The organism is Streptomyces sp. DvalAA-43, from assembly GCF_900091725.1.
GTDB lineage: Bacteria > Actinomycetota > Actinomycetes > Streptomycetales > Streptomycetaceae > Streptomyces > Streptomyces pulveraceus.
The window spans coordinates 340,355-396,455 of the sequence record NZ_FMBW01000087.1 but is presented as its reverse complement, the minus strand read 5'-3'; the positions used below and the strand labels follow the sequence as shown (position 1 = coordinate 396,455).

Annotated in this window: 50 protein-coding genes (2 of these 50 cut by a window edge); 28 read left to right on the top strand and 22 right to left on the bottom strand. The window is 70.8% G+C overall.

Annotated features, from left to right (window positions below):
• Window positions 1-1,625: the 3' portion of a thioredoxin domain-containing protein gene (locus GA0115234_RS36595; protein WP_093550315.1), read on the top strand. It extends 391 nt beyond the left edge of the window; only the last 1,625 of its 2,016 coding nucleotides appear in the window; the start codon falls outside the window, past its left edge; it ends in the stop codon at window positions 1,623-1,625.
• A gap of 113 nt (window positions 1,626-1,738) precedes the next feature.
• Here the strand turns inward: GA0115234_RS36595 and GA0115234_RS36590 are convergent, their stop codons facing one another.
• Together GA0115234_RS36590 and GA0115234_RS36585 are read right to left on the bottom strand one after the other, a co-directional pair.
• On the bottom strand, window positions 1,739-2,371 hold the full coding sequence (locus GA0115234_RS36590; protein ID WP_093550313.1) for a TetR/AcrR family transcriptional regulator: 633 nt from the start codon (window positions 2,369-2,371) through the stop codon (window positions 1,739-1,741).
• Between the two features lie 97 nt (window positions 2,372-2,468).
• The gene (locus GA0115234_RS36585; RefSeq protein ID WP_093550311.1) at window positions 2,469-3,167 is read right to left on the bottom strand and encodes a PAQR family membrane homeostasis protein TrhA; all 699 of its coding nucleotides are present in this window, start codon (window positions 3,165-3,167) and stop codon (window positions 2,469-2,471) included.
• Between the two features lie 212 nt (window positions 3,168-3,379).
• Between GA0115234_RS36585 and GA0115234_RS36580 the strand changes: the two genes are divergently transcribed.
• Together GA0115234_RS36580 and GA0115234_RS36575 are read left to right on the top strand one after the other, a co-directional pair.
• Complete coding sequence (locus GA0115234_RS36580) at window positions 3,380-5,212, top strand: phosphoenolpyruvate carboxykinase (GTP) (RefSeq protein WP_093550309.1); 1,833 nt, start codon at window positions 3,380-3,382, stop codon at window positions 5,210-5,212.
• A 288-nt stretch (window positions 5,213-5,500) separates the two neighbouring features.
• Window positions 5,501-7,243 carry an Ig-like domain repeat protein gene (locus tag GA0115234_RS36575; RefSeq protein ID WP_237542012.1) on the top strand — a complete coding sequence of 581 codons (1,743 nt, stop codon included), beginning with the start codon at window positions 5,501-5,503 and terminating at the stop codon, window positions 7,241-7,243.
• A gap of 58 nt (window positions 7,244-7,301) precedes the next feature.
• Here GA0115234_RS36575 and GA0115234_RS36570 read toward each other — a convergent pair whose 3' ends face one another.
• The 8 genes from GA0115234_RS36570 to GA0115234_RS36535 form a co-directional block, all read right to left on the bottom strand.
• Window positions 7,302-7,892 carry a hypothetical protein gene (locus GA0115234_RS36570; RefSeq protein WP_093550480.1) on the bottom strand — a complete coding sequence of 197 codons (591 nt, stop codon included), beginning with the start codon at window positions 7,890-7,892 and terminating at the stop codon, window positions 7,302-7,304.
• Window positions 7,893-7,932: 40 nt separating this feature from the next.
• Window positions 7,933-9,561 (bottom strand): vWA domain-containing protein, encoded by a 1,629-nt coding sequence (locus tag GA0115234_RS36565; protein WP_093550306.1) that lies wholly within the window; start codon window positions 9,559-9,561, stop codon window positions 7,933-7,935.
• The gene (locus GA0115234_RS36560) at window positions 9,558-10,775 is read right to left on the bottom strand and encodes a toxic anion resistance protein (protein WP_093550303.1); all 1,218 of its coding nucleotides are present in this window, start codon (window positions 10,773-10,775) and stop codon (window positions 9,558-9,560) included. The genes GA0115234_RS36565 and GA0115234_RS36560 overlap by 4 nt, the downstream gene beginning before the upstream one ends.
• A gap of 28 nt (window positions 10,776-10,803) precedes the next feature.
• Window positions 10,804-11,907, bottom strand: coding sequence for a substrate-binding domain-containing protein (locus GA0115234_RS36555; protein ID WP_176729373.1), 1,104 nt, complete (start codon window positions 11,905-11,907; stop codon window positions 10,804-10,806).
• A gap of 147 nt (window positions 11,908-12,054) precedes the next feature.
• Window positions 12,055-12,453 (bottom strand): SCO4983 family protein, encoded by a 399-nt coding sequence (locus GA0115234_RS36550; protein WP_093550299.1) that lies wholly within the window; start codon window positions 12,451-12,453, stop codon window positions 12,055-12,057.
• 136 nt (window positions 12,454-12,589) lie between these two features.
• On the bottom strand, window positions 12,590-13,801 hold the full coding sequence (locus GA0115234_RS36545; RefSeq protein WP_093550297.1) for a pyridoxal phosphate-dependent aminotransferase: 1,212 nt from the start codon (window positions 13,799-13,801) through the stop codon (window positions 12,590-12,592).
• A gap of 214 nt (window positions 13,802-14,015) precedes the next feature.
• Window positions 14,016-14,873, bottom strand: coding sequence for an arylamine N-acetyltransferase family protein (locus GA0115234_RS36540; protein WP_093550295.1), 858 nt, complete (start codon window positions 14,871-14,873; stop codon window positions 14,016-14,018).
• Window positions 14,874-14,994: 121 nt separating this feature from the next.
• Window positions 14,995-16,410 (bottom strand): erythromycin esterase family protein, encoded by a 1,416-nt coding sequence (locus GA0115234_RS36535; protein WP_093550293.1) that lies wholly within the window; start codon window positions 16,408-16,410, stop codon window positions 14,995-14,997.
• A gap of 307 nt (window positions 16,411-16,717) precedes the next feature.
• Here GA0115234_RS36535 and GA0115234_RS36530 point away from each other — a divergent pair, with 307 nt between their 5' ends.
• Window positions 16,718-17,596 carry a S1 family peptidase gene (locus GA0115234_RS36530; protein WP_093550291.1) on the top strand — a complete coding sequence of 293 codons (879 nt, stop codon included), beginning with the start codon at window positions 16,718-16,720 and terminating at the stop codon, window positions 17,594-17,596.
• A gap of 132 nt (window positions 17,597-17,728) precedes the next feature.
• Here GA0115234_RS36530 and GA0115234_RS36525 read toward each other — a convergent pair whose 3' ends face one another.
• A complete protein-coding gene (locus tag GA0115234_RS36525) occupies window positions 17,729-18,565 on the bottom strand; it encodes a TetR/AcrR family transcriptional regulator C-terminal domain-containing protein (RefSeq protein ID WP_093550289.1) in 837 nt (278 codons plus the stop codon).
• A gap of 84 nt (window positions 18,566-18,649) precedes the next feature.
• On the opposite strand from GA0115234_RS36525, the gene GA0115234_RS36520 reads away from it, so the two are divergent.
• Window positions 18,650-19,483: a siderophore-interacting protein gene (locus GA0115234_RS36520; RefSeq protein ID WP_093550287.1), complete on the top strand. Its 834-nt coding sequence runs from the start codon at window positions 18,650-18,652 to the stop codon at window positions 19,481-19,483.
• Window positions 19,484-19,489: 6 nt separating this feature from the next.
• On the opposite strand, the gene GA0115234_RS36515 is transcribed toward GA0115234_RS36520, so the two are convergent.
• Together GA0115234_RS36515 and GA0115234_RS36510 are read right to left on the bottom strand one after the other, a co-directional pair.
• The gene (locus tag GA0115234_RS36515) at window positions 19,490-21,121 is read right to left on the bottom strand and encodes an N-acyl-D-amino-acid deacylase family protein (RefSeq protein ID WP_093550285.1); all 1,632 of its coding nucleotides are present in this window, start codon (window positions 21,119-21,121) and stop codon (window positions 19,490-19,492) included.
• Window positions 21,122-21,285: 164 nt separating this feature from the next.
• On the bottom strand, window positions 21,286-22,617 hold the full coding sequence (locus GA0115234_RS36510) for an alanine racemase (protein ID WP_093550283.1): 1,332 nt from the start codon (window positions 22,615-22,617) through the stop codon (window positions 21,286-21,288).
• A 106-nt stretch (window positions 22,618-22,723) separates the two neighbouring features.
• On the opposite strand from GA0115234_RS36510, the gene GA0115234_RS36505 reads away from it, so the two are divergent.
• The 4 genes from GA0115234_RS36505 (at window position 22,724) to GA0115234_RS36490 (ending at window position 26,574) form a co-directional block, all read left to right on the top strand.
• Window positions 22,724-23,809, top strand: coding sequence for a sugar kinase (locus GA0115234_RS36505; RefSeq protein ID WP_093550281.1), 1,086 nt, complete (start codon window positions 22,724-22,726; stop codon window positions 23,807-23,809).
• Entirely contained in the window at window positions 23,806-24,564 is a 759-nt protein-coding gene (locus tag GA0115234_RS36500) for an IclR family transcriptional regulator (protein ID WP_093550279.1), read from the top strand. Before GA0115234_RS36505 ends, GA0115234_RS36500 begins: the two co-directional genes overlap by 4 nt.
• A 6-nt stretch (window positions 24,565-24,570) precedes the next feature.
• Entirely contained in the window at window positions 24,571-24,981 is a 411-nt protein-coding gene (locus tag GA0115234_RS36495; RefSeq protein WP_093550278.1) for a RidA family protein, read from the top strand.
• A gap of 117 nt (window positions 24,982-25,098) precedes the next feature.
• A complete protein-coding gene (locus tag GA0115234_RS36490) occupies window positions 25,099-26,574 on the top strand; it encodes a GntP family permease (protein WP_093550276.1) in 1,476 nt (491 codons plus the stop codon).
• A 129-nt stretch (window positions 26,575-26,703) separates the two neighbouring features.
• Here GA0115234_RS36490 and GA0115234_RS36485 read toward each other — a convergent pair whose 3' ends face one another.
• Window positions 26,704-28,371, bottom strand: coding sequence for a chitinase (locus GA0115234_RS36485; RefSeq protein WP_093550274.1), 1,668 nt, complete (start codon window positions 28,369-28,371; stop codon window positions 26,704-26,706).
• An 811-nt stretch (window positions 28,372-29,182) separates the two neighbouring features.
• Here GA0115234_RS36485 and GA0115234_RS36480 point away from each other — a divergent pair.
• The 14 genes from GA0115234_RS36480 (at window position 29,183) to GA0115234_RS36415 (ending at window position 41,212) form a co-directional block, all read left to right on the top strand.
• Complete coding sequence (locus tag GA0115234_RS36480; RefSeq protein WP_093550272.1) at window positions 29,183-30,049, top strand: hypothetical protein; 867 nt, start codon at window positions 29,183-29,185, stop codon at window positions 30,047-30,049.
• 109 nt (window positions 30,050-30,158) lie between these two features.
• Window positions 30,159-30,866 (top strand): Flp pilus assembly protein CpaB, encoded by a 708-nt coding sequence (gene cpaB, locus GA0115234_RS36475; RefSeq protein ID WP_093550270.1) that lies wholly within the window; start codon window positions 30,159-30,161, stop codon window positions 30,864-30,866.
• 7 nt (window positions 30,867-30,873) lie between these two features.
• Window positions 30,874-32,169 carry an AAA family ATPase gene (locus tag GA0115234_RS36470; RefSeq protein ID WP_093550268.1) on the top strand — a complete coding sequence of 432 codons (1,296 nt, stop codon included), beginning with the start codon at window positions 30,874-30,876 and terminating at the stop codon, window positions 32,167-32,169.
• A 90-nt stretch (window positions 32,170-32,259) separates the two neighbouring features.
• Complete coding sequence (locus tag GA0115234_RS36465; RefSeq protein ID WP_237542009.1) at window positions 32,260-32,655, top strand: TadE family protein; 396 nt, start codon at window positions 32,260-32,262, stop codon at window positions 32,653-32,655.
• On the top strand, window positions 32,652-33,041 hold the full coding sequence (locus GA0115234_RS36460) for a TadE/TadG family type IV pilus assembly protein (protein WP_093550264.1): 390 nt from the start codon (window positions 32,652-32,654) through the stop codon (window positions 33,039-33,041). Before GA0115234_RS36465 ends, GA0115234_RS36460 begins: the two co-directional genes overlap by 4 nt.
• Before the next feature lie 68 nt (window positions 33,042-33,109).
• Window positions 33,110-34,447, top strand: a complete 1,338-nt coding sequence (locus GA0115234_RS36455; RefSeq protein WP_093550262.1) for a CpaF family protein — start codon at window positions 33,110-33,112, stop codon at window positions 34,445-34,447.
• A 10-nt stretch (window positions 34,448-34,457) separates the two neighbouring features.
• Window positions 34,458-35,396, top strand: coding sequence for a type II secretion system F family protein (locus tag GA0115234_RS36450; RefSeq protein WP_093550260.1), 939 nt, complete (start codon window positions 34,458-34,460; stop codon window positions 35,394-35,396).
• A gap of 14 nt (window positions 35,397-35,410) precedes the next feature.
• Window positions 35,411-36,298 carry a DUF5936 domain-containing protein gene (locus GA0115234_RS36445; protein WP_093550479.1) on the top strand — a complete coding sequence of 296 codons (888 nt, stop codon included), beginning with the start codon at window positions 35,411-35,413 and terminating at the stop codon, window positions 36,296-36,298.
• Between the two features lie 51 nt (window positions 36,299-36,349).
• Complete coding sequence (locus GA0115234_RS36440; RefSeq protein ID WP_093550258.1) at window positions 36,350-37,666, top strand: sensor histidine kinase; 1,317 nt, start codon at window positions 36,350-36,352, stop codon at window positions 37,664-37,666.
• Window positions 37,667-37,719: 53 nt separating this feature from the next.
• Entirely contained in the window at window positions 37,720-38,817 is a 1,098-nt protein-coding gene (locus GA0115234_RS36435) for a response regulator transcription factor (RefSeq protein WP_093550256.1), read from the top strand.
• Between the two features lie 254 nt (window positions 38,818-39,071).
• Window positions 39,072-39,305, top strand: a complete 234-nt coding sequence (locus GA0115234_RS36430) for a hypothetical protein (RefSeq protein ID WP_093550254.1) — start codon at window positions 39,072-39,074, stop codon at window positions 39,303-39,305.
• A complete protein-coding gene (locus tag GA0115234_RS36425; protein WP_093550252.1) occupies window positions 39,302-39,904 on the top strand; it encodes a pilus assembly protein TadG-related protein in 603 nt (200 codons plus the stop codon). Before GA0115234_RS36430 ends, GA0115234_RS36425 begins: the two co-directional genes overlap by 4 nt.
• Window positions 39,905-39,935: 31 nt before the next feature.
• Entirely contained in the window at window positions 39,936-40,553 is a 618-nt protein-coding gene (locus GA0115234_RS36420; protein ID WP_093550250.1) for a hypothetical protein, read from the top strand.
• 8 nt (window positions 40,554-40,561) lie between these two features.
• Window positions 40,562-41,212 carry an OmpA family protein gene (locus GA0115234_RS36415; protein ID WP_093550477.1) on the top strand — a complete coding sequence of 217 codons (651 nt, stop codon included), beginning with the start codon at window positions 40,562-40,564 and terminating at the stop codon, window positions 41,210-41,212.
• Window positions 41,213-41,289: 77 nt separating this feature from the next.
• Here the strand turns inward: GA0115234_RS36415 and GA0115234_RS36410 are convergent, their stop codons facing one another.
• Together GA0115234_RS36410 and GA0115234_RS36405 are read right to left on the bottom strand one after the other, a co-directional pair.
• The gene (locus tag GA0115234_RS36410) at window positions 41,290-41,481 is read right to left on the bottom strand and encodes a hypothetical protein (protein ID WP_093550248.1); all 192 of its coding nucleotides are present in this window, start codon (window positions 41,479-41,481) and stop codon (window positions 41,290-41,292) included.
• A gap of 11 nt (window positions 41,482-41,492) precedes the next feature.
• The gene (locus GA0115234_RS36405; RefSeq protein ID WP_093550246.1) at window positions 41,493-42,344 is read right to left on the bottom strand and encodes a helix-turn-helix domain-containing protein; all 852 of its coding nucleotides are present in this window, start codon (window positions 42,342-42,344) and stop codon (window positions 41,493-41,495) included.
• 316 nt (window positions 42,345-42,660) lie between these two features.
• Between GA0115234_RS36405 and GA0115234_RS36400 the strand changes: the two genes are divergently transcribed.
• Window positions 42,661-43,221, top strand: a complete 561-nt coding sequence (locus GA0115234_RS36400) for an ATP-binding protein (protein ID WP_093550244.1) — start codon at window positions 42,661-42,663, stop codon at window positions 43,219-43,221.
• Window positions 43,222-43,407: 186 nt separating this feature from the next.
• Here the strand turns inward: GA0115234_RS36400 and GA0115234_RS36395 are convergent, their stop codons facing one another.
• The 4 genes from GA0115234_RS36395 to GA0115234_RS36380 form a co-directional block, all read right to left on the bottom strand.
• Window positions 43,408-43,980, bottom strand: coding sequence for a dihydrofolate reductase family protein (locus tag GA0115234_RS36395; protein ID WP_093550242.1), 573 nt, complete (start codon window positions 43,978-43,980; stop codon window positions 43,408-43,410).
• A 98-nt stretch (window positions 43,981-44,078) separates the two neighbouring features.
• Window positions 44,079-45,326, bottom strand: coding sequence for a serine hydrolase domain-containing protein (locus GA0115234_RS36390; RefSeq protein WP_093550240.1), 1,248 nt, complete (start codon window positions 45,324-45,326; stop codon window positions 44,079-44,081).
• A 114-nt stretch (window positions 45,327-45,440) separates the two neighbouring features.
• Complete coding sequence (locus GA0115234_RS44530; protein WP_093550238.1) at window positions 45,441-48,074, bottom strand: bifunctional serine/threonine protein kinase/MFS transporter; 2,634 nt, start codon at window positions 48,072-48,074, stop codon at window positions 45,441-45,443.
• Between the two features lie 300 nt (window positions 48,075-48,374).
• Window positions 48,375-48,707, bottom strand: a complete 333-nt coding sequence (locus GA0115234_RS36380; protein WP_093550236.1) for an ArsR/SmtB family transcription factor — start codon at window positions 48,705-48,707, stop codon at window positions 48,375-48,377.
• A gap of 122 nt (window positions 48,708-48,829) precedes the next feature.
• Between GA0115234_RS36380 and GA0115234_RS36375 the strand changes: the two genes are divergently transcribed.
• On the top strand, window positions 48,830-50,029 hold the full coding sequence (locus tag GA0115234_RS36375; RefSeq protein ID WP_093550234.1) for an MFS transporter: 1,200 nt from the start codon (window positions 48,830-48,832) through the stop codon (window positions 50,027-50,029).
• Window positions 50,030-50,081: 52 nt separating this feature from the next.
• On the opposite strand, the gene GA0115234_RS36370 is transcribed toward GA0115234_RS36375, so the two are convergent.
• A complete protein-coding gene (locus GA0115234_RS36370) occupies window positions 50,082-50,720 on the bottom strand; it encodes an HAD family hydrolase (protein WP_093550475.1) in 639 nt (212 codons plus the stop codon).
• Between the two features lie 405 nt (window positions 50,721-51,125).
• Between GA0115234_RS36370 and GA0115234_RS36365 the strand changes: the two genes are divergently transcribed.
• Window positions 51,126-51,995, top strand: coding sequence for an LLM class F420-dependent oxidoreductase (locus GA0115234_RS36365; RefSeq protein WP_093550232.1), 870 nt, complete (start codon window positions 51,126-51,128; stop codon window positions 51,993-51,995).
• 64 nt (window positions 51,996-52,059) lie between these two features.
• On the opposite strand, the gene GA0115234_RS36360 is transcribed toward GA0115234_RS36365, so the two are convergent.
• Window positions 52,060-52,563, bottom strand: a complete 504-nt coding sequence (locus GA0115234_RS36360) for a DinB family protein (RefSeq protein WP_093550230.1) — start codon at window positions 52,561-52,563, stop codon at window positions 52,060-52,062.
• A 346-nt stretch (window positions 52,564-52,909) separates the two neighbouring features.
• Between GA0115234_RS36360 and GA0115234_RS36355 the strand changes: the two genes are divergently transcribed.
• On the top strand, window positions 52,910-53,503 hold the full coding sequence (locus tag GA0115234_RS36355; RefSeq protein WP_093550473.1) for a hypothetical protein: 594 nt from the start codon (window positions 52,910-52,912) through the stop codon (window positions 53,501-53,503).
• A gap of 312 nt (window positions 53,504-53,815) precedes the next feature.
• A protein-coding gene (locus tag GA0115234_RS36350) for a Tox-REase-5 domain-containing protein (RefSeq protein ID WP_256088897.1) crosses the window boundary here: on the top strand, window positions 53,816-56,101 show its 5' portion. The gene runs 48 nt beyond the window's last position; 2,286 of the gene's 2,334 nt are visible here — the first part of the coding sequence; its start codon is at window positions 53,816-53,818; the stop codon falls past the right edge of the window.

Here is a 56,101-nt window from a genome sequence, read left to right as displayed (position 1 = left end):
CGTCCTTCCGGCAGGTGCTCGAAGGCGTCTCGGCCGCCTGGACCGGGCGTCGCGAGGAGGTCACCGAGGTCGCCGGGCGCATCGTCCACGACCTCACCCAGCGCACCCTCGCACACGGCGGGGAGGGCCTGCCCGACGAGTCGGAGCAGGCGCAGGCGCTGCTCGGGCTCACCCGCGACTACGACGACAAGCACGGCGGGTTCGGCGGGGCGCCCAAGTTCCCGCCGTCCATGACCATCGAGTTCCTGCTGCGCCACTACGCCCGCACCGGGGCGGAGGGCGCCCTCCAGATGGCCGCCGACACCTGCGCGGCGATGGCCCGGGGCGGGATGTACGACCAGCTCGGCGGGGGCTTCGCCCGGTACTCGGTCGACCGGGAGTGGGTGGTGCCCCACTTCGAGAAGATGCTCTACGACAACGCGCTGCTCTGCCGGGTGTACGCGCACCTGTGGCGGGCCACCGGCTCGGAGTGGGCCCGCCGGGTCGCCCTGGAGACCGCCGACTTCATGGTGCGCGAACTGCGCACCACCGAGGGCGGGTTCGCCTCCGCGCTCGACGCGGACAGCGAGGACGGCGAGGGGCGGCACGTCGAGGGCGCGTACTACGTCTGGACGCCCGAGCAGCTGCGGGAGGTCCTCGGCGAGGAGGACGCCGCCTTCGCCGCGGAGCGCTTCGGGGTGACGCGGGAGGGCACGTTCGAGGAGGGCTCCTCGGTCCTGCGGCTGCCGCACGCGGACGCCGGGGCGGACGCGGACCGGGTCGCCCGGGTGCGGGCCCGGCTGCTGGCCGCCCGCGAGCTGCGCCCGCGCCCCGGCCGGGACGACAAGGTGGTCGCCGCCTGGAACGGCCTGGCGATCGCCGCGCTCGCCGAGACGGGGGCGTACTTCGACCGGCCCGACCTCGTCGAGCGCGCCACCGAGGCCGCCGATCTGCTGGTACGGGTGCACATGGGTGCCGTCGCCCGGCTGGACCGTACGTCCAAGGGCGGGCGGCCGGGCGGGCACGCCGGGGTCCTGGAGGACTACGGCGACGTGGCCGAGGGCTTCCTCGCCCTGGCCTCGGTCACCGGCGAGGGCGTCTGGCTGGAGTTCGCCGGCTTCCTCCTCGACATCGTGCTCCAGCACTTCACCGCCGAGGGCGGCGGGTTCTACGACACGGCGGACGACGCCGAGCGGCTCATCCGCCGCCCGCAGGACCCCACCGACAACGCGACCCCGGCGGGCTGGACGGCAGCGGCCGGGGCGCTGCTCTCGTACGCCGCGCACACCGGCTCCGAGGCCCACCGCACCGCCGGGGAGGCGGCGCTGGGCGTGGTGAAGGCGCTCGGGCCCCGGGCCCCCCGGTTCACCGGCTGGGGCCTGGCCGTCGCGGAGGCCCTGCTGGACGGGCCGCGTGAGGTCGCGGTCGCCGGACCGGTCGGCGGCGAGCTGCACCGGACGGCCCTGCTGGGCACGGCGCCGGGCGCGGTGGTGGCGGTGGGGGAGACCGGCGGGGCGGAGTTCCCGCTGCTGGCGGACCGGCCGATGGTGGGCGGGGTGCCGACGGCGTACGTCTGCCGGCACTTCGTGTGCGACGCGCCGACGACGGACGCGGGGGAGCTGGCGCGGAGCCTCGGGGGGCGGTGAGGCCCGGCGGCTGGCGCGGTGAGGGGGCCGATGGGCCACCGGAGGGTGTGAGGTCCGACGGGCGGCTGGGGCGGTGAGGCCCGGCGGACCGCCGGGGGCCGCCGCGCCCCCGGTCAGAGTGTGAGGCCGTCCTCCAGGGCGTCCAGTGCCCGGTCGACCATCGCGACGAGGTCGCCCTCCTGGCCGCGCTCGCCCCAGTACAGCGTCACCTCGCGCACCGTGCCCAGCACCGCCGCGACGAACACCCGGACCGCCAGGTCGTCGGGGGCGCGGCCGCTGCGGGCGGCGAGTGCGTCGGCCAGCACCGCGGCCGTGCCCGACATGCTCTCCGCCATCCGGAGCCGGATCGCGGGGACCTCCACCATCAGCCGGGTGCGCTGCCGCAGCTCCTGTTCCCCGGTCGCCAGGGATGCCGCGAGGGTCCCGGTCAGGACGTGCCGGAGCGACTCCAGCGGTGGCTCACCGCGCGGGCGGCCGCGCAGGGCGGTTCCCAGCGCCGGATCGTACGCGTCGGTGAGGACGATGTCCTCCTTGGCCGGGAAGTACCGGAAGACGGTGCTGGGCGACACCTCGGCCGCCGCCGCGATCTGCTCGACGGTCGTCGCCTCGTACCCCTGCTCGGCGATCAGGCGGTGGGCGGCGCCGCGGATCGCGATCCGGGTCCGGAGCTTCTTCCGCTCGCGCAGCCCCGGCCGCGGCGGTGGTGCCGGAGCGGAAACGGAAGGGGTACGGGAGGTGGCGGCCATGGCCGTCATTGTCCGGCATCGGCGGGCCGCCGGCACCGTCCGGGAACGGTGCTCGGCGGGCCCGCCCGGAACTGCCCGGCACCGCCGGGAACGGGGCTCAGCGGTGGTTGTAGGCCACCAGCGAGATGCCGACGTAGTGCACCACGAAGGCCGCCAGGGTCAGTGAGTGGAACACCTCGTGGAAGCCGAACCACCGCGGGGAGGGGTTGGGGCGCTTGATGCCGTAGATGACGCCGCCGGCGCTGTAGAGCAGCCCGCCGACGACGACCAGCACCAGCACCGCGATCCCGCCGGTCCGCAGGAAGTCGGGCAGGAAGAAGACCGCGGCCCAGCCCATCGCTATGTAGCAGGGCGTGTAGAGCCAGCGCGGGGCGCCGACCCAGAACACCCGGAAGGCGATTCCCGCGGCGGCGGCCACCCAGACCGCCCACAGCAGCGGCTTCCCGGTGGACTCGGGCAGGAGGAGCAGGGTCAGCGGGGTGTAGGTGCCCGCGATGATCAGGAAGATGTTGGCGTGGTCGAGCCGGCGGAGCACCGCCTCGCCGCGCGGGCCCCAGGTGCCCCGGTGGTAGAGGGCGCTCACACCGAACAGCAGACACGCGGACAGGATGTAGATCCCGCAGGCGATCCGGCCGCGGGAGCTGTCCGTGAACGCGATCAGCGCCACCCCCGCGACGATCACGGCGGGGAACATCCCGGCGTGCAGCCAGCCGCGCATCCGCGGTTTCGCCGGGACGGGGTCGGACTCGGCTGGTTCCATCCCGGCGGACCCGGGCGCGGCGGCGGCAGCAGTCATTCCCGCATCGTACCTACGCGACCGTAGGTAACCGATACGAGTGGCCATGCTCACGTGGGCGGCCCCCTGGACATATGGGCGAAACGGTCGGATGATCAAATGAGTGCGGTCGGCACCGGATGAGCGCCAACGGGATTCGAAGGGGTAGAAGCATCCGGGTCGCAGCCCCCACGGGGCAACTACCAAACAGACACCCTCAACAAGGAGCGATCGTGGCGCGCGACATCGCGGCTCCCTTCACCGTCCCCACCGATCACCAGGAGCTCGTCTCCTGGGTGAACGAGATCGCAGCGATAACAGAGCCGGACCGGGTGGTCTGGTGCGACGGTTCCGAGGCCGAGTACGAGCGCCTGTGCGGGGAGCTCGTGGCCAAGGGCACCTTCACGAAGCTGGACGAGACCAAGCGCCCCAACTCGTACTACGCCGCCTCCGACCCGAGCGATGTCGCCCGCGTCGAGGACCGTACGTTCATCTGCTCCGAGAAGGAGGAGGACGCGGGCCCGACGAACCACTGGAAGGCCCCCGCCGAGATGCGGGCCGTCTTCACGGGCGAGAAGGGCGTCTTCCGCGGCTCGATGCGCGGTCGCACGATGTACGTGGTGCCGTTCTGCATGGGCCCCGTCGGCTCCCCGCTCTCCGCGATCGGCGTCGAGATCACCGACTCCGCGTACGTCGCCGTCTCGATGCGCACCATGACGCGCATGGGGCAGGCCGTCCTGGACGAGCTCGGCACCGACGGCTTCTTCGTCAAGGCCGTCCACACCCTGGGCGCGCCCCTGGAGGAGGGCCAGGAGGACGTTCCGTGGCCGTGCAACTCCACCAAGTACATCTCGCACTTCCCCGAGGACCGCGAGATCTGGTCCTACGGCTCCGGCTACGGCGGCAACGCCCTGCTCGGCAAGAAGTGCTACGCGCTGCGCATCGCCTCCGTCATGGCGCGTGACGAGGGCTGGCTCGCCGAGCACATGCTGATCCTCAAGCTCACCCCGCCGAAGGGCGAGGCTGAGGCCCCCACGTACATTGCGGCCGCGTTCCCGAGCGCCTGTGGCAAGACCAACCTCGCCATGCTGGAGCCGACGATCCCCGGCTGGACCGTGGAGACCATCGGCGACGACATCGCCTGGATGCGCTTCGGCGAGGACGGCCGGCTGTACGCGATCAACCCGGAGGCGGGCTTCTTCGGCGTCGCGCCCGGCACCGGCGAGCACACCAACGCCAACGCCATGAAGACGATGTGGGGCAACTCCGTCTTCACCAACGTCGCGCTCACCGACGACGGCGACGTGTGGTGGGAGGGCATGACGGAGACCGCTCCGGCCCACCTCACCGACTGGAAGGGCAACGACTGGACGCCCGCGTCCGACACCCCGGCCGCCCACCCCAACGCCCGCTTCACCGTCCCGGCCGGCCAGTGCCCGATCATCGCGCCCGAGTGGGAGGACCCGAAGGGCGTGCCGATCTCGGCCATCCTCTTCGGTGGCCGCCGCGCCTCGGCCGTCCCGCTGGTCACCGAGTCCTTCACCTGGCAGCACGGTGTCTTCCTCGGAGCCAACGTCGCCTCCGAGAAGACCGCCGCCGCCGAGGGCAAGGTCGGCGAGCTGCGCCGCGACCCGTTCGCCATGCTGCCGTTCTGCGGCTACAACATGGGCGACTACATGAACCACTGGATCAAGGTCGGTGCCGACAAGGACCAGGCCAAGCTCCCGAAGATCTACTACGTGAACTGGTTCCGCAAGAACGACGCGGGCAAGTTCGTGTGGCCCGGCTTCGGCGAGAACAGCCGCGTCCTGAAGTGGATCGTCGAGCGCCTCGAAGGCAAGGCCGAGGGCGTCGAGTCGCCGATCGGCATCCTGCCGGCCAAGGGCTCCCTCGACACCGACGGCCTGGACCTGTCCGAGTCCGACCTGGACTTCCTGCTCGACGTCGACAAGGAGGTCTGGCGCGAGGAGGCCGGGCTGGTCCCCGAGCACCTCAACACCTTCGGCGACCACACGCCGAAGGAGCTGTGGGACGAGTACCACGCGCTGGTCCGGCGCCTGGGCTGACGCCCCCGGGCGCACCCCGCGGGGGTGCGCCCCGCACACCCCCGCGGCCGGGCCCCGGACATCCGCCCTGACCTGTGGGGTCGACAGCCCGCCGCGGTACGGCCCCCGGAATCCCCTCACGATTCCGGGGGCCACCCCTTTTCCCGCCCCTTTCCCGCCCTTTCGCGGCGAACATGCCAAGATCGCCCAAGGCTTGCGCACAATACCTCCACAACGCTTCGATGTTTCTCCACATAGCCTCCGGCTCTCAGGTCGGCCGGAGGCCAACGGAGCCTGTGGGGGACTCAGTTGAGGAAGAACCGGCACCACGGACGCATCGCGGCGACACTGGCCGCACTGACACTCGGCACCGCGGGGCTCACCGCCCTCGCGCCACCCGCCGCCCGCGCGGCCGAGGGCCCGGGGGCCGGGGACACGGTGGCCAAGCTGCCGATCTCCTCGTACTCGGCCATGGTCGTCGACTCGGCGCACGAGCGGGTCTACATCACCGACGACCGCCGGAACCAGTACGCGAACCAGGTCCATGTCTACAACTTCCAGGGCCAGAAGGTCGGTTCGCTGCCCACCGCCTCCGCGCCGTCCGGGATGGCCCTGAGCACGGACGGCGGCACGCTCTACGTCTCGCAGTCCTCGGGCATCCTCGCCTTCGACACCGTGACCCAGGAGCGCACCGGCGTCACGTACACCGCGTACGACGTGCCCTGCCCGCGCGATGTCGCCTTCGCGGGCGGCAAGGAGTGGCACACCGAGACGCCCTACCTCACCACCGAGTGCGACAACCGCCAGACCTGGCTGTACGGCACGGCGGGCAGCCAGAGCAGCAACACCGGCTGGAACGCGACGGGCCGGCTGCGGCTGACCAGCGGCCCCGAGGCCCCGGACCGCATCGTGATGGCGCAGGCCCGCAACACCGGCGACGCCAACCCCTTCCTCGCCACCCTCGACGCGAGCGGCGACACGCTCGTGCGCGGCCCGGAGCGCCGGTTCGCGGACGCCCAGGGCAAGGGCGCGCTCGACATGAAGGACGTGGCGCAGTCCCCCGACGGCCGGCGGATCGCCGTCGCCGACGCCGCCTACGGCACCCGGCTCCTGGACGCCACCGACCTCTCCGACGCACCGGCCGGGTACCAGCCGCTGCCCGAGGGGGCCGCGGCCTCCGCCGTCGCGTTCAGCGGTGACGGCACCTACATCGCGCGGGGCGCCGCCGCGACCGGGAGCACGGTCGACCTGCTCGTGCAGCCCGCGGACCCGGCGGCCGGTACGGCCCCGCTGGAGTTCGCCTACGAGGGCCCGCTCGACGGGGACCGGATCGCGCCGCGCGGGCTCGGCTGGTCGAAGGACGGCTCGCGGCTGTTCGCCGTCACCGCCAACAGGTCCGGCAACGAGTTCTGGCTGCATGTCATCCAGCCCCCGGCCGCCCAGTACGACTCCCGCTTCACCGGCACGCTCTCCACCACCCCGGGCCGGCCCGTCGTCGGCGAACCCGTCGGGATCAGGGGCCGGCTGGAGCTGGACGGGCCCGCCCCCGCCGAGCCGGTCAGGGTGTCGGCGGTACGGCACGACGCGAACGGCGACCGCAGGCTCGCCCCCGTCGAGGTCGACGCCGACGGGTCGTTCACCGTCCTCGACGTCCCGTCGCTGGTCGGCGACGCCACCTACACCGTCTCGTTCACCGGCGACCTCACCCACCGCCCGGCCGAGGACACCGCACTCGCCGTCGCGGTCGCCAAGGCCCCGACCAGCGTCGCCCTCACCGCCCCGGCGGAGGCGACGAAGAGCGCCGGGCTGACGATCACCGGCACCCTGACCGGTCAGGGGCGGGCGCTCCCCGCCGGGATCACGGTGTCCGTGGTGCGCACCGACAAGAAGGGCACCGGCACCCTGACCTCGGCCGCCGTCGCCGCCGACGGCACGTTCACCATCGACGACCTGCCCCGGGCCGTCGGCCAGGTGACGTACGAGGTCGGCTACGCCGGTGACGCCCTGCACAGCGGTTCGACGGCGTCGGCGACGGTACGGGTGCGCCGCTGACGGGAGGCGTGACGCACAGCCGAACCCTGGCACCCCGGCCCGCGGGCCGGAGCGGGCGCTACCCGTTCCGGCCCCGGTCCTCCAGATAGCGCGTATGGGTCTGCTGCCGCCGTGCCTCCGCCTCCCGCAACGCCGTCGCCAGCGCCTCGACCTCCCGGTGCAGCAGCGTCAACTGCTGTTCCAGATGGCGCTCGGGCGGTTCCGTGCCCGGAACCATCCGTGTCCACGGGCGGATCCGTACGAAGGCGTCGACCGACTCCAGGATGTCCTGGCGCACGGCGCGTGCCAGGACATGGATGCCCTCCGGGTCCGTGGCCAGGGCCTCGGCCACAGGCCCGGGGGCGAGCAGCCCGTCGAGCAGCTCCGTCAGTTCGGTGAGCCGGCCGGAGGCGGCGGGCGGCAGCTCCACCTCGTCCAGGTATCCGCACAGCGCGCGGTAATCGGTGCGCACCGCGTCCAGCTGGGTCGACGGGTCGGGGAAGACCGGCACCGGTGGCCGCTCGGGCGGGGCGATCAGCGCGCCCGCGCCGTAGAGTCCGACCACCACCACCGGCCAGTACGCCCCCGCGAGCCCGGTGAAGGTGAGGGCGAGGCCGACGATTCCGCAGGCGCTCCCGGTGAGGTTCTTCCGTGACTCGACATACGCCAGGAGCCTGTTCGTTGGTCTGCCGCCCGGCCCGTCCGGCGCTCTACTGGTATCCACGGATCTCCTCGAAGGCACCGTCCAGGGAGCCGGGACCCTGTTCCTTCGTCGCGTCGAAGAGCCGGCCGCCGGTCAGCGCGGCGATCCGGTCCAGCTCCGCGCGGTCCGAGTCGCCGAAGACGACGGGGAAGACCGGGGTGACCCGCCGCGCGGCCGGGAGCGCGCGGTAGTAGGAGGCGAAGTCGCCGGCGGTGTCACCGGTGGTGTTCTCGCCGTCCGTCATCAGCACGATCGACGTGAACGCGGACTCGGTGCCGCCGCCGATCCGCTCGTAGGCCGACTCCAGACTCGAATAGATCGCCGTCTCGCCACCGGCCGTCAGCGCGGCGGTGTCCGCCCTGATCGCCGCCAGGCCCCGCTCGGGATCCGCCGGGTCGACGGTGTGCGTCCGGACCTGTTTCACCGACGAGCCGAACGGCAGCAGTGTGACCTCCTCCCGCTCCCGGAAGTCCCCGGTCAGCCCGGTCAGCGCCGCCTTCAGCGCGCTCAGCCGCGACCCCGCCATCGAACCGGAGGTGTCCAGCACGTACACGGTGCGCGAGGGCCGCCGGAGCTTGTTCTCGTAGCTGTGGAGCAGCCCGTCGGCGACGGACCGGGTGCCGGGGAACGGCAGTTCGCGGCGCGCGTCGGCGGCGAGCGGCGCGGCGGGCCGCACCGAGGGCACGACCGGGCGGCGGAAGGTGCCCCGGGTCAGTTTCCGCTGGACGTCCGGGGTCCGGAAGTACGCCGTCAGCGCGCGGACCGCGTCCTTCGCGTCCGGCGCGGCGGCGGCGAGCGCGCTGAGCGGGTAGTCCGCCGTCACCACCCCGTCGCGGGGGCGGATCACGGTCAGCCCGGTGTGGCTGTCGCGGTTCAGCGAGAGCAGCACGGACTCGTAGTTGATCAGCGCGTCGACGGTGCCGCGCCGGGCGTACGCGGTGGCCAGCCAGCCCGAGGAGCCGGAGGTCAGCCGCTGCCCCGCGAAGAACTCCTTCAGCTTCCCGCTCGCCCCGCGGACATCGGCGTCGGTCAGCGCGGACTGCGCGCCCGAGAGCGCGGAGGCGACCGAGACCAGCGCGGAGAAGCCGGAGTTGGAGCGGTCCGGATCGGTCATCCCGTACGTCAGCCGGCCCTCGGCGACCGCCCGGTGCACCTGCGACCAGGTCACGTCCCCGGGCTTCCAGCCCAGCCGTCGCACGGTCGCCGGACGGACCCCGAGGGCGACCGGCGACGTCATCAGCGGCGTCTCCGAGGTGATCCGCCGCGCCGCGTCCGGGTGCAGCCGCAGATAGTCGTCGGACGACAGCCAGACGGCGTCGTACGCCCCGTCCGCCTTCCCGGAGCCGAGCAGCTCGACGGCGTCCAGCGTGCCGGTCCAGGTGGGCCGCACAGTGATCCCGGTGGCCTTGCGGGCCTCCTCCAACAGGGGCTTCATATCGGCGAGTTCGCTGGAGGCCAGCACGCGCAGCGTGCCGGGGCGAGGTTTCCCGTCGTCCTTCCCGGCCCTTCCGGGCGCCCCGCCGTCCGAACCCGAACAGGCGGCGAGCGGGGCGAGTACGACGACGGCCAGCAGCGCGGCGAACGACCGGGCGGCCCGGCGCCGCAGCCGCCCCGGCCGCCGGGGCAGGCCCGTCATCCCAGGCCCCCGCCGTCGAGCGACCCGGCCGACCGGCTGCGGGCCAAGTGGGCACTGGCCTGCTGGAGTTCGGCGGTCAGCGACTCCACGGTCGACGCCATCGACTCGGTGGCCTGCACCTTGTACGTGTCGATGGCGTCGAGCGTCCGGTAGATCTGCTGGAACGCGGTGCGCAGCGTCTCCGCGCCCACCGCCGGATCGGCCGCGATCCGCTGGATCTCGCCGCTCTGGCCGGCCAGCATCTCCGCGTTGCCCCGGATCAGGTCCTCGGTCGTGGAGCGCAGCACCTGCACCTGCTCGGTCACCTTGCGCTGGCTCTCCAGCGCCGAGGCGAGCATCACGGCGATCCGCAGCGCGGAGACGGTGGTGGTCGCGGCCCGGTCGACGCCCTTGATGAGCTCGTCGTTGTTGCGCCGCACGACATCCATCGCGAGGTACCCCTGCGCGCAGACCGCGAGCTGGGTCAGCAGGTCCTGGTGCTTCTGCCGCACGGGGAAGAGCACATCGGCCCGCAGTGCGTCCGCCTGCGCCGGGTCGGTGGCCGCGGCCTGCGCGATGCGCTGTTCGACGGCGCCGTCCAGTGCCTCGGTGAGCACGACGTACTCCTGGAGCTTGCCCATGGTCTCCCAGAGCCGGGTGCGCTCGGTGTGCAGGGCGGCGTTGTCGCGTCGCAGCTCGTCCTGTCCGCCGCGCAGCGAGCCCACGATCCGGTTCAGGGTGGCCTGGGAGGAGGCGTACTTGGCGACGTGGTCGCGGAGTCTGTTGCCGCCGGGAAGCCTGGCCAGCAGCCGGCGGGCACCGCGGCCCGGGGTGTCGCGCGGGTCGAGGTCCTCGACGGTACGGCGCAGCTCCACCAGGGACGAGCCGACCCGGGTCTGCGCGTCCGCGCCCCCGGACCCGGCCAGCGAGCGGACGGTACGGTCCAGCATCCGGTTGGACTGCTGGGCGGCGCTGCGGATGTCGCCCTGTCCGAGTGCGGCGATCTCCCCGATCCGGGTGGTGAACTCGGGCGACCGGGCATCGAGCCCGGCGAGGCCGCCGATGTACTCGGTGGCGCGGCGCGTCATCTCCGTCCGTACCGACTCGTCGACCGGTACGAGACCGGCGGCCTGCTCGGCGCGGACCGGGGCGACCGGCTCCGGCGGGGTGAGGACGAGCGGCGGGGCGGAGTCGCCCGGCGGGGTGAGGGTGAGCGGCTGCGGCTCTTCGGTCATGGCTGGGGTCTCCCGGAGGCGTGTGTCATCAGCCGCGGGTCCGCCGGGCCATCGCGCGCAGCACCGTCGCGGTGGGCACGGGCGCCTGGCGGACACCGGTCAGCTGTTGGTCGATGTAGTCGGTGTGGTCCGCGGTGGCGGCGGTGAACTCGGCCGACGCGCCCTGGGGCCGGAAGCCGTGCCGCACGACGAGCCTGCGCAACTCCGGGTCGGTGGAGAGCAGTTCGCCCAGCCGTCGGCCGGTGTCGGTCAGCGGTACCAGGGTGTGGTCGCTGGAGACGGTGGTGTCGGGGTAGAGCACGACCAGGTCCCCGGTGTCCTGGTGCTGCATCAGCAGCGAGGCGACCTGCGACTCGTACACCAGGACCAGCGGATTGCCGACCCCGCTGATGAAGTCCCGGAACGGGGCGTCGCTGCTGGTCTGCTGTGCCCCCTGGACCTGGATCAGCTTCTTCAGCAGGGGGGCGGTGCGGTCGATCGCGGCGTCGTCCGCGGCGACCCGGCCGCCGTCGGCGACGTAGGAGGCGGCGGCGAGGTAGAGGGCGCCGGAGTTGGACGAGACGGGGTCGGTGCTGGTGATGAACACCGTCCCGGTCAACTCGGCGTATTTCTCCGCCCCTTTGAGCTGCTGCCAGGTCCGGTCCGTCCGGGCGGCCCGGAGGTAGGGGCCCATGAGCAGCTTCCCGCCGGTCGGTCCGCTCAGCCTCGCGAGCCCGTTGTCCGCCAGGACCTGGGCGGCGGCGCGGTGCGCGACGACGACCAGCGGCGAGTAGAAGGGCCTGAGCGGTCCGCCCTTGACGGCGGACCTGCGCTGGAGTTCGTCGGCCGGGGCCTTCGAGCCCGGGAAGGCGAAGTCGTACCCCTTGAGGGGGAGTCGGTCCATGGCCCAGGACCCGGACGTCTCCGCCTTGACGGTGAGCCCCTTGGCGGCCAGGGCCTTCACCACGTCGGGATCGGCGAAGAACTCGGCCTTCTCCGAACCGATCACACCACGCACGGTCTTCGTTGCCGTGCTCGTGTCCTTGCTGTCGCGGCCTGCTGCGACGGCCACTGCCACTCCGCCGATCAGCAGCACCGCCAGGACGATTCCCACGATGCGTTTCACACGCGAAGCCTGCTCGCGGAAACCCACATTCCAGGCGGAGTTGGGTGGACGGAAGGTGAAGCAATCATCCCAGTACGCAACGGAGGCGCAACGGCGACGGGAACGGTGGGTCACGCGTCGCGGGGATGAGTGGCACCCGGCCCACGCGCCTCGACGGCACGCGGACCGGGGCCGTCAGTGGGCGCCGACCAGTCGCGTCGGAGCGGGGGCGGCGAGCGCCGCGGTGTGGGCGTCCATGCGCTCGGCCGCGAGGATCGCGACGGCCGTGTCGGCACGGGACGCGGCCACCACCAGCGCGCGGCCCGCGAGGGCGTGGGCGCGGCGGTGCAGTGACGCGGCGGGTGCGTCGGTCCGGCCGGCGTGCCGGGCGGGCGGCGCGCCGCGCAGCCGGGCGACCTGCTCGGCGATGCGGTCGCCCGCCTCGCCGAGGTCCAGCTCGTCGGTGACCGCGAGGAGCGCGGCCAGGTGCCCGGCGAGCTGGATGTCCAGCTCTTCCTCGCGGGAGCGGTGCGGGAAGTCGTCGGCGTGGTCGGCCGGTGTGTGGACCGATTTGGTGCGGATCGGTTCGTACATGGATGGCCTCCTGGTGTTGCAGTGGAACCATCCTACCTTGGATTCAGTCTAAAGTTATCCGCAATCGATTCTGGTCTCCGCGGAATCGTCGGCGGACGGGGCAGGACAGGGCGGGCGGGGTGGGGTGAGGCCGCCCCTACGGCTGGCCGTAGCCGTCCAGGAAGTGCGCGATCCGGGTCACCGCGTCCGTCAGGTCCTCGGTCGTCGGCAGCGTCACGACCCGGAAGTGATCGGGCTCCGGCCAGTTGAACCCGGTGCCGTGCACGACCATGATCTTCTCGGCCCGCAGCAGGTCGAGCACCATCTGCCGGTCGTCCTTGATCCGGTAGACCTTCGGGTCGAGGCGCGGGAAGAGATACAGCGCCCCCTTCGGCTTCACGCAGGTCACACCGGGGATCTGCGTCAGCAGCTCGTACGCGGTGTCCCGCTGCTCCAGGATCCGTCCGCCGGGAAGCACCAGGTCCTCGATCGACTGCCGGCCGCCCAGCGCGGTGGCCACGGCGTGCTGCGAGGGCATATTGGCGCACAGCCGCATGTTGGCGAGGATCGTCAGCCCCTCGATGTACGAGGAGGCGTGCGCCTTGGGCCCGCAGACCGCCATCCACCCCGACCGGTATCCGGCCACCCGGTAGTTCTTGGAGAGCCCGTTGAAGGTGAGCACCATCAGATCGGGCGCGATCGTCGCGGTCGGGGTGTGGGTCGCCCCGTCGTACAGGATCCGGTCGTAGATCTCGTCGGAGCAGACCACCAGACCGTGACGCCGGGCGATCTCCGTCAGCCCGCGCAGCATCTCGTCGTCGTACACCGCACCCGTCGGGTTGTTCGGGTTGATGATCACGAGGGCCTTGGTGCGGTCGGTGATCCTCCGCTCGATGTCGGCGAGGTCCGGCATCCAGTCGGCCTGCTCGTCGCACCGGTAGTGCACGGCCGTGCCCCCGGCCAGCGCCACCGAGGCGGTCCACAGCGGATAGTCGGGAGCCGGTACGAGCACCTCGTCGCCGTCGTCGAGGAGCGCCTGCATCGACATCTGGATCAGCTCCGAGACGCCGTTGCCCAGATAGACGTCCTCGACGTCGAGGTCGATCCCCTTGGTCTGGTAGTGCTGCACCACCGCCCGCCGCGCGGACAGCAGCCCCTTCGCGTCGCCGTAGCCGTGCGCCCCGGAGAGGTTGCGCAGTATGTCCTCAAGGATCTCGGGCGGGCACTCGAACCCGAACGCGGCAGGGTTGCCGGTGTTCAGCTTGAGGATGCGGTGACCGGCTGCTTCCAGCCGCATCGCCTCTTCGAGTACGGGGCCCCGGATTTCGTAACAGACATTGGCGAGCTTCGTGGACTGGATGACCTGCATGTCCGGGAGCTTACGACCGCGTTGCGCCTGTTGCCCGGCCTTTCCCCTCCGGTTGCCCCACCCGGGTATGTCCCCGGGCCCGCTCCGTCTTCCATAGCCATGCGCCCCCTGCCCGGCACCGTGGGAACGCCGGGCCGGGACGGGGGCGGGGCTTTGAATGCGGTGGAACGGGGGCGTGACGGACACGGACGGGTGAGATACGCCACGACCCCTGCTACTCCGGCAGCCGGGTGCCCGGGGGTACGCGGATGCCGAAGTCGGCCGCCAGTACGCGCAGCACCTCGTCCCCGTCCGACAGCTCCCGGACCTCGCGGGTGCCGTCCGGCGCCGTCACCGTGAGGGTGCGGCCGGTCAGCGACAGATGGGAGTCCGGGGTGGTGCGCTGGGCGTACACCCGGCGGCTGAACGGGGAGCGCGGGTTGGTCGCGATGTGCCAGTTGATCACCTCGTAGTCCGGCGCCTCGAAGGGCTCCACCGTGAAGGCGTACTGGGACTCCCACGCCCCGTCGGGGGTGTGCGCCTGGAGCTCCCACTGTGCGAGCGGCCCGTCGTGCGGGGTGTTCACCAGCCGGTGGCGGCGCGGGGTGTCGGCCACCTCGGCACCGGCGGCCAGCGGGAGCGGCTCCAGCAGCGCGCCGACGGAGCCGAAGCCGACGTCCGCTAGATACGGGGTCCGCTCGCCCGGCACCCCGGCGAGCATCAGCATGTGCGTGCGCGGCCGGATCTCCCCGGGCCCGGCCCCCACCACGACCCGGGCGCAGAGCAGCGTGATCCGGAAGCCGAGCGCGGTCAGTGCGGCGGCGAGCAGCGTGTTGTGCTCGTAGCAGTACCCGCCGCGCCCGCCGCGTACGAGCTTCGCCTCCAGGTCCGCGATCGCGAGCGAGGGCGCGCCGCCCAGCACCGGTTCCAGGTTCTCGAAGGGGATGCCCAGCGCATGGGCCCGGTGCACGGAACGCAGCACCCGCGCCGTCGGGCGGCGCTCCCCGGCCCAGCCGATGCGGGTGAGATAGGCGGCGAGGTCGAGGGCGGGGGCGGGGCGGGGGCCGGTCTCGGCGGCGTGGTCGGAGGTCATGTGCCGACCGTACGCAAGGCGGGGCGGTGGCCGGCCGTTGCGGGAGGAATCCGGGGCCTGGTTCCCGGGTCCGGGTCCCGGTGTCCCGAGCCCGGACCGGGCATTCCGGCCCCGGCCCCGGTCACGGCTTCAGTTTGTCGGCCTCCCGGACCTCGTGGAGGTGGATGAGGACGTCGTAGGACTTGGCGAGCGCGACATCGCGCGGCTCCTCGGGGAACTGCGTGCCGATGCCGAGCGTGGGCCGGGCGACGTTCAGCCAGGCGCGCGCGGCGGCCGGGGCCCTGCGGGTGTCCAGATAGAAGTCCCGGTAGCGGACCTGGTCGAGGGTGGCCTCGTTCCGGCCGGGCCCGGCCGCGCCCACGGTGTACTTCTTCCACTCGCCGCCGAGGGCGTTCTCCTTCGACAGGAAGGAGCCCCGGTCGAAGGTGAAGCCGATGGGCAGATACCTCCGGCCCATCGCATCGCGCAGGAACGATCCCTGTGTCTTCGGGTACAGCTCGGGGTCACCGGCGAGGTAGCCGACGTGGTCGTTGTGCGCCGACAGCAGGACCTTGCCGCCGGTCTGCTGCTGCCACCAGAGGACGTTCTGGGCCATCACCTCGTCACGGAAGCGCTGGAATCCGGCCAACGTGTCCGGGTCGTCGGGGTTCATGGTGAGGAACCTGGCGGTCTGGGCGATGGAGCGTGCGTTCTGCCCGGCCCAGGCGAACGCCTCGCCGGAGCCCTTAAGGCCGCTGACCAGTTCGAGTGCGCGCTGCGCGTCGGCGGCGAGCCGCTTCCGTTCCGCGAGCGGCTTGCCCAGATAGGCGAAGACGTCGTCGATCGGGCGCAGCCCGGTGTAGAGCTCGTCGAGCCGCGGCAGTGCCTCCGGGTGGTTCTCCTCCACATAGTCGGTCACCCGGCCGAAGAACGCGTCGTCGACCGCCGGGGCGCCGATGTCGTCCCCCATGAAGTGGAGGGTGCGGTGGGGGTGGTGGCGGTTGTAGTCACGCATCCACTCGATGAGGTCGACGAACTCCTCTCGCTCCCAGGGGGAGTTGGCGAAGACCTCCTCGGCCAGTCGACGGGCGTCGCCCTTGCCGGTCTGGAGGTAGTCGTCGATCCGGAGCCCTCCGGACCAGCTCAGTTCCAGGGCGAAGGTGGTGAAGCCCTTCGTCTCGACGAGGTGGCGGAAGACCCGCTGCTTCATGGTGAAGAACTCGTGGGAGCCGTGGGTGGCCTCGCCGAGGCCGACCACCTCGGCGTCGCCGACCATCGTGCTCAGGGCGCGCAGGTCGGCCGTGCTCCCGCCCGGTTCGGTCGTGCGCAGCGGGTGGGCCGCCCGCTCCAGCGCGCGGACGGGGCTCCGCCCCGCGCCAAAGGCGGTCCCCGCGGTGCCGGTGGCGTCCGCGGAACTCATGGTGATCGCGGTGCGGGCGTTGTGCGCGGTGTCGGCGGTGGCGGTCCGGACCGTCACGGGAACGAGGACCGCTCCTGCCGCGACCGCCGCCGTCGCCAGCAGTGCGCGCCGGCCGATGCGTTTCCGGTGCCTGCTCATGTGTGTACCCCTCACCTTGCTTTTCCGCGGTTTGCTTCCCTGCGGCGTCGAATGGATCTTCGCCCGCGCTCGCCCCGCCGCGCGCTGGGGACGGCCTCCGAATTCCCCGGGGGGATTCCCCCGGGATGCGAGGGGGCCACCCGGGGGGAACCGGCCGCGCCCCGTCGGGCCCCGGAGCCCGACGGCTTGAAACCGCCCCTTGTGGGGGTCCCCTCGGTACGCCAACATGCGCATGTCAAATCCGAAGGAGACTTCGGTGGGCCGGGGCCATCAGGACCCTGCCCAGGTCACTTGAGGGGACCCCCACATGAAGAAGCCTCTCGTCGGTGCGCTGTTCGCCGTCCTGCTCCTCGGGGCAGGCGTCGCGCCCGCAACCGCGGCAACCGGCCACGGAGCGGCGGCGCCCACCACGGTCGCGGCGCCCACCGCGGTCAAGGAGAAGATCAGGCCCAAGGCGGTCAACTTCGCCGGGACCGTGGCGCTCAGCAACTGTTCCGGCTCCGTCGTCCGCACCCCCGACTCCCAGCCCGGCGACCCCGCGCTGGTGCTCTCCAACGGGCACTGCATGGAGTCGGGATTCCCGGGCCCCGGTGAAGTCGTGTTCAACCAGCCGTCCACCCGTAGCTTCACCCTGCTGAACGCCTCGGGCAGCGGCGTCGGCACCCTGCGGGCCAGCAAGATCGCGTACGGGACGATGACCGACACCGACATATCGGTGTACCAACTCACCAGCACCTACGCCCAGATCGAGAGCAAGTACGGCATCAAGGCGCTGGAGCTCAACACCGCGCACCCGGTCCAGGGCACCGCGATCACCGTCGTGTCCGCCTACTGGAAGCGCACGTACGCCTGCAACGTCGACGGCTTCGTCTACCGCCTCAAGGAGGGGGACTGGACCTGGAAGGACTCGGTCCGCTACACCTCCGCCTGCCAGACCATCGGCGGTACGTCCGGCTCCCCGGTGCTCGACAACGCGACCGGCAAGGTCGTCGCCGTCAACAACACCGGCAACGAGGACGGCCAGCAGTGCACGGAGAACAACCCGTGCGAGGTCGACGAGAGCGGCAATGTGACGGTGCGTCAGGGCATCAACTACGCCCAGGAGACGTACGGCATCGTGCCGTGCATCGGCGCCGGCAACGTCTTCGACCTGAACCGCGCCGGGTGCGCCCTGCCCAAGCCGTGACCCGAGCCGTGATCCGAGTCGTGACCTGCTGAACCCGTCGCCGCCGCGGTGCCCACCGGGTACCGCGGCGGCGACGTGCCCATGTCCGGCGACGCGTTCACGTTCGGGCGGCGCCCGCGTCCGGCGACGCGTTCACCTCCCGGTCGCGCCCGCGTGCCGCACCGCCGCCTCGATCCCGTCGAGCAGCACGTCGAGCCCGGCGTCGAACGTCTCCCGCGCCTCCCGCTCCAGATACGGCACCGCCGCCTCGCCCCCCTCGCCCGGATCCGGGGCCGGTGGCCGCGGCGCGGACCCGGTCTCCATGGCGGCCAGGCTCGGGTAGCGGTCCGCGAAGTCGGGGGCCACCTCGCCCAGCAGTGCCGAGCGGGCGAACCACCACGCCTCGTCCGACTCGCCCGTCGCCGCCGCGGCCTGCCGCGCCTCGGCGACCGTCCCGGCGCACCCGCGGACGAAGTGGGTCAGTGTGCCGGCCAGCCGTCGCAGCGCACGCGCTTCGAGCCCGGTCGCGGTCAGCAGCCGCACCAGGGTGTCCAGCCCCGCGTACGCGTGCGGCCCGAGGACCGGGCGGGCCTGGGAGACCTGGAGCACCCAGGGGTGGCGGAGGTGGAATTCGAGCGTGTCCCGCGCCCAGCCGGTCAGCCCCGCGCGCCAGCCGCCGCTCCCGTCGTACTCCGTGGGCAGCTCGGCGTGGACCGCGTCGTACATCAGGTCCAGCAGCTCGCTCTTGCTCGGCACGTAGGTGTAGAGCGCCATCGCGGTACGGCCGAGCCGCTCGCCCACCGCGCGCATCGACAGCGCGGCCATGCCGTCCTCGTCCGCGACGGCGATCGCGGCGGTCACGATCGCGTCGACGCTCAGCCCCGGCCTGGGGCCCGGACCGGGGCGCCGCTCCGGCCGCTCCGGCCGGTCGGCGCGCCACAGCAGGGACATCGAACGGCGGGCGTCGCCCTGCCCGGCAAAGACCACCACTTGCGACTCCTTACGCCATAAAGTAACTTCGCCCGGGTAATTCCTTACGGCGTAAGCTATCAGTCGGAGAGGGCGGGAGCCGCGATGGGGCAGGCGTTGGCCGTTTCGTATGTACGGGTCGTCGGTGTGGAGCGGATCACTCCGCGGACGGCACGCGTCACCTTCACCGGGGACGCGCTGGCGGAGCTCATGGAGGACCGGCCCGACCAGCAGATGAAGCTGTGCTTCCCGAGGGAGGGGCAGGAGGGGGCGCCCCGGCTGCCGGAGCCGGACGCCGACGACACGTACGGCATGCGGTGGTACGAGGCGTACCTCGCGATCCCCGAGCCCGAGCGTCCGACGATGCGGAGCTTCACCGTGCGCGGGTACGACCGCCGGCTGGACGTGATGACGGTCGACTTCGTGCTCCACGGGGACGACGGGCCCGCCGCCCGCTGGGGCCGGGACGCCCGCCCCGGTGATGTGCTCGGCATGGTCGGCCCGTCGTCGCTGTACGCCCGGCCGCTGCCCGCCGCCGACTGGCTGCTGCTCGCCGGTGACGAGACGGCGCTCCCGGCGATCGCGACCCTGCTGGAGACCCTGCCGGCCGGGGCGCGGGCGCTCGTCTGGGCCGAGGCCGCCGACGCGGCGGAGGAGCGGCCGCTCGGTGACGCGACCGTCCACTGGGTGCACCGGGACCGGGGCGGGTCGCTGGCGGACGCGGTGCGGGCGGCCCGGCTGCCCGCCGGTTCCGGGGCCGCGTGGCTGGCCGGTGAGGCGGGGGCGGTGCGGGCCCTGCGCCGCCATCTGGTCGAGGAGCGCGGGCTGTCCCGGGAGGCCGTGCGGTTCGCCGGGTACTGGCGGCGCAGCCTCACCCAGGACGACGCCCCGACCGAGGAGGACCTGGCCTGGGCGAAGGAGCAGGCGGGGGAGGGGTAGGGATTCTCACAGGGCGCCCCGGACGCTCCCCGTCCCCCGGACGGCCCGGCCCGCCAGTACCTGGGTGCGGCGCCCGTCCTCGATGACGAACCGGCCGTCGATCAGTACATGCGGGATGCCGACCGGCAGGGTGCGTGGCTCCTCGAACGTGGAGCCCGCCGCCACCGTCGCCGGGTCGAGGAGGACCAGGTCGGCGCGGTAGCCCTCGCGGACGTACCCGCGGTCGGCCAGACGCAGCCGCCGGGCAGGGCGCGAGGTGAGGTGGGCGACGCACTCCTCCAGCGACAGGGTGCCCAACTCCCTCACGTACCGCCCGAGATACTGCGGGAAGGTGCCGTAGGCGCGCGGGTGCGGCTTGTCGCCCTGGAGGATGCCGTCGCTGCCCCCGGTGTGCACCCGGTGGCGCATGATCCGCCGGACGTTCTCCTCGTGGCCCACGTGCTGGAGGATCGTCGAGCCGAGCCGGTCCTCGACGAGCAGCCTGCGCGCGGTCACCCACGGCGCCTCGCCGCGCAGCCGGGCGGACTCGGCGACCGTGCGCCCGACGTGGTCGGCGAGGGCGGGCGCGCCGACCCCCGAGATCTCGATGGTGTCCCACTCGATCGGCACGCCGTGGCAGCCGTCCGAGCCCAGCTCCTCCAGGTGGTGGCGGATCCGCTCCGCCGTCGCGTCGTCCGCGAGCCGGGTGAGCACCGAGGCGGGCCCGCCCTCGCTCGCCCAGCTCGGCAGCATCGCGACGAGGGTCGTGCAGCCGGGGGTGTACGGATAGGTGTCCAGGGAGATGTCGGCGCCCGCGTCGAGGGCGTCGTCGAGCAGGGCGAGCAGTTCGGGGGCCCGGCCCTTGTTCACCCCGAAGTTCATGGTGGCGTGGGCGAGATGGAGGGCGCAGCCCGCGTTGCGGGTGAGCCGCACCATCTCCTCGTACGCGCCGAGCGCGCCCGCCCCGTACGAGCGGTGGTGCGGGCAGTAGTAGCCGCCGTACTCGGTCACCACCCGGCACAGCGCGGTGAGTTCGGCGTCGTCGGCGTACATGCCGGGGGTGTACGTGAGGCCTGAGGACATGCCGACCGCGCCTTCCGTCATGCCCTGGGCGACGAGTGCCTTCATCCGGTCCAGCTCGGCCCCGGTGGCGGGGCGGTCCTCCCAGCCCACCGCGTACATCCGGACCGTGCCCTGCGGGACGAGGTAGGCGGCGTTGACGGCGATGCCCCGGCCGCCGAAGTTGCGGTCCAGGCGGTCCAGGTACTCGCCGACCGTACGCCAGTCGAAATCGATGTCGTCGCCGTTGCCGTTCCAGCCGGTGATGGAGCGGCGGACCTCGGTGAGTGTCCGGTCGTCGACCGGGGCGTACGACAGGCCGTCCTGGCCGAGGACTTCCAGGGTGACGCCCTGGGCGGCCTTGGCACTGTGGTCCGGATCGCGGAGCAGCGCGAGATCGCTGTGCGCGTGCATGTCGATGAAGCCGGGCGCGAGGACGAGCCCGTCGGCGTCGAGGTTCCGGCGGCCGGAGGGACGGGGCCCGGGGGAGCCCTCGGGGCGGATCTCGGCGATCCGGCCGTCGGCGATGCCCACATCGGCCCGGCGGCCGGGGCTGCCGGTGCCGTCGACGACGCGGGCGTTACGGATGACCAGGTCCATGGGGGCTCCTGCGGAATCGAGCCCCTCCGGCGATCGAGGAGCATTTCAGCCCCTCCGGCGTTCGAGGAGCGGGGGTCCGAGGGGCGGAGCCCCCGGTTACGGGAAGGGGCGGGGCAGGGGAGGCGGCCCCGCAGGGCAGCACCGCCCGCCCCGCCCCGCAGACATCAGAAGAACGTACGGAGGTAGTCCGTGACCGTGCCGTCCGCCGCGACCAGCGGAATCAGCTGCCACTTGTCGAAGCTGGTGCACGGATGCGACAGGCCCATCCCCACCCAGTCACCGACCTCCAGCTCCGCACCCGGCTCCGTACGCACCCACGCGTGCTGGTCGGACAGACCGCTGACCGAGACACCCGTCGCGGGCCGGACCGAGCCGTCCCGCCCGGACCGCACGACCTGCGCCTCGGGCAGGTCGAGGTCGTAGGCCGCGTCCCGCTTGCCCGCGTTGAGGAACGCCTGCTCGTCCGTCGGGCGCGACACGACCTGCGCCCACAGCCGGAAGGCGGGCTGGAGCTCCCCCTCCTCCGGCACCCGGTTGAACGGGGTCAGATGGCGGTAGTGGCCGTCGTCGTGCGAGACATAGGCCCCCGAGCGCAGCAGCTTCAGCACCGGCGCCGACAGCTCCGGGATCTCCGCGAAGACGTCCGCCACCGCGTCGAACCACGCGCTGCCGCCCGCACTGATCACGATCTCCCCGCCGGCTGCCGCGAAGCGCCCCGCGCGGTCGAAGTCGACGGCCAGCGCGACGAGCCGGCGCACCCACTCCCGTACCCGCTCACCGGACGCGTCCGGCACCTCGCCCTCGTAACCGGCCACGCCCACCAGCCGCAGCGTCCCGGTCGCCGCCACGGCGTCGGCCACCGCCGCGCACTCGGCCTCGGTACGGACACCGGTGCGGGCGCCCTCGCCCGCGCCCAGCTCCACCACGACGTCGACGGGGCGGGTGGCGCCCGCCGCGCGCAGCGCCTCGTCCATCAGCTCCACGCCGCGCACCGAGTCGACGTAGCAGATGAAACGGAACTCCGGGTCCGAGTCCAGCTCGCCGGCGATCCATCGCAGGGCCGCGGCGTCGACCAGCTCGTTGGCGAGGAAGATCCGCCGGATCCCGTACGCCCGGTAGACCCGCGCCTGGTGCGGCACGGCCGCGGTGATGCCCCAGGCACCGTGCTCCAGCTGGCGGGCGAAGAGCTGCGGGGACATGGAGGTCTTGCCGTGCGGGGCGAAGGCGAGCCCGTGGCGCTCCGCGTACGTCTCCAGGAGGGCGAGGTTGTGCTCGACCGACTCGGCGGACAGGGCGAGCACGGGAGTGGTGAAACCGCCCGTGAAGAGGTTGCGCCGCTCGGCGGCGAGGGCGCCCACGGTCAGGCCCTCCGCGTCGGGCGGGAGCGCCTTGAAGCGGTGATCGACCAGTTCGTCGGCAAGTCCGGACACAGGACGGTCGGCGGCCAAGGGGGTCTCCTCGCTCGAAGTCGTCGTTGCATCATATGCAACACCCATTGCGTATATCGCTCAACGCTGTCTAACATCCGAGCCGACGCCGGGTCAATGGCAGGTATCCCCGCCGCGCCCCGAACCGCACCACCGAAACCGCGAGGAGCCCCGAGTGTCCGGAACCCCGGCCAGGACCGCCGACGCCGCCACGGCCACCGAGGTCGCGTGTCTCGGCGAGTCCATGGTGACGTTCCTGCCGTCGCAGCCCGGACGCCTCGCCGACGTACCCGCCTTCGGCCGTGGCATCGGCGGCGCCGAGTCCAATGTGGCCTGCGCGCTGGCCGCCGCCGGGCACCGGGCGGCGTGGGTCGGCCGGGTCGGCGCGGACGGCTTCGGCGATCATCTCGTCGAGGCGATCGCGGGCTACGGGGTCGACACCTCCGGCGTGCGGCGCGACCCTTCGCGACCCACCGGGATCTACTTCCGCACCGCGACCGACCGGGCCACCGATGTGCACGAGGTCGCCTACTACCGGGCCGGGTCCGCCGCCTCCGCGATGTCCCCGCGCACCGTCCCCTACGCGTCGCTGCCCACGGCCCGGGTGCTCCACCTGTCCGGCATCACCGCCGCCCTCTCCGCCGACTGCCTGGCCCTGCTCCACGACCTGACCGCGCCCCGCCCCGGCCGCCCGCTGATCTCCTTCGACGTCAACCACCGGCCGGGCCTGTGGCGCGGTGCCGACGCGTCCCCCGCGGTGCTCCTCGACCTGGCCCGCCGCAGCGACCTGGTCTTCGTCGGCGAGGACGAGGCGGAGGAGGCGTGGGGGCTGACGGGCGCGGAGGCGATCCGCGCGGCGCTGCCGGAACCGTCCGTCCTGGTCGTGAAGCGCGGCGCGGACGGCGCGACGGTCTTCTCACGGACGGGAACGGGGGTTGGGACAGAAACAGGAACAGGTGAAGGAACCGACGTCACCACCACCGTCCCCGCCCTCCGCGTGGACGTCGTCGCACCCGTCGGCGCCGGTGACGCCTTCGCCGCCGGGTTCCTCTCCGCCACCCTCCGCGACCTCCCCGTACGCGACCGCGTCCGGCACGGCCACCTGATGGCCGCCGCCGTCCTCACCGTCCCCGGCGACCTCACCGCCCCGCCGGCCCGCGCGCACGCCGACGCCCTTGCCGCACTGGACGACGAGGCCTGGGGGAGACTTCGTCTCGGCCCCGGCTGGACGGGGGACGACCAGGAGGTACGTACGACATGAGTCAGACCGTCGACCGGGCGCTGAGCATCCTGCCGCTGCTCGCCCGGGGACCCGCCGACCTCGGCCAGGTCGCCGAGCGGCTCGGCGTCCACAAGTCCACGGCGCTGCGCCTGCTCCGTACGCTCCACGAACACGGACTCGTCTACCGCCAGCAGGACCAGCGCTACCGCCTCGGCGCCCGCCTCTTCGCCCTCGCGCAGGAAGCCGTCGAGAACCTCGACGTACGGGAGATCGCCCACCCCCACCTCGTCGAACTCAACGAGAGCTGCGGTCACACCGTCCATCTCGCGGTGTACGAGGAGCAGGAGGTCCTCTACATCGACAAGGTCGAGAGCCGCTACCCGGTCAGGATGTACTCGCGGATCGGCAAGCCCGTCGCGATCACCGTCGCCGCCGTCGCGAAGCTGCTCCTCGCCGACCTCACCGAGCCCGAGCGGCGCGCGATCGCCGAGAAGCTCGACTACCCCATGTACACGTCCCGTTCGACGCCGAACGCCGGTGCCTTCCTCAAGGAGCTCGCCGTCGTCCGCGAACAGGGCTGGGCCACCGACCTCGGCGGCCACGAGGAGTCCATCAACTGCGTCGGCGCCCCCATCCGGGGGGCGGACGGGCGGGTCGTCGCCGCGATGTCGGTCTCCGCGCCCAATGTCGTCGTCACGGCCGAGGAACTCCTCACCCTGCTCCCACTGGTGCGCCGCACCGCCGACTCCATCAGCCGGGAGTACTCCGGCACCACCCGACCCAAGAAAGCCTGAACTGCCATGACCGAGAAGACCGCCCTCACCCCGAGCACCCACACCACGCCCCCCGCGAAGTTCTCGCACGGGGTGAAGAAGGGGAACATCCTCCAGGTCGCCGGCCAAGTCGGCTTCCTGCCCGCCGTCGAGGGACAGGCCCCGACCCCCGCCGGTCCGACGCTGCGCGAGCAGACCCTCCAGACCTTCGCCAACGTCAAGGCGATCCTGGAGGAGGGCGGCGCGAGCTGGGACGACGTCATGATGATGCGCGTCTACCTCACGGACGTGGACCACTTCGCCGAGATGAACGAGATCTACAACGCCTACTTCGGCGAGCAGAACCTCAAGGCCGCCCCCGCCGCCCGCACCACGGTCTACGTCGGCCTCCCCAAGGGCCTGCTGATCGAGATCGACGCCCTCGCGGTCCTCGGCTGAACCAGCTGATCCACTTGCCGCACCCGCACCACGCGCACGGCACGGCGCCCCACTCCCCCGGGGCGCCGTGCCGCGCTCCCCCACACCCGAAAACCGCCTCCGACGACGGAGTTACCCATGCTGCTCGCCGCAACCCCACCACCGGCCGAGACACCGCCCCACACCGGTGGCGTCCTTCCGCTGATCGACGGCACCGCCGGTCTGCTGACCGTCGCCGCACTCGGGATCGCGCTCCTCCTCTTCCTGATCATCAAGGTCAGGCTGCAGCCGTTCGTCGCGCTGCTCGCCGTCTCCATAGCCGTCGGCCTGGGTGCCGGACTCTCCGTCACCGAACTCTTCGGCACGGTCCAGAAGTCCGCCGCCGTCTCCGTCATCGAATCCGGCATGGGCGGCATCCTCGGCCATGTGGCGATCATCATCGGCCTCGGTACGATGCTCGGCTCGATCCTCGAAGTCTCCGGCGGCGCCGAGGTGTTGAGCACTCGCCTGCTGAACCTCTTCGGGGAGAAGCGCGCCCCGCTCGCCATGGGCCTCACCGGCCTCATCTTCGGCATCCCGGTCTTCTTCGACGTCGGCATCTTCGTCCTCGCGCCGATCGTCTACGCCGCCGCCAAGCGGTCCGGCAAGTCGATCCTGCTCTACGCGATGCCGCTGCTGGCGGGCCTCTCGATGACCCACGCCTTCCTGCCGCCGCACCCGGGCCCGGTCGCCGCCGCCGGACTCTTCCACGTCTCCCTCGGCTGGGTCATCCTGATGGGCGCCGTCGTCGGCATCCCGTCCGTCCTCGCCGCCTGGGGCTACGCCGCGTGGATCGGCAAGCGGATCTTCGTCGCCGTCCCGCAGGACATGGTCGAGGCCGCCGAGGAGGCCAGGGCCGCGGTCGTCGCCGAGCAGCGGGCCGCCGGGGTCACCCCGCGCGAGGAGCCGGTCGCGCTCGCCACCGTACTCACGATCATCGGCACCCCGCTGGTGCTGATCCTCGCCGCGACGTTCTCCTCCATCGCGCTGGACCCCTCCACCCCGCGCTCCGTCATCGAGTTCTTCGGCAACCCCTTCGTCGCCCTGACGATCGCGCTGGTGCTGGCGTACTACCTGCTGGGCATCCGCCGCGGCTGGTCCCGCAAGTCCCTGGAAACGGTGTCCACATCCTCCCTCAAGCCGGTCGGCAACATCCTGCTGGTGGTCGGCGCGGGCGGGGTGTTCGGCGCCGTCCTCAAGGCCAGCGGCATCGCGGACGCCCTCGCCAAGACCTTCAACGACGTCGGCCTGCCGGTCATCCTGCTCGCCTGGCTGATCTCCGTGGTGCTGCGCGTCGCCCAGGGCTCGGCGACGGTCGCCATCGTCACCACCGCCGGCATCGTCGTCCCCCTGGTCGAGGGCCAGGACCTGTCGCAGGCCCATCTCGCCCTGATCATCATGGCGATCTCGGCCGGCTCGATCTTCGCCTCGCATGTGAACGACGGCGGCTTCTGGATGGTGTCGAAGTACTTCGGCATCTCCGAACGCGACACCCTGAAGTCCTGGACGGTCCTGGAAACGGTCCTGTCGGTCGCGGGCTTCGCGGTCGCGGCGCTGCTCAGCCTGGTGATCTAGGTCCTTCGTCCGGACCATGCCGGGCTCGTCGCGCCGAACGTGCAGCAGCGCCGCCGGGGGAGCGGCGGCGCTGCTGGTCACTGATGCCGGCCGGTGGTCACGGCAGGCGGTGCGGGTGGGGTCCGGTGGTTACGGCAGGCCGTGCACGTGCGGGCCCACCGCGTTCGACCAGGCGTTGCCCGACTTGGCGTCCCAGGCGGTCGACCAGGTCATCGCGCCGCGGATGCCCGGGTACGTCTTCGAGGGCTTGAAGGAACCGCAGTTGGTGCCGGACGCCAGGCAGTCCAGGGCCGCGTTCACGACCGACGGGGAGACATAGCCGCCGCCCGCGGCGCTGGTGGAGGCGGGGACGCCGAGGCCGACCTGGGACGGGGCGAGGCCGCCCTCCAACTGGATGCAGGCGAGCGCGGTCAGGAAGTCCACCGAGCCCTGCGAGTAGACCTTGCCGTCGCAGCCGAGCATCGCACCGCTGTTGTAGTACTGCATGTTGACGACGGTGAGGATGTCCTTGATGTTGAGCGCCGTCTTGAAGTACTCGCCACCGGTCGACTGCATGTCGATGGTCTGCGGGGCCATCGTGATGACGAGGCCGGAGCCCGCCTTCTGCGACAGCGAGCGCAGCGCCTTCGTCATGTACGTGGAGTTGAGGCCGTTCTCCAGGTCGATGTCGACACCGTTGAAGCCGTACTCCTGGATGAGCGAGTAGAGGGAGTTGGCGAAGTTGGTGGCGGAGGCGTCGCTGTTGACCGAGACGGAGCCCTTCTCGCCGCCGACCGAGATGATGACGTTCTTCCCGGCCGCCTGCTTCGCCTTGATGTCGGCCTTGAACTGGGCGACGGTGTAGCCGTTCAGGCCCGCCGTGTCCAGGTTGAAGGTGACGGCGCCCGGGGTGCTCGTGGCGTCGGCGAAGGAGACCGCGATGATGTCGTAGTTCGCGGGCACGTCGCTGAGCTTCTGGACGGTCGCGCCGTTGTTGAAGTTCTGCCAGTAGCCGGTCACCGCGTGCTTGGGCACGGAGGTGCCGGGGTTGGGGTTGCCGCCGCCCTCCTTGGCCGTACGGCCGCTGACCGTCGTGGACTTGACCGACTCACCGGCCGCGTTGGTGGCCGTCACCGCGAACTGGTACGCCGTGTCGGCGGCCAGCCCCGTGACCGTCGCCGAGTTCCCGGTGGTCGTGGTCGCCTTCTGGCCGTCCCGGTAGACGGTGTAGCCGGTCGCGCCCGAGACCGCGTTCCAGGACAGGGCCACCGAGGAGGAGGTGGTCGTGCCCACCGCGAGTCCGGCCGGGGCGGCCGGGATGGTCGGCTCCGGGTCGGTGCCGCCCCCGCCGTCGGGGCCGTTGACCGAGACGTCGTCCACCAGATAGGCGGCCTGTCCGTACCAGCCGTGCGTGTAGACCTCGACCGAGGTGGTGTTCGGGCCGGTCTTGAAGCTGGTGGTGAGCTGCGTCCAGTCGCCGGAGCCGGGGGACCAGGTCGACACGTCGGTGGTCCCGGTGCCGCTCGCGCCGAGGTACGCGTACCCGCCCTGCACCCAGGAGCTGAGTGTGTACGTCGAGCCGGGCTTCACGGCCACGGTCTGGGCGCACCGCGCGGTGTCCTGGCCGGAGGGGGTGGCCTTGAGGGCGGCGGTGCCACCGTGCACGGGGGAGGAGACGGTGGCACCGCTGCCGCCGGAACAGGTCCAGTTGGCGAGCCCGGACTCGAAGCCCGCGTTCTTGGCCACGTTGATGTCGGCGGCCTGGGCGTTTCCGGCGAGACCCGTGACGGTCAGTGCGCCGGCCGCGAGGACGGCCATGGCGGCGCCGATCCGGACCCGGCCGCGACGCCCGTGGATTCTGTGGCCGCTAAAGGGGGAACGTTCCACTTGCTGCCTCCGTGGGGGAGTTGGGGATGCCTGCCGGGAGTGCCGGGGGACGAGCCGACGGGGGGACCGGCGGTACTCCGGGCCGTCCGGGAGGCGACGGGGAGAAGAAGGGGATGTGGAGTTGAGGAACGGTGGCCACCGCTGGCCGATAAACTGGTCCAGACCAATCAAGTTGTCAAGACCTCTGGCAATGAGAGCCGTGGCGGTCGGGTGTGCCGGCCGGGTCCGTACGCGCTCCGCTTGTGTCCCCCGACGGCCTCCCTGATGCCCTCCGTGATGCCCTCGCGATGCCCCTCGCGGGGGCTCAAGTCCAGTCGGCTCGCCTGTGAATTGACGTTTTGTTGACCTCGCGGGGGCGCGTGCGGGCGAGGGGGCGGAGTGCTCGGACAGTGACGAACCGGCCCCCGGTGGGAGTCCGGCGCGAGTCCGGTGCGCAAGGTTCCGTATCCGCGCTGACGTGCGCGGATGAATTCCCGGCGCAAGATGGCCGGGACGTGGATCCGTAACCCTCCGCAGTTGTACAGAAGTTGACGATTTTCGATTTGGTCCGATTTAGCACTCGGGCGTTACGCGGGCGCCTCGCACATGTTGTCGGACTGGCCTCCGAAAAGTGTTCTCTGCCAGGTAGGACGTGGATAAAGTGCTGAGGCAGAACCGCGGAGCAGGAGCGATTGCGGCCGACGTCATGACCGGCGTCCGGCCGGAAGCCGAAACGGGGAACAGCGTGCCGACCGCAATAGCAGTGACCAGTGCTGACTTGGTACTACCTCCGACCGATCAGCAGACACCGACAGCCGCCCTGCTGCAGGCGCCCGATGCCCAGGCGCTGGAGATGGCCATCGGTGACATGCACGTGCTCCTCGAACAGCACGGCTATGTCGTGGCCGTCTACCCCTCCGGCATCTCGCCCGCCCACGAGCGTCGGCTCTTCTCCGTACGCTCGGTCCTGGAGAGCGACCGCATCGCCCTGGTCGAGGTGGACCTCCCGCCGCTGGGCGTCGCCGTACTCGTCAGGCAGCTGCGCCAGTTGTCGATCTGTGACTTCAGCCCCGGGGTGGTCGCCTCCGCCGCCCGGCTGCTGACGCACTACATCCACGCGGGCGCCCTGCTCCACTCGGTCACCAAGTTCGACCGGGTCCCGGTCGACCTCAGGACCCATGCGAAGTCCTGGGTGCCCGGTTCGCAGTTCGCCGTGGTCGCGGGGCCCGAGCCGCAGCTCGTCAGGGTCGGCCCGAAGGCCGACCCGCCGACCGGCCCGGAATTCGCCACCCACCTGATGACCGCCAAAGGGCAGTCGCAGTCGGAGTGGGTGAAGGAGACCCTCGCGCCCGCGTGGCAGGTCCAGGCCATTCACGAGTCCGCACTTCCGTCCGAATCCCCGGCATGGTGGGGAACCGGAAAACTGGTGGAATTCGCCGCCTATCTGCCAGACATCTCCGTCCTGTACCAATTGGTGTCCTCCGTACGTCGTGAGAACTGCCACTGGTGCGGAATGGAACTCATCGGTGATCGCTGCGGGTTCTGCTCCTCCCCGCTACCCGCGGCCGAGAACCGAATGCACTCCGCCGGTGTCCTCAGCCAAGAAGCGCTCGCACCACCGCAGTCCTAGTACCACCGCAGTCCTCGCACCACCGCAGTCCCAGCGCTTCCGCTTTCCTCCGTAGACGCCCTTCTGTCCGCTGCCCCACGCATCCGAATCGAACGAGGTTGTCCGGCCCATGAACTCCCGTCAGCGCCGTGGCGTGATACTCCTGCTTTTGTCGGTTCTGTGCGCCTTCGGCGCCTTCGCCGGCGTGCTCTCGGTGATCAGCGATGTCAACTCCAAGGTCGGGCCGGAAGTCTCGGCCTACCAGCTGAGGTCCGACGTCGCGCCCTACACCGCTCTGTCCTCCGGGCAGTTCGAGAAGATATCGATGCCCAAGCGCTGGCTCTCCCACAACGCGGTCACCGATCTCTCCGAGGTGAACGGCAAGATCGCCGTCACCCAGCTGCGCAAGGGCTCGCTGCTCCAGTCCGACATGATGCAGCGCCGCCCCGAACTCCAGCCCGGGGAGCAGGAGATCGCCATCATGATCGACGCCGCGACCGGCGTCGCGGGCAAGATCACCCCCGGCGCCACCGTCAACATCTACGCCACCTTCGCCGGTGAGCGCGACGGCGACCCGTCCCAGTCGAAGGTCATCGTCTCCAACGCCAAGGTCCTGGACGTCGGCAAGCTGACCGCCCTGGAGCCCAACCACGACGGCAAGTCCAACATGGGCACCGAGGCCGTCCCGATCACCTTCGCGCTCAACACGCTCGACACCCAGCGCATCGCCTACGCCGAGTCCTTCGCGGAGCACGTACGCCTCGCGCTCCTGGCCTCCGGCAGCGACAGCACCATCCGTCCGGGCGACCGCACCTACACGCTCGACAAGGACAAGTGAGGATCGAATGACCACGAGGATCCTCCCGGCCGTCGGTGACGTCGACGCGGCCAGATCCGTCACCACCCTGCTCAGCCAGCTCCCCGACGCGGAGCCGGCCGCTCCGGTCACCGACTCGACGCAGCTCATCGACACCCTCGCCCGGCTCGCGGGCGAGTCGCTCGACGATCTGCCCGAGGTCGTGCTGGTCCACGAGCGGATCGGACCGGTGCCGGCGCTGGAGCTGATCCGGGAGGTCTCCCTGCGCTTCCCCGCCATAGGGGTCGTGCTGATCACCGCCGATGTCACCCCCGGTCTGTTCGCGTCCGCGATGGAGTCGGGTGCGCGTGGTGTCATCACCCTCCCCCTGAGCTACGAAGAACTGGCCAGCAGGGTTCAATCCGCGGCCCAGTGGTCCGTCGGAGTCCGCCGCCATCTGACCACCGGCAACGATGTGTTCACCGGCCCCGGCGGTACGGTCATCACGGTCAGCGGCGCCAAGGGCGGTGTCGGCACCACCCTCACCGCCGTGCAGATAGCCCTGGCGGCCCAGGCGTCCGGACGCACGGTGGCCCTGGTCGACATGGACCTCCAGGCCGGTGACATCGGCTCGTACCTCGATGTGCAGTTCCGGCGTTCCATCGTCGACCTGTCGACGATCGCCGACATATCGCCGCGCGTCCTGTCCGACGCGGTGTTCAGCCACGGCACCGGTCTGGCACTGCTCCTGGCCCCCAGCGAGGGCGAGAGCGCCGAGGAGGTCAGCGACCGTTCGGCCCGGCAGATCGTCAGCGCCATGCGCTCGCGCTACGAGGTACTGATCGTCGACTGCGGCAGCCAGCTCCAGGGCGCCAGTGCGGCCGCCATCGAGATGGCCGACACGGCGCTCCTGGTCACCACGCCCGATGTGATCGCGGTGCGCGGCGCCAAGCGCGTCGTACGGATGTGGGACCGGCTCCAGATCCGCAAGGCGGAGGAGACGGTCACCGTCGTCAACCGCTTCATCCGCAACACCGAGATCCAGCCGCAGCTGATCGAGAAGATCACCGGCACCACTACGGCCAACACGGCGATTCCCGCGAACTTCAAGGAACTCCAGGCCGTCGTCGACGCGGGCCGGCTGCACGAACTCGACTCCAAGAGCACGGTCAAACAGGCCCTCTGGGCCCTTGCGGGCGAGCTCGGCATCGTCAAGGTTCCTGAGAAGGCGGAAAAGAACGGCGCGAAGAGCGGTGTGAAGACCGGCGCGAAGTTCAAGAACGACCGAGGCTCGATCGGGCGCCGCCGCGACCGCGACGGCACCCGGAACCTGCCGACGACCTAGGAGGCACGTTGACCCATGGCACCTACCGAGACGAAAGACACGGAGATACGGGGAAGGCGTTACGGTGACGCCGCCCCGGCGGGGGGCGGAATGCGCGTCCGCCTCCTCGGCCGGGGGCGGGACCGCGGCCAGACCGCGATCGAGTTCCTGGGCGTCACTCCGCTGATCATCCTGCTGTTCATCGCGCTCTGGCAGTGTGCGCTGATCGGCTACACGTTCTCCCTCGCGGGGAACTCGGCGGACGAGGCGGCGCACCAGGGGGCCATCGCGCAGAGCATGCGCGGGCAGGCCTGCCGGGACGCGGCGGAGGAACATCTGCCGAAGGCCTGGCGGGACTCCATGAAGGAGAGGCCCAGGTGCCGCACCACGCACGACGTGTACAAGGCCGAGGTCAAACTCCAGGTACCCGTGCTGGTGCCCGGCGTCCTCAACTGGCCGTTCCGAGTCACGGGCAACGCCGCATACCCGGTGGAGGCTGACCGATGAGCGAGACCACATCCGACCTCCGCGCCACCGGCACCCGCCGTGACCGTGGTCAGGTCGCCATCGAGTATCTGGGCTTCATTCCTCTGCTGCTCCTGTGCGGCCTCCTCGCGATCCAGGCGGGGCTCGCCGCGTACGCCGCCAACCAGGCGGGAACGGGGGCCCGTGCGGCGGCGCGCTCGGGCAGCATGTCGGCCTACGGCGACTGCGACGAGCAGGCGGGCAAGGACGCGATGAGCGGCTGGACCGCCGACAGGGTCCGCTTCCGCCCGAGCGGTTCCGGCTTCGACGAGGTCACCTGCACCGCTCGCGTCGAGGTGCCCGACATCCTTCCGGGCATCCACATCTGGGGCACCGCCGAACGCAGCTCCACGATGCCCCGCACCTGACGTACGCGGCACGCCGCACCACGGCCTCTCAGCGGCTCAACAAGCAAGTCGGAACGAGGAGTTACGCAATGAGTCTGCGGGCACGCATGAGCGCCCCCGAGAAGAACGGCGGGGCGCGGGAGGACAGCCACATGGTGGCCACCTACCGCGCCAAGCTGCTCGAAGAGATCGACCTCGCGGAGATGTCCTCGCTCGCCGCCGCAGACCGGCGGGCTCGGCTGGAGCGCGTACTCAGCCACATCATCAGCCGTGAGGGCCCGGTCCTCTCGACGGTCGAACGCACCCAGCTGATCCGCCGGGTCGTGGACGAAGCCCTCGGCCTCGGCATCCTGGAACCGCTCCTCGAAGACGCGTCGATCACCGAGATCATGGTGAACGGACCGGACCAGATCTTCGTCGAGCGCAGCGGCAAGGTCGAGAAACTGCCGATGCGCTTCAGCTCGCACGAACAGCTGATGCAGACCATCGAGCGCATCGTGTCGACGGTCAACCGTCGTGTGGACGAGCAGAACCCCATGGTCGACGCGCGTCTACCCAGTGGTGAGCGTGTCAACGTCATCATCCCGCCGCTGTCGCTGACCGGCGCCACGCTCACCATCCGACGGTTCCCGAGGGCCTTCACCCTCCAGGAAATGATCAACGTCGGCTCGCTCGACGAGCAGATGCTGATCCTGCTGGCGGGCCTCGTCCAGGCCAAGCTCAACATCATCGTGTCCGGAGCCACCGGCACCGGGAAGACGACACTCCTCAACGCGCTCTCCGGCCTGATCCCCGACAGTGAGCGCATCGTCACCATCGAGGACTCCGCCGAGCTCCAGCTCCAGCAGAGCCACGTCATCCGGCTGGAGTCCCGCCCGGCGAACGTGGAGGGCAAGGGCCAGATCACCATCCGCGACCTGGTCCGCAACTCCCTGCGTATGCGCCCCGACCGCATCGTCGTCGGTGAGGTCCGTGGCGGCGAATCGCTTGACATGCTCCAGGCGATGTCGACCGGTCACGACGGCTCGCTCGCCACCGTCCACGCCAACAACGCCGAGGACGCGCTCATGCGTCTGCAGACCCTGGCCTCGATGTCCGAGATCAAGATCCCGTTCGAGGCGCTGCACGACCAGATCAACAGCGCCGTCGATGTGATCGTCCAGCTCACCCGGCACGCCGACGGTTCCCGAAAGATCACCGAGATCGCCGTCCTCGACTCGCACGGGCGCGACCCCTACCGCATCGTGACCGTCGCCAGGTTCGACGCCCAGCCGATGGACGCCGAGGGGCGGATCAACGGCGAGTTCAACTACCTCCCGATCCCGCGCAAGATCGCCGAGCGCCTCTACATGGCCAGCCAGCCCGTCCCGCAGGCCTTCGGGGTCGCCGAATCCGCCGAACAGCTCGCCACCCGAGAGGCCAACTAGGTAACGTGCCATGACGAATCTCCCTCTTCTCACCATCGGCGTCACTCTGCTCGCCGGGGTCACCGGCGTCGTGGGTCTACACGCGTACAGCGGTGGCAAGGCCGACCGCGACGCCCTGGTGGACCGGCTCTCGCACACCGGTCACATCCCGGAGACCGGCCGGCACCGCCGCTTCCGGGGCTTCGACTCCTGGCTGCGCAAGACCGGCCTGGGCCGGAAGATCGAGCTGAAGCTGGCCGCCACCGGCCTCGACATCACTCCGGGCGAGTTCGTCGTCTACGCACTCGCCGCCATGGCCGCACTGTGGATGATCGCCTCGTCGATCCTGGCCAGCTTCTTCGGTCCGGTGGCCGCCCTCATCGGCCTCTGGGGCACCAACGCCTTCCTGAACTGGCAGCGCACCAAGCGCACCGAGCGCTTCATCAACCAGCTCCCCGAACTCGCCCGCATCCTCGCCAACGCCACCCAGGCCGGCCTGGCACTGCGGACGTCCATCGGCATGGCGGCGGACGAGATGGAGGACCCGGCCGGTGAGGAACTGGCCCGGGTGTCCCGGCGTCTCGCCGTCGGTGAGCCGCTGGACGACGCACTGAGTGAGTTGACCGACCGGCTGCCCTCCCGTGAACTCGTCGTCCTCGTGACCACCCTGGTCCTGTCCAACCGGGCCGGTGGTACGGTCGTCAGCTCGCTGCGCAACCTCACCGAGACGCTGGAGGAGCGCAAGGAGACCCGGCGAGAGGTCAAGACCCAGCTCTCCCAGGTCACGGTCACGGCTTACGCCGTCCCCATGTTCGGTCTGGGTGCCATGCTCCTGATGAATACGGTCATGCCAGGAGCGCTCGACCGCATGACCGGCGCCTTCATCGGCCAGGTCGCGGTGGTCGTCTCCATCGCCCTGTACGCGATCGGATTCATCGTGATCCGCCGCATGTCCCGGATCGACGTCTGATGGGCGGGGCGAACATGGGCCTGCTGCTCGCAGGCGTCATGGGGCTCGCGGTGTACGGGATCATCGCCGGAATCCGCATGTACCGGCGTGACGCGAAGCTCCCCGGTGACCTCGCGATCGCGCTGGAGGTCGGCTCGACCCGCACCACCGCGGTCGGTTCCGGCATCGACCGTCTCGGCATGCGCTGGGCACCCGCGATCCTGCGGATGATGGGCCCCAAGGCCGTCAACAAGAAGCGCCGCCAGATCGACATGGCGGGAAACCCAGCCGGTCTGACCATCGACCGCTATGCGGCACGCCGGGCCGTCTACGGCGGCCTCGGCGCGCTCGGTGCCTTCACCATGCTCCTGCGCGGCCAGGTCATCCTCGCCCTGGTCCTGGTCGCCTTCGGCCTGTTCTGGGTCGAGGTCGGGCTCTGGTCGGCGGTGCGCATGCGGCGTGACCACATCGACCGGACTCTCCCGGACTTCCTCGACGTCCTGGCGGTCGTCGTGTCGGCGGGCCTCGGCTTCCGACAGGCGCTGGGACGCGTCGCGGAGAAGTACGAAGGCCCCTGGGCCGACGAGCTGCGCATCACCCTGCGTCAGATGGACATGGGCGTCAGCCGCCGGGAGGCCTTCGAGCAGCTGCGCAAGCGCAACGACTCGGAGCAGGTCGCGATGTTCGTGACCACGCTCCAGCAGGGCGAGGAGCTCGGTGCGCCGATCGTCGAGACGCTGATCCAGATCGCCAACGACATGCGGCGCACGGATGCCCAGAACGCCCGCCGGAAGGCAGCCAGGGCCGTTCCCAAGGCCACCTTCGCGGTCACCACGTTCCTGCTGCCCGGAACGCTGGTGCTGCTGACCGTCGGCTTCGTCTACGGCGCCAACATCGACTTCAGCTTCCTCACGGGCGGATGACGTGGACGGCGCGGACGGTGGGCAGGACGGTCGGAGGGAGGTGGCAGGCTCATGTCGTTCCAGCTCGGCAACGGCCAGAACGGACTGAACGCCGAAGTGCGTCAGGCGATCGCCGATCCCGGCTCACGCCCGGCGTTCGCGATCCAGCTCAACGCGCTCCAGGCGATGTGCCGGCAGGTCTTCGGCTTCCGGCTCGCCATGATCGCCATCGCCACCCCGTTCGCGATCGGCCACACCGCGTCGGGACTGGCCTCCTGGCTGATCGGCTCGGCCATCCTCGTCACGTTCATGGGCTCGTACGTCCTGTTCCGCGACTGGGAGCGCTTCGGCCCGGTCCTGCTGCGCTACCCCTGGCTGCTGGGCATAGACGCCTTCTTCGGTGCTCTGCTGCTGGTCACCGCCAGCCCTGAGTCCACCCTCGCGTACGTCACGGTGTGCACCCCGCTGCTGGCCGGACTCGTCTACGGCTGGCGCGGCGCGGCGGTCTTCGCCGCGCTTCAGGTGGTCATCGTCCTCGGCGTGTACAACACCAACCCGAAGCTCCAACCCGCCGATGCCACGGCCGTCCTCCTTCCCGGCTTCTGCTTCATCGCCGGAGCCGTCGGCGTCACCCTGCGCAATCTGCTCCTGCGCTTCGGGACGGCGAGCCAGGCCCTCACCGAGACCCGGGCCCGGCTCGCCGTCAGCGAGGCCGTGGAGGGCGAGCGCACCCGGCTCGCCCGGGAAATGCACGACTCGGTGGCCAAGACCCTGCACGGCCTGGCCCTGGCGGCCGACGGCCTGGCGGTGTCCTCCGACCGGATGGACCCGCTCACCGTCAGGCACCAGGCCGAACTGGTCGCACGCGCCGCCCGCCGGGCCGCCGCCGAGTCCCGTGAACTCCTCTCCGACCTGCGCCGCGAGTCCGGACTCGACGGCGGCGTGGACGTCGCACGTGAGCTCCGGGCCCGAGCCGAGGACTTCTCACGTCGTCACGGACTCACCGCCACCTTCCGGCTCCTGGACGACGCGCCGATCCCGCAGGTCCCCCAGGCCGTCGCCCGCCAGCTGCTCACCATCGCCTCCGAAGCGATGGAGAACGCCCACCGTCACGCACAACCCACCTACCTCGTCGTACTCGCAGGCGTGAAGGGCGACGTCCTGCGCGTCAGCGTGTACGACGACGGGCGCGGCCTGCCCCCGGGCACGACGCTCGACGACCTCCGGCGCGCCGGGCACTTCGGCCTGGTCGGCATGGTCGAGCGCGCCGCGTCCATCGGCGCCCGTATCCGTATCGGAAGGGGGAAGGCGACCAAGGGCACCGAGGTCCGCCTGGAACTCCCGATCGCGGCGTTGCTCGTCACCTCCGGCGCCGAGCAGCCCGGCTGAACCGCTCCGTTTCCCACCCTCACCCCCCATAGACACCTGAGAGGAGGTCGCAGATGCCGGACGACGTCTCCCGCGCGTCGGGCCAGAACCGGGCCGCACAGCACCACGCGTCCCAGCACACGTCCCCGCACGTCACCCCGCTCAACTCGGAACCCAGCTCCCATGCGTTCCCCGTCCCCCAGCAGTCCGCGGCATCCGAGCCCATGCCTCCCTTTCCCGCGGCGGTATCCATGGCCGTGCCCGGCGCCCTGCGGGTCGTCGTCGCCGACGACAACCCGGTGGTCCGGGCCGGCCTCGGCGTCCTGCTCTCCGGCCGCGACGACATCGACGTCGTCGCCGAGGCGGCGGACGGCCGCCAGGCCTACGACATGGCCGTCCACCACCGTCCGGACGTCGTCCTGCTCGATGTCCGGATGCCCGGCGTGGACGGCATCTCCGCGCTTCCGCACCTGGTGCGGATCGCACCCGTGATGATGCTGACCTACAGCCGCGAGAACGAGATCGTCCACGAGGCGTTGCGCCTCGGCGCGAGCGGCTATCTGGTCCACGGCGAGTTCACGGCCGACCAGCTGGTGCAGGCCGTACGCGACACGAAGGACGGCCGGGCCCACTTCACCGCCACCGCCGCCAACGCCCTGCTCGCCCATATGCGTCAGGGGCCCGGAGCACAGGGGCAACCCCTCCCCGAGGGGCTCGGCACGGCTCTGACCACGGGCGTTCCGTACCAGGGGGCCGGGTACGACGGCCATGCCCCGAGTTCCGTTCAGCAACACAGTGCGCCTGCACACATACCCAAGGCCGAACCGTCTCCACCTGCGCCGCGACCCGTTCGAGCACCCCAGGGTCTTTCGCATCTGCAATCGGTTGTGGCACAGTCTTCCATGACCGGGGAACCGGGCATGACGTTCAACAGGCAGCAGTACGGGCTGAGTTCACGGGAGGTGGAGGTCATGGAGCTGATCGCGTCCGGCATGAGCAATCAGCAGATCGCCGCCACCTGCTTCATCAGCGAGAAGACGGTCAAGAACCACATCAACCGCATCTTCACCAAGCTGCACAGTGCGAGCCGCAGCGAGGCCATCGCCCGCTGGCTCGGCACGGCCCCCTCGGCGGGGCACGGAGCACGCGAGGCCGGTGGTCACCGTGGCTGAGCGGCAGACCGGGAGCGGGGCAGTGACGGTACGCGCGGGGCGTGGGGCCCGGCTGCGCGTATCGGTGCCGAAGACCCAACTGATGCTTTGGGCCCGGGAATGGGCCCTGGGACCCTCCGGCGAGCGGGGCTCGTCGCCGTATGTTTCTCATGTCGCCAGCGGCACCGGCCAGGAGGAAGCCGGTACCGCGGGCGGCACCCAAGAAACTTGCGAGTCGGCCGGCTACCGGTCGGCCGAACCCGGAGGGGAACACCATGTCGAACATCACCCTGAAGACCGCCGTCCGCGTCAACGGCTGGGCCAACACCGCGGTCAGCGCCATCCAGAAGCGTTACGAGGCCAAGGACCGCGGCCAGACGGCGTTCGAGTACCTGGGCATCATCCTGGTGGTCGTGGCGATCATCGGCGCGATCATGGCCACGGGTATCGGTGGCGCGATCTCCGGCCGCATCTCCGGGTTGGTGAACTCGATCACCGCAGGCTCGTGATCGGGCGTCTTCGCCGCGACGCAGGGCAGGCCTTCCCCATCTACGTAGTGATGGTGGCGGGCCTGCTCTTCCTCGTGTTCGCATTCTTTGCCGTCGGCAAGGCCTCGGCCTTGCGCAATGGTGCCCAGGGAGCGGCGGATGCTGCGGCTCTGGCCGCAGCGGCGCAGGCTCGCGATGAATTCCAGGCCGGGTTCCTCGCCTCGCTTCCCGAAGACTTGCTCGATGCGTACCTTGCGGCCCACCCAGTGGGTGGTTGCAGTGCGGCTGCCGGGGCTGCCGCCGAAAACCAGGCGAAGCTCAAAAGCTGCGTCCCGATGCCGGGCGGTCGCGAGGACCGGATCAAAGTCGACGTCAGGGGGCTCAAGCCCGTGGACTCGCCGGTCATTCCTGGCTCGAAGAGGAAGAAGGCGGAGGCCACGGCCACCGCTGTCATCAAGTTCCGTTGCAGCTGGACGTCCGTCGATCTCAACGACGACAGCATCCGGGACATCTTCTTCTTCACGTGTGGCAAGGACTTCCTGGAGATCAGTCCGGGCAGCCCGCCGCCCTGGTCTCAGGTGAGCAAGATCCTCTACGACGTGCACCTGGTCGACAATTGATGGCGAACGACGAGTAAAGGAATCAGAACCCATGAGCATTCGGCGCTCCACAAGGTCTCGAAGGGCTGTGGCAGCCGTCTCGCTGGCGGCGGCAATGGCCCTGACCGTCGGCGGTTGCGGCACCGACAGCGGTGGTGACAAGACCAATGACGCCGGCTCGTCGCCGTCCTCTGCCCCGTCCAAGTCCCCAGAAGAGGACAAGGGAGCGAAGCAGGAGGACACGGCTGCCGGTGAGAACGTGGACCCGAATGTGAAACTCGCGCAGGTAAATGGTCGCGATGGGCTGATTCTTGTCGTCAACGCGGTCAAGCGTGACAGTGGCGGATTCGTGACTGTCAGTGGCCTGATCAAGAATGGTGGGGACGAGATTCGAAGCGGTGGCCAGTGGGCGGGAAATGAGACTGCCATCGTGGCCAAGAACCCGAATTCTGTGGCAGGCGCGACGCTTGTGGACAAGGTTGGGAAGAAGCGCTACTACATTCTTCGGGACACGGATGGGCGCTGCCTCTGCACCACTGGGTTGACAGCGATTCAGCCGGGGAATTCCGTTTCCGTCTTCATGCAGTTTCCGGCGCCTCCGGCAACCACCAGCGAAGTCGACTTCACGCTTCCGACCTTCGCCACCGCATCGCTGAAGATCTCCGGGTGATGGCCGACATGAAGTGTGTTCGTGCGTGGCATGGGCGGCGCCATGTTGCAGGGCGAGCCGTCGCTGTGGCGGTGTTGCTGGCAGGCACCACCGTCTTCGGCGCGACAACCGCTGTGGCCGACGACGGCCCGAGCGTGCCCCCGGGCACCGAGGCGACGTCGGTGCCCCCGGTGAAGCTCGACGCCAACGACCCCGACCTGAAGATGCCCGAGGGCGGCACACTGGCCCCCGCCAAGGTCCTCGACATCGTCCAGGTGATCGAGGACGAGGGCGGAGAGGAGCGTCGTGAGGACAGCAACGCGAGCATCAAGTTCGCGCTCCAGGCCGAAGTCCTCTTCGGCAAGGACAGCGCGAAGTTGAGTCCTGCGGCCAACTCCCGTATCGCCGCAATCGCCGCCGAGATCAAGAAGCAGAACGCCACCAAGGTGCGCGTCTTCGGCTTCACCGACAACCTCGGCTCGTCGGCCCACGGTGACGTGCTGTCCAAGCAGCGCGCCAACGCGGTGCAGGCGGTGCTGGTGAAGGATCTCGGATCGACCGTCACCTTCGAGATCCGTGGCTACGGCGAGCAGTACCCGATCGCCGACAACAGCACGGAAGAGGGAAGGAAGAAGAACCGCCGCGTGGAGGTCTCCTTCCCGCGCGGCACGTCTTCCTGAGGAACCGCGCCACGACAGGGGCCCGGCACCGCGAGCGCATCGGCGCATCGCGGTGCCGGGCCCCTGCCGTTGTCCGGCTACAGCAGATGGTCCGCCTTGCCGGCCTTGATGTCCCGGATCAGCTGCTGAAGCGCTTCGCGGCTGTCGGTGAGGAAGCGTTCCTCCGAGCCGCTGACGGCGATGTAGCTGTTGCCCTGTCCATCGGTTCCTATCCGGTAGCAGGAGTTTCCTTCACCGCAGAACGCGTCTTCCCAGTGGATGTCCGACATCGTCGATCTCCTCAGAGTTGGCTTGCGATGTTGTGGATGAAGTCCCGTGACTTCTCAGGCGACAACGCGATCTTCTCCATCCAGTCCAAGTGGGCTCGATACTTGGCAAGTTGAACGTCGGAGTGGACGAAGACGGGCCCGTGAGAGTTGTCGATCTGCACGGTGTCGAGCCGGGGAACAGGTCCCTCCGCGTACAGAACGGTCTGCCCTGCGCCTGGGAACGCGCCCGCGTCGAATGGGATCACCAGCAGCGTGATATTCGTCTGCTCGGACTTCGTCAGCAAGTGATCGAGCTGGGCGCGCGCCACGGCGCGTCCACCGAACTGCATCCGGAGCGCCGCCTCGTGCACGATGGCGGTGTAGGGCGGCGGCGCATCTCCATCCAGAATCTCCTGGCGCTCCACTCGATGTGCCAATCGCAGCGCGACTTCCCGTTCCGGCAGCTGAGGGATCACCACGCGGAAGAGGGCCAGAGCATGATCCGAAGTCTGGAGCAGGCCCGGGATGTGCACGGAGTACGCGGCCCGCATGCGCACGGCGTGCTGTTCCAGCTCGGCGATGTCGAGTAGCCCTTGGGGGAGTATGCCGCGATACCTCTCCCACCAATTGCGTCCGCGTGACTGGGCCATCTCCACCAGCGCGTCCACGTACTTCACATCGGTGCAGTCGCAGTTGCAGGCCAAGGTGCGAAGGCGGTCCGGGCTGATGGGGCGTGTTCCGGCCTCGATGTTCGAGATCTTGCCGCGGTCCACGCCCAGCAGACCGGCCGCGAACTCGGCGGAGACATCGGCCGAAGTGCGGAGTCTCCGTACTTCGGCACCGAGCCGCTTCTGGCGCTCAGTCGGTGACGTCCTTGCTGCCATGCCGTTCCTTTCCGCAAGCGGTCACCGGCAGTCTGCCGCGTGCGCGCACCTCTCTGCCACGAAAGGGTGCATTCATCGAATGAGGAGGGTAAATTTACCCTCGCCACGCTACGTTAGGTAACGCACCGCTCACACAGTGACGGCGAGTCGGAAGTGCATCGCGCGGTCCTGCCCGCAACCTCCTGCCCTGGGAGGGGCGGTCCCGCGTCAGGGAGACAGGCCACTGCTCGTTCGGAACACAACACCGTGAGCCCTTGTGCGCGCCCACGCGAAAGAGAGCTGCCACCAACTCGCGCCTGTTTCAGGGGAGTCCGTCATGCACGTGCCTACGTCCGCGTCCACATCCGCCGTCGCCGCACTCTGTCCGGCCGCCACCGCCGAGGCGAGCCCGCCGGTCCCGTATCCACACCTCGCCCTCCGCCCCACTCCGTCGCAGGCGTACACCCGGCCCTACCTGCGCTCCAAGGGTCACTCCGGGCGCGGGCTCTCGTTGAGTTTCACGCTTCCCGGCGACCTCCGCAGCGCGTTCATCGGTCGTACGGCGGTCGCCGCCGCGCTGGAAGCGCATGGGCTCACCCCGTACGTCTGGCCGGTCACACACGCCGTGGGCGAACTGCTCGCGGTCACCGCCAGGATGAGCCCGGGTAAGGAGATCTACGTCTCCCTGCGTCACCGGGACGACGCGGTCCGGCTCCTGGTCTGGGACCAGCACCCGCATCACGCCGAACCCGGCCTGGCCGCGCTCTGCGAGACACGGCGTCGGCGGGCGCTCTGGCTGCTGGCGGCCGTTGTGGACGACTGGGGCGGGGAGTGGGGCGCCTGCGAGGCGAACTCGCCGCAGTGCGGCACCAAGTCATGGGTCCGGCTGCCCAGATGATGCTGCTGCCCGGCCGCGGCTCCCACCTCCTCCACCGGTTCCGCCACCGCCGCCCACCGCCCCGCCCTCCTGACGGCGCCCGCCCGCGTCGGGAGCGGATGCCGCAGGTGTCGTCGGGATGGCGGTGGTGACGGGGCTCCTGCGCGATCCGGGCCGGGGCGGGAGGAGGCGTCGGCGGAGGACGCGTCAGCGGAGGACGTCGAAGACGTTCTTCTGCAGGCCGTTGGAGTACGCCTCGTGCTCGACGAGCTTCAGCCTCTGGGTGTCCTTGTCCGTGTCGCTGAACAGGCGCTTGCCCGCGCCGAGCAGCAAGGGGAAGACGAGCAGGTGGTAGCGGTCGATCAGGCCGGCGTCCGCGAGGTCGCGGTTGAGGGTGGCGCTGCCGTGGATGATGATCGGGCCGCCCTCGGTCTCCTTCAGGGCGGCGATCTCGTCGAGCGAGCGCAGGATCGTGGTCTCGCCCCAGTTCTGGACAAGGTCGTCCTCGGTGAGGGTGGTGGAGACGACGTACTTCGGCATCACCTTGTAGTCGGCGAAGTCCGCCATGTCCGGCCAGACCGGGCTGAACGCCTGGTAGCTGACCCGGCCCATCATCATCGCGGCGGCTTCCTGCTGCTCGCGGCCCTTGATCTCGAAGGCCTCCGGGACGAATTCGATGTCCTTGAAGGTCCACCCCGAGTTCCGGTAGCCGGGCTCCCCGCCCGGGGCCTCCACGACGCCGTCGAGCGAGATGAAGGCGGTGCTGATCAGGGTGCGCATCTGGAGTCTCCCGAGGTCATGTGGCTGTGGTGCATCAACTTTCTCCTTCTGACTGACTGCCGGTCGTGCGGGGACTCATCGGTCGTTGCCGAAAATGATCAGCGACTCGGAGAGATACCGGCGGGGAGGGGTGCTGTCGAGGGTGAGGCCTTGCGCGTGGCGGCCGGGGCCTTGCCGCAGAATTCCGCCTCGATCGCATTGACGTAGAGCGAGCCGTCCGGCAGCCAGTCACCGTTGACGTTGAACGTCAGCTGGTGCTTCCCGTCCTGTGTGCCGACCATCGCGGACAGCGAACCGTTCGTACGGCCGCTCTTGCCCACCACCTTCACGCCGCACGACAGCTGTGCGAATTCGAGACCGAGGCCGTATCCGGTCCCGGCGCCGGACGGTACCTCGTCGAGCATCTCCCTCATCTGCGCGGGCGGGAGCAAGTCACCGTGCAGCAGGGAGCGTTGGAAGCGGTTGAGGTCGCCGGTGGTGGAGATGATGTCGCCGGACGCGCCCAGCCAGGTCATGTTCTGCTCGGTGGCGTCGTGGATCCCGGCGTCGGGGGCGTCCTGGTGGAAGCGGGAGTACGCGACGGGGTGCGGGTCCGGCATCCGTGGCGACGTACCGGGGAACGACGTGCCGCGCAGGCCCAGCGGCCGGATGACGCGGCGGGTGGCCTCCTGTGCGTACGAGTGGCCCGTCGCCCTCTCGATGACCATCCCGGCGATCACGAAGTTGGTGTTCGAGTACAGCGGCGCCTTCTGCGGATCGGGCTGCGGCGGGTACTTCAGCGCGATCGCCACCAGTTCCTCGGGCGTATGGGTGTCGTACCGGTGCTCCGGGAAGCCGGGGCCCGCGGCGTCGTGCACGAACGCGGGGTCCGAGGTGTGGTTGGCGATGCCGCTGGTGTGGTTGAGCAGTTGGCGCAGGGTGATCCGGTCGCCGTCGTACCCGTTGCCCCGTATCAGTCCGGGCAGCCAGGACTCGACGGTGTCGTCCAGGCTCAGCTTCCCCTCCGCCTCCAGTTGGAGCAGGACGGTCGCGATGAACGTCTTGGTGATGCTGGCGCCACGGAAGTGATCGCCGGGCGCACGCTCGCGGCCGGTGGTGGTGTCGGCGTGCCCTTCCGCCGCGTACCAGCGCTCCCTGCCGTCGCGCACCTGGGCGGCCACACCCGGCTGGCCGCCCTTGCCGATCAGGTCGCGCAGTGCGGCGCGGGTCGCCTCGTGGTCGTGAGAGGACCGCTCCGCGTGGGGGGACCGTGCCGCGAGTGCGGGCGGGGCGATCGCACCCGCCCCCATGGCCGCGGTCACCGCCAGTGCGAGCAGCGAGGAGATACGGGCGGTGCGTCGCTTCATGCGTCTTTCCTCCAGGTCACCGAGAGGGCAGGGGCTGCCCTCTCGGTGCCGGTGACGCACAACTCGGGCCTCAGGGTTGATCGTTGAGGGTTCCTGCGGGGACTCCGGCGGTCGTCACCGCTGGGGAGCCCTGGCCGTGATCATCAGAGCGGCGAGCAGGCTCGCGAGGAGGGTGAGGCCGACCGTCCACCACAGGACGGCGGAGTACCCGTCCATGACCGCCGCGTTGACCCGCTCCAGGGCGCCGGAGAGCGATTCCGGAAGGTTGTGCCCGTTGAACGGGACACCGGCCTCGGCGGCGGCGACCAGCGGAGCGGGAATGTCCGACGCGCCGGACAGCCGGGCGGAGACCGCCGAGGCGAGGACGGTGCCGAACAGGGGCCAGGCGGCCCAGCCACCCAGGTTCTGGGCCGCGAGGACCACCGCCGAGGTCCCGCCGGAGTCCTGCGGGGCGATTCCGTCGGTCGCGGTGGTGAAGAGGGGCGTGAAGGCCAGACCGGCGCCGAAGCCGATGAGCAGCGTGCCCGGCAGCACCTGGGCGGTGTACGCGCTGCCGGCATCGATGCCGGTCAGGACCGCCAGGCCGGCCGCCGTCAGCAGCAGGCCCGGCACGATCAGATTGCGGGGCGCCAGCCGGTGGCACAGCCGGGCGGCGACCTGGGTGGCGGCGATGACGGCCGCGGCGGCCATGGGCAGCAGGGCCGTGCCGCTCCGGGCCACGGGGTATTCGAGGACGACCTGGAGATACCTGGTCAGGACCAGGAACGTGACGAGCAGGCCCAGGCCGAGGACGAGCAGGGCGAGGAGGGAGCCCACCCGGTTGCGGTCCCCGAGGAGGCGCGCCGGGACGAGCGCGCCGGGCGAACCGGCCTGCCGCCACACGAAAGCTCCCAGCAGGAGTGCGCCGCCCACGAGGAGGATCAGGGTCAGGGGGGTGGTCCAGCCACCCCCACCTGCCAGGGCGCCGTCGTGGACCACCTGGGCCCGGTCGAAGCCGAAGGCGAGCGCGGCGAGCCCGGCGGTGCCGAGCAGCAGGCCCGGTACGTCGGCGCGGGCGGGGGTGCGGACCGGGTGGGGGTCGTGCACCAGGGGGGCCGCGCAGACCGTGAGGAGCAGGGCGAGCCCGGCGGTCGCGTACAGGGACCAGCGCCAGCTCAGCCCCTCGGTCAGCCATGCGCCCGCGAACATGCCGAACGCCATGCCGCTCCCGGCGACCGCGGCGTAGATCCCGAAGGCCCTGCCGCGCTCCTTCGGATCGGCCGGGTCCGCGAACCCGGCGGACACCAGGGCCAGCGCGGACGACGAGAGCAGCGCGGCGGACATGCCCTGGAGGGCGTTGGCGAGGATGAGCAGACCGCTGGAGGAGGCCAGACCGCCGATCGCGCAGGCGGCCGCGAGTCCGGCGGAGCCGATGACGAACACCCGTTTGCGGCCCAGGAGATCGGAGAGATGCCCGCCGAGCAGCAGCAGTACGCCGAAGCCCAGCATGTAGACGGTGGAGAACAGGCGCATGGAGTCGGAGGAGAGGCCCATGGCGACGTAGATGGCCGGCATCGCGGCATTCGTGACCGCCGTACCGATCAGCACCAGCAGCTGCGCCAGCGAGGCCATCCCCAGCCCCCACCACCGCATGGGATGCGGAGCCGGGACACCGTCGGGGAACGGGGGCGCCGCCGGACCTGCGGCCGCCCCGGACCCGGCCCCGGCCGCAGGTGCCCCGGACCCGGCGGCCGGGTGCTGGCCCGCCGGGGTCGTCGGTATGTACGCGGGCTGCGGGGGGACCGGCTGGGCCGGGCCGGAAGGCCCCGGCTGGGCCGGGATGCGCGGGTCCGGCCGCGGGGTCCGCGCATCCGGGGCAAAGTCGAGCAACTGGGCTGCATGGCGCCCGAGTTGGGCGAGCACCGTACCGGGCAGCCATTCGCCGTCCTGGTCGGCGGCCGTGCGTGCGGCCACCTCGGCGGGCGTGGGCCGCTGTGCCGGGTCCTTGTGCAGACACGCGCGTACGAGGTCGACGAGCGACTCCGGAACGCCGGTGAGGTCCGCCTCCTCCTCCGCGATCCGGAAGAGGTGCGCGTTCAGACCGGTCTCCGTGGCGCCGAAGAGCAGGCGGCCGGTGGCGGCGTAGACGAGGACCGCGCCCAGGCAGAACACATCGCTGGCCGGGGTGAGTTCGAGTCCGCGCACCTGCTCGGGCGACATGAAACCGGGGGAGCCGATCAGCATCCCGGTGCGGGTGTGCAGGCTGTCCCCGGCGAGGCTGTCCATGGCCCGCGCGATGCCGAAGTCGATCACACGCGGCCCGTCCACCGTCACCAGCACATTGGACGGCTTGAGGTCGCGATGGATCAACCCCGCTCCGTGGACCGACTCCAGGGCCGTGGCGAGCCGGTTGGCGAGGGTGCGGACCGAGTGCTCGGGCAGCGGCCCGAAGTCCTTGGCGACGACGGTGGTGAGATCGGGTCCGGGGATGTACTGGGTCGCCACCCAGGGCACCCGCGCCTCGGTGTCGGCGTCGAGCACGGCCGCCGTCCACGTACCGCCCACCCGCCGGGCCGCCGCTACCTCACGGGCGAACCGCCTGCGGAATTCGGGGTGCTGGGCATACTCGGCCTGCACCACCTTCACGGCCACGGTCCGCCCGGCTTCCGAACGGCCGAGGTACACCAGGCCCATGCCGCCCGCGCCCAGGCGGGCGATCAGGCGGTACGGGCCGATGCTCGGGGGATCTTCGGTGATCAACTGGTCCACGGATATAAGATAGTTGAGGTATCCAACCCGTGGTGGCGAGTCGCGGTGAACAGTCGGTGTGTGCCTGTGGGGCGACGCACCTGGCGGACGCCCTGCCCGGTCCGTGGCTGATGCCACATCGGGCAACGTCCGCCCTGTCCCGGGGTGCTCCGCCCATCTGCGACCCGCAGGCCGGTACGGGTGCTTCACGGAGCCGGGCGTCGGCTTCCGCTGGATCCAGGCCCAGGTGATCGAGGAGTGCGCCCGCCGCAACGGCCGCAACTGCGTTTCCTGCGGGCCGAGGTGGGTGCCTGGTGCGTGTCAGCCCCCTGCGGCGGGGCGCGGGCGGCGGGCCCCGTTCAGTACGGATTCGAGCAGGCCGGGGAAGAGTGCGTCCAGGTCGTCGCTACGCAGCCGCACCAGCCGGGAGCGGCCCTTGACGGTGGTCCAGGTGACGCCCGCCTCGCGCAGCACTCGGTAGTGGTGGGACAGCGTCGTCTGGTGGACGTCCAGGTCGCCGCCGATGGCGTTGCAGCTCTCCTCGCCGGAGGCGGCGAGCCGTTGGACGATCTCCAGCCGCACCGGGTCGGCCAGCGCGCGCAGCACCTCCACCATCCGGATCGCCTCGGTCGCCGGCTGGGACACCTCACGCATCGTTTCTCTCCGTCCGTGATGGGGCCAGCCTATCCACTCATTGATACATGGACAAGCGTCCATGTATTGCTTACAGTGCCGACCATCCACCTCCGCACTGCTCCGGAAGGGCGGCACGATCCGTGCTCAGACGACTCCTCCCCTTGGCCGCGGCGACGTTCGCCGTCGGCACCGACAGCTATGTCATCGCGGGCCTGCTCCCCTCCATCGCCGCCGACCTGGAGGTCTCCACCCCGGCGGCCGGTCAGCTGGTGACGGTCTTCGCCCTGACGATGGCGTTGTCCGCGCCGATCATGGGGGCCCTCACCGGTGCCCTGGACCGGCGTTCGGCACTGCTGATCGCCTTGACCGTGTTCGTGGTCGGCAACGTCGTCACCGCGTTAGGAACGAGCTACGGGGTGGTGATGGCCGCCCGCATCGTCACCGCCGTGGGAGCGGGAATCATCAACTCCGCCGCCTCCAGCACCGCGGCGGCCATCGCACCGCCGGAACGCCGCGGCCGGGCCCTGGCCTTCGTCCTGGGCGGCCTGACGTCGGCGACCGCACTGGGGCTGCCTCTCGGCACTCTGATCGGCCGCACCGACTGGCACATCACCCTGTGGGCCGTCGCCGGGATCGGCCTGCTGGCGGCCGTCGGTATCGCCGTCGGCCTCCCCGGGGTGAGGCTCCCCGCCGCCTCGCTGCCCGACCGCCTGCGCCCCCTCAAACAGGGCCGCGTACTGGCCCTGCTGGCGGTCACCTCACTCGCCTTCCTCGGCGCCTACACCCTTTACACCTACATCAGCCCGACCCTGCGGGACGCCACCGGCGGCAGCGAATCGCTCCTGACCCTGATCCTGCTGGCCTGGGGCGTCGGCATCCTGGCCGGGAACATCGCCGCCGGGCGCCTGGTCGACCGCCACGACTCCGCGCACGTCCTCACCGGCGCCCTCGCCCTCGCGACTCTCGCCCTGGTCCTGACCCCATTGACGACCCGGGCCCTCGCCTCCACCCTGGTCTGGGCCGTGGTCTGGGGTCTGACCGTCGGCGTCATCGTCGTCCCCCAGCAGCACCGGCTCATCTCACTCGGCCCCGCCGCCGCACCGGTCCTGCTCGGCCTCAACTCCTCAGCGCTCTACGTCGGTATCGCCCTCGGCGGAGGACTCGGCGGACTGGCTCAGGGGTGGCTCGGGCTTGCCCCGGCCGAACTGGGGCCGGTGGCCGCCGGCGTCAGCGCCCTGACCCTCCTCTGGCACCTGGGAACCACGCGCCGCCCTGCCGCGCCCTCCCCCGCAACACCGGAACCGGCGGCCTCGGCCAGCCCGGAGAAAACCGAGGCGTGACCCGCCGTCCCACGTCACCGCGTGCACGGCCCGCGACACCACCGCCCCGCCCTCAGCCCGTCTGCGGTCCGGTTTCCACGTAGCGGCGCAGGTCCGCCGCGTCTATCCCGGCCAGGCTGTCGGCGAAGATCCGTCGCGGCGAGGGCGGTACGGGGAGCAGCGAGGGCACCACGAGGAGCGTGCAGCCCGCCGCCTCGGCCGACGCGGCGCCGTCCGGTGAGTCCTCGACGGCGACACAGGCCTCCGGGGGCACCCCGAAACGTTCCGCCGCCGCCCGGTAGGGGTCGGGGTGGGGCTTGGTGCGTACGGTGTCGTCGGCCGAGAGGGTGAACGCGAACGGCACGTGCGCCAGCGCACCCCGGGTCACCGAATCGACCACCGTCCGCGGGGAGGCGCTGACCAGGGCGAACGGTACGTTCTCGTCCACCAGCCGGGACAGCAGCCGCTGGGCGCCGGGGCGCAGGGGTGCGCCCGCGTCGACCCGGCGGAAGAACTCGTCCCCGAGCTCCGCCGCCACGCGCTCGGTGTCGTCCCGGCCCGTGACCCGTACCAGGTGCGCCGCGGTGTCCCCGACGGCCCGGCCGACGACCTCGGGGGCGTCGGCGTCGGTGAGGCGGTGACCGATGCGGGCGGCCACCTCGCGCGCCACCTGCCACCACAGCCCCTCGGTGTCCACCAGCGTGCCGTCCATGTCGAACAGGACAGCGGCCAGGGCGGGCCGCGGGCCGGGGCCGGGGGAAGGTGCGGGCACGGGTGACTCCTGGAGCGAGAGAGGAAGAGAGGGAGAAGGAAGAGTAGGGAGAGGGAGAAACGGGAGGGGTGTCCCTACTTCGCCCGCATCGATCGACGCGGGGATGAATGGGGCGTGACCGCCCGGGGAGCGCTGCGCGAAGAGACGGCCCGCGCGCGCCCGGCCGTGGAACCCGTCCCGCCCCGCCCCGGCACGTCGTCCGACATGCCGACGAGCAGTGCCTCGCGTAGCGTGACAGCCGACCACGCACGGTGGTCGAGTGCGTCGGGCAGGAGGCGGTACGCCGATGGAGAGCTCGTACGGGAACCCGGCCGGACCCGCCCCCTCGGCCTCTGGAGGCCGGACATGAAGCTCGGGCTGCACTACTGGAACTACTCGACACCGGCCGACCCCGCGCTCATCGCGCCCACGCTCGCGGAGTCGGTGCGGATCGCCGAACAGGCGGGGATCGCGTCGTTCACCGTGATGGACCACTACTTCCAGATGGAGACCGGGCGGAGCGTCGCCGACGAACCGATGCTGGAGGGGTACACCACCCTCGGCTACGTGGCCGCGCTGAGCGAGCGGATGACGCTCGGCCTCATGGTCACGGGGGTGATGTACCGGCACCCCGGCCTCCTGGCGAAGATCGTCACCAGCCTCGACGTGCTCTCGGGCGGCAGGGCCAGGCTGGGCATCGGCGCCTCCTGGTACGAGCGGGAACAGTACGGGCTCGGAGTGCCCGTGGTCCCGGTCGCCGAGCGGTTCGAACGGCTGGAGGAGACGATCCGGATCTGCCTCCAGATGTGGAGCGACGACAACGGACCCTTCCACGGCAGGCACTACCGGCTCGCCGAGACGCTGTGCGTGCCCGAGCCGATCGGTGGCCGGCCGTCGATCATGATCGGAGGCGGGGGCGAGCGTAAGACCCTGCTGCTGGTCGCCCGTTACGCGGACGCGTGCAACCTCTTCGCCACCGACCAGGAGGAAGTGGCCCGCAAACTCGATGTGCTGCGCGCCCACTGCGCCGCGGAGGGCCGTGACTACGACGCCATCGCCAAGACCGTGATGTACAACGGCCCGGTGCTGGACCGGCCGGCCGCGTTCCTCGCCGACGCGGAGGCGTACGCGGACCTGGGCATCAGCGAGATCCAGTTGCTGCCCGACCGGCACCCGGTCAGCTTCGTCCACCAGGTCGCCGAGCACATCGCACCCGCCGCCGCCGCGATCGGATAGCCGGGCGGCTGGACAGCTGGACGGCCGACGGTGCGGCGCGCCGCCATCTGCGCGCCGCACCGTCCTACACGCCGGTGGTGCCGTCGACGATCTCCCGGATCAGGTCGAGGTGGCCGTTGTGCCGGGCGGTCTCCTCGATCAGATGCAGGACGATCCAGCGCAGATCGGGGTGCGCGCCGTCGCGGCGCGGGCGCGCGGCCGGTGTGTCCAGGTCGTGCGAGGCGACCAACTCGCGGTAGCGGGCGGTCCGTTCCGCGTACAGCGACAGCACATCGGCGAGCGGCATGTCCACCGCGATGCGCATTTCGCGGTCGGGGTCCTCGTCCGTCCACGGCCCCTCGTCCTCACCGCCGAGGAAGGCGACCTCGAACCAGTGGTACTCGACCCAGCTGAGGTGGTTGATCAGCCCGGCGACCGTCATCAGGGGAGAGCCGGGCAGCGGGGCCCGGCGGGCGTCGTCCGGCGAGATGCCCTCGCACTTCGCGCGTGCGGTGTCACGGACGTAGTCGAGGAAGGTGGCCAGCTGGGTGCGCTCGTCCCATGCGGGAGGCGAATCGGTGCGTGTCATCGGCGTACACGATCCGCGACGGGCCGCCCGCTGTCCATCGCATTGTCCGGCCCGCTGTCCGGAGTGTCCGTCCGGCGTCCTGCCCACCGTGTCCGTCCGGCGTCCTGCCCACCGTGCCCGTCCGGTGTCCTGTCCCTCACGTGGTCCGGTCCTTCGTTCACCGCCCTGTCCAATGGGGCCCGCCCCTGGGTCCCTGGGCCCACGCCCCGGCGAACGGGCCTCATTAGGCTCGTGCACGACCAAAGGTGAGCCACCTGACCGGCGCCCTGCACGAGCGCCCTGTCAGGCGTGCCCGCACGCACCTGGAACTGCACGCTCCACCTGTCTTGCATGGGGTGATGTGTCGATGAGTGACGGTTTCTTCTACTCGTACCACCTCGGCTGGAGCCGCCCGGACTCCGAGTCGCTCTTCAGTGATCTCGACGCGGCGGGGCTGCGGCTCAGCCACCCGGTCACACGGCGGGTCACGCTCCTCGGCCCCGGACCCGGTCCGCGGGGCACACCGTCGTGGGTGACCAGGGAACAACTCGTCCTCCTGGCCGGGCTGCAGCGGCTCGACCGGGTCGACTTCCTGTTGTGGGTGAACAGCGGTACCGGCGTCCCCGCACGCGTCCGCCGGATGCGGGACGGTGTCGTCGCGCTGGAATTCGGCTTCGGCCTGCTGAGCCGGGACGAGCAGGAAGTGGCCGCGAGGGCGATCAGGGAGGCGATCGGGCGGGCGTCCGTGCTCTGCATCGGCTTCGTCGTCGACCGCGAGGGCGCTTCCGCGGCAACGGACTGGAGCGGTGTCGTCATCAACGGGACCACGTACTTCGACAGTTGGCCGGACACCCTGGCCGTGCGGCACGAGATCGCCGCGATGCAGCCGCAGTTGGCTGGCGTGGCCTCGTACGACCAGTCGCCCTGGATGCTGTTCGGGAGCGAGGTTCCCGTCCGGTAGCGGGGCGGCCCCCGGTTCCGCCGCTTCGTGACGTTCGCGGCTTCGTGACGTCCGTCGCTTCGCGACTTCCGTCGTATTCGGCAACTTTGAGCCTTGCATTGGGTCCTGAGGCCCATGCCCCGAAGGGTGCCGGTGTGGTCGGATGCGTGGAGTGGCTGAACTGTGGCCGTACACCGGCAAGCTGGGGGACTCGTCGTGTCTGGCATAGGCGGATTTGCGGTATCGGGCGGTGCCGGCGGGGGAGTCGCCGGTGGTGGTGTCGCCGTGGGCCGGCAGGGGGGAAGGCAGTCCCTGCCGCGTCCGTTGCAGGCGGTGCTGATCCTCGTACGGCTCCTCTTCGCGGCTGCCGCCCTCGGCGGCATCGGCGTGCTCACGGTGGCGTCGGCGATCGATGAGGTCGACGGCCAGCTGTTCGGGCTGCTGTTGTACGCGGCGCTGCCGAGCGTGTTCGCGTTCGTGCTCTCGCTGTATGTGCGCACCGGCGGCGTCTGGGTCTGGCGCGGACTGCTGGCCGTGCACGTCTGGCTCGTCCTCGGCGCGGTGGCGACCCTGGGCGGGGGCAGCGGGCGCGGGGTCACCCAGCTGGTGATGCCGGTCGCCGTCGTCGTCCTGCTGTTCCGGGCCAGCTCGCGCGAGTGGTTCGAGCTGCCTGTCGAACAGCGTTTGCCGCACCGGCGGTTCAGTATCGCGCGCATGATCAAGTGGCGTCGGGACGACGCCGGTCAGACCGCGATGGAATACCTGGGCATGATCCTGGTGGTCGTGGCCCTCATCGGCGGACTCGTCGTCACGGGGATCGCCGCCCAGATCACCGGCGGGATGCAGGACGCGATCTGCCGCCTCACCGGGAGCTCCTGCCCGGCGCCCGGCAGCAACGTGGAGGCCGGGCACGGCAAGGACACCGGCGGGACGGCGGCGTCCGGCGGTACGGACTCGGGCGGCTCGGTGGCCACCGGTGGTACCGACTCCGGGGGATCGGGACCGGCGGGCTCCGGTTCCGGGTCGGGGTCGGGCTCTGGTTCCGGTTCCGGCGGGGCGGACACGGCCGGGGGTTCCGACGCGGCTGGTGGCTCCAACGCCGCCGGTGGTTCCGACACGGCCGGTGGGACCAGCACATCCGGCGGTTCCGGCAGCGCGGGTAGTTCGGGCGGCTCCGGCAGCGACGGCAGCTCGGGAAGTTCCGGCAGCTCCGGAGGTGACCCCGCCACCCAGGTCGACGACGGTGGCGACGACGTGGACAGCTCCGGGGAGCCGAACGGCGGCGACGGCCAGGACGACGGCGGCGGCAACGACGAGAAGCCCGGCGAGAGCTGCACCTCGGGCGTCGGCGCCTTCTTCTCCTGCGCCGCGCACCAGACCGGCGGCTTCTTCAAGGGCCTGGTCGGCGACGGGCTGTGGGGCGACGTCACCGGCACGCTCGACACGATCTTCCACCCCGGCAAGGCCTGGGACGGCCTGAAGGACTACGGCAAGAGCCTCGGCGACAAGTGGAGCCAGGACTCCAAGGGCGCCGGGGACAAGTGGTCCGACGGCGACTACTTCGGCGCGGTCTGGGACTGGACCAAGGCATCCGGAGGCACCGGCCTCAAGGTCCTCGACGACATGTTCATCGGCGACGAGGTCCGGGACATGTGGAAGAACGGCAACGAGGGCCAGGCGATCGGCACCGGTCTCTGGAACATCGGCTCGCTGTTCATTCCGGGATACGGCGAGGGCAAGCTCGTCGGCAAGTTCGGAAAGCTGGGCAAGTTCGGGAAACTCGGCGAGCTGGGCGAGTTCGCCGAGAAGGCCGGAGAGGCCGCGACCAAGGCCAAGAAGGCAGCCAAGGCGGGCGATGTCGCGGCCGCGGAGAAGGCCGCGAAGGAAGCGCAGAAGCACGCCGACGACGCGGCCGAGAAGGCCGGTCTCAAGGGCTGCACCGTCGGGATGGGCGGTCGCGTCCGGGTCCCGTACGGCAGCGGTACGGGCATCGGGGTGCCCGGCGCGGGCACAGGCCTCGTCGCCGCGCCGCCCGCCTCCGTGCCTGTCGGCTTCTTCATGGGCAAGTGCGACGAGGTCGACCCGGAGAAGAAGGCCGCCGCCGACGAGGCCCAGAAGGTGGCCGACGAGGCGAAGAAGGCCGCGGACGCGGCCAAGCGCCGGAAGGCCCTGCAAGACGCCCAGAACCAGCCGAAGCCGGCCTGGTACAAGGACCTCAAGGACCCGCCGGCCGGGGCCAAGGACGGCGGTTCGGGCAACTGGCAGGAGATCAAGCCCGGCGTCTGGAACTACCCGACCGAGATGGGCGCCCGCTACCAGGAGCAGATCTCGAAGGTGGGCCGTGGCAAGGAGTACCGGGTCCCGCTGGACAAGCTCACGGGCAAGCCGGTCGACTTCGACGGCTGGGACGCCTCGCGGGGCACGTACCTGGAGGCGAAGTACGGGTACACGGGCAAGAAATACTACAACGCCGACACCGGGGAACTAGCGCCGGATCTCGCCAACCGCTGGGCCGACCAGGCTACTCGTCAGGTGGACGCCGCACGGGGCAAGCCGGTCGAATGGCACCTGTCCGATCCCGACGTCGCCGATGCGGCCCGGAAGATGTTCCGAAGCCGG

What these genes read in the sequence shown, in the direction of transcription:
- GA0115234_RS36420 (WP_093550250.1), top strand. Translation starts at nt 39,936, where the DNA reads ATGAGCATTCGGCGCTCCACAAGGTCTCGAAGGGCTGTGGCAGCCGTC.
- GA0115234_RS36355 (WP_093550473.1), top strand. Translation starts at nt 52,910, where the DNA reads ATGAGTGACGGTTTCTTCTACTCGTACCACCTCGGCTGGAGCCGCCCG.
- GA0115234_RS36515 (WP_093550285.1), bottom strand. Translation starts at nt 21,121, where the DNA reads ATGGACCTGGTCATCCGTAACGCCCGCGTCGTCGACGGCACCGGCAGC.
- GA0115234_RS36440 (WP_093550258.1), top strand. Translation starts at nt 36,350, where the DNA reads ATGTCGTTCCAGCTCGGCAACGGCCAGAACGGACTGAACGCCGAAGTG.
- GA0115234_RS36400 (WP_093550244.1), top strand. Translation starts at nt 42,661, where the DNA reads ATGCACGTGCCTACGTCCGCGTCCACATCCGCCGTCGCCGCACTCTGT.
- GA0115234_RS36395 (WP_093550242.1), bottom strand. Translation starts at nt 43,980, where the DNA reads ATGCGCACCCTGATCAGCACCGCCTTCATCTCGCTCGACGGCGTCGTG.
- GA0115234_RS36430 (WP_093550254.1), top strand. Translation starts at nt 39,072, where the DNA reads ATGTCGAACATCACCCTGAAGACCGCCGTCCGCGTCAACGGCTGGGCC.
- cpaB (WP_093550270.1), top strand. Translation starts at nt 30,159, where the DNA reads ATGAACTCCCGTCAGCGCCGTGGCGTGATACTCCTGCTTTTGTCGGTT.
- GA0115234_RS36565 (WP_093550306.1), bottom strand. Translation starts at nt 9,561, where the DNA reads ATGACGGGCCTGCCCCGGCGGCCGGGGCGGCTGCGGCGCCGGGCCGCC.
- GA0115234_RS36380 (WP_093550236.1), bottom strand. Translation starts at nt 48,707, where the DNA reads ATGCGTGAGGTGTCCCAGCCGGCGACCGAGGCGATCCGGATGGTGGAG.
- GA0115234_RS36405 (WP_093550246.1), bottom strand. Translation starts at nt 42,344, where the DNA reads ATGGCAGCAAGGACGTCACCGACTGAGCGCCAGAAGCGGCTCGGTGCC.
- GA0115234_RS36450 (WP_093550260.1), top strand. Translation starts at nt 34,458, where the DNA reads ATGACGAATCTCCCTCTTCTCACCATCGGCGTCACTCTGCTCGCCGGG.
- GA0115234_RS36390 (WP_093550240.1), bottom strand. Translation starts at nt 45,326, where the DNA reads ATGAAGCGACGCACCGCCCGTATCTCCTCGCTGCTCGCACTGGCGGTG.
- GA0115234_RS36530 (WP_093550291.1), top strand. Translation starts at nt 16,718, where the DNA reads ATGAAGAAGCCTCTCGTCGGTGCGCTGTTCGCCGTCCTGCTCCTCGGG.
- GA0115234_RS36415 (WP_093550477.1), top strand. Translation starts at nt 40,562, where the DNA reads ATGAAGTGTGTTCGTGCGTGGCATGGGCGGCGCCATGTTGCAGGGCGA.
- GA0115234_RS36540 (WP_093550295.1), bottom strand. Translation starts at nt 14,873, where the DNA reads ATGACCTCCGACCACGCCGCCGAGACCGGCCCCCGCCCCGCCCCCGCC.
- GA0115234_RS36550 (WP_093550299.1), bottom strand. Translation starts at nt 12,453, where the DNA reads ATGTACGAACCGATCCGCACCAAATCGGTCCACACACCGGCCGACCAC.
- GA0115234_RS36560 (WP_093550303.1), bottom strand. Translation starts at nt 10,775, where the DNA reads ATGACCGAAGAGCCGCAGCCGCTCACCCTCACCCCGCCGGGCGACTCC.
- GA0115234_RS36590 (WP_093550313.1), bottom strand. Translation starts at nt 2,371, where the DNA reads ATGGCCGCCACCTCCCGTACCCCTTCCGTTTCCGCTCCGGCACCACCG.
- GA0115234_RS36455 (WP_093550262.1), top strand. Translation starts at nt 33,110, where the DNA reads ATGAGTCTGCGGGCACGCATGAGCGCCCCCGAGAAGAACGGCGGGGCG.
- GA0115234_RS36445 (WP_093550479.1), top strand. Translation starts at nt 35,411, where the DNA reads ATGGGCCTGCTGCTCGCAGGCGTCATGGGGCTCGCGGTGTACGGGATC.
- GA0115234_RS36500 (WP_093550279.1), top strand. Translation starts at nt 23,806, where the DNA reads ATGAGTCAGACCGTCGACCGGGCGCTGAGCATCCTGCCGCTGCTCGCC.
- GA0115234_RS36365 (WP_093550232.1), top strand. Translation starts at nt 51,126, where the DNA reads ATGAAGCTCGGGCTGCACTACTGGAACTACTCGACACCGGCCGACCCC.
- GA0115234_RS36535 (WP_093550293.1), bottom strand. Translation starts at nt 16,410, where the DNA reads ATGAGCAGGCACCGGAAACGCATCGGCCGGCGCGCACTGCTGGCGACG.
- GA0115234_RS36485 (WP_093550274.1), bottom strand. Translation starts at nt 28,371, where the DNA reads ATGGCCGTCCTCGCGGCCGGCGCACTGACCGTCACGGGTCTCGCCGGA.
- GA0115234_RS36360 (WP_093550230.1), bottom strand. Translation starts at nt 52,563, where the DNA reads ATGACACGCACCGATTCGCCTCCCGCATGGGACGAGCGCACCCAGCTG.
- GA0115234_RS36470 (WP_093550268.1), top strand. Translation starts at nt 30,874, where the DNA reads ATGACCACGAGGATCCTCCCGGCCGTCGGTGACGTCGACGCGGCCAGA.
- GA0115234_RS36495 (WP_093550278.1), top strand. Translation starts at nt 24,571, where the DNA reads ATGACCGAGAAGACCGCCCTCACCCCGAGCACCCACACCACGCCCCCC.
- GA0115234_RS36510 (WP_093550283.1), bottom strand. Translation starts at nt 22,617, where the DNA reads ATGGGTGTTGCATATGATGCAACGACGACTTCGAGCGAGGAGACCCCC.
- GA0115234_RS36410 (WP_093550248.1), bottom strand. Translation starts at nt 41,481, where the DNA reads ATGTCGGACATCCACTGGGAAGACGCGTTCTGCGGTGAAGGAAACTCC.
- GA0115234_RS36370 (WP_093550475.1), bottom strand. Translation starts at nt 50,720, where the DNA reads ATGGACGGCACGCTGGTGGACACCGAGGGGCTGTGGTGGCAGGTGGCG.
- GA0115234_RS36460 (WP_093550264.1), top strand. Translation starts at nt 32,652, where the DNA reads ATGAGCGAGACCACATCCGACCTCCGCGCCACCGGCACCCGCCGTGAC.
- GA0115234_RS36465 (WP_237542009.1), top strand. Translation starts at nt 32,260, where the DNA reads ATGCGCGTCCGCCTCCTCGGCCGGGGGCGGGACCGCGGCCAGACCGCG.
- GA0115234_RS36585 (WP_093550311.1), bottom strand. Translation starts at nt 3,167, where the DNA reads ATGACTGCTGCCGCCGCCGCGCCCGGGTCCGCCGGGATGGAACCAGCC.
- GA0115234_RS36435 (WP_093550256.1), top strand. Translation starts at nt 37,720, where the DNA reads ATGCCGGACGACGTCTCCCGCGCGTCGGGCCAGAACCGGGCCGCACAG.
- GA0115234_RS36490 (WP_093550276.1), top strand. Translation starts at nt 25,099, where the DNA reads ATGCTGCTCGCCGCAACCCCACCACCGGCCGAGACACCGCCCCACACC.
- GA0115234_RS36545 (WP_093550297.1), bottom strand. Translation starts at nt 13,801, where the DNA reads ATGCAGGTCATCCAGTCCACGAAGCTCGCCAATGTCTGTTACGAAATC.
- GA0115234_RS36520 (WP_093550287.1), top strand. Translation starts at nt 18,650, where the DNA reads ATGGGGCAGGCGTTGGCCGTTTCGTATGTACGGGTCGTCGGTGTGGAG.